The sequence below is a fragment of the Kitasatospora sp. NPDC048286 genome, assembly GCF_043201735.1.
GTDB lineage: Bacteria > Actinomycetota > Actinomycetes > Streptomycetales > Streptomycetaceae > Kitasatospora.
Genome location: NZ_JBICZE010000028.1, coordinates 1 through 54503, shown reverse-complemented (window position 1 = coordinate 54503; position 54503 = coordinate 1). Strand labels below are relative to the sequence as shown.

At 73.4% G+C, this 54503-nt stretch carries 43 protein-coding genes; 23 read left to right on the top strand and 20 right to left on the bottom strand.

Going from position 1 to position 54503, the window contains the following annotated elements:
- The 6 genes from ACGF13_RS39090 to ACGF13_RS39065 all read right to left on the bottom strand — a co-directional run.
- On the bottom strand, positions 1 to 4870 hold a 4870-nt coding region (locus tag ACGF13_RS39090; RefSeq protein ID WP_392884316.1), incomplete at its 3' end, for an acyltransferase domain-containing protein.
- Between the two features lie 109 nt (positions 4871 to 4979).
- Complete coding sequence (locus ACGF13_RS39085; RefSeq protein WP_392884315.1) at positions 4980 to 5786, bottom strand: thioesterase II family protein; 807 nt, start codon at positions 5784 to 5786, stop codon at positions 4980 to 4982.
- Positions 5783 to 6016: a phosphopantetheine-binding protein gene (locus ACGF13_RS39080; RefSeq protein ID WP_392884313.1), complete on the bottom strand. Its 234-nt coding sequence runs from the start codon at positions 6014 to 6016 to the stop codon at positions 5783 to 5785. Before ACGF13_RS39080 ends, ACGF13_RS39085 begins: the two co-directional genes overlap by 4 nt.
- Positions 6013 to 7911 (bottom strand): HAD-IIIC family phosphatase, encoded by a 1899-nt coding sequence (locus tag ACGF13_RS39075; protein WP_392884312.1) that lies wholly within the window; start codon positions 7909 to 7911, stop codon positions 6013 to 6015. The genes ACGF13_RS39080 and ACGF13_RS39075 overlap by 4 nt, the downstream gene beginning before the upstream one ends.
- Positions 7912 to 8155: 244 nt before the next feature.
- Positions 8156 to 9106 carry an NAD-dependent epimerase/dehydratase family protein gene (locus ACGF13_RS39070; RefSeq protein ID WP_392884310.1) on the bottom strand — a complete coding sequence of 317 codons (951 nt, stop codon included), beginning with the start codon at positions 9104 to 9106 and terminating at the stop codon, positions 8156 to 8158.
- Complete coding sequence (locus tag ACGF13_RS39065) at positions 9097 to 9696, bottom strand: ScbR family autoregulator-binding transcription factor (RefSeq protein WP_392884308.1); 600 nt, start codon at positions 9694 to 9696, stop codon at positions 9097 to 9099. Before ACGF13_RS39065 ends, ACGF13_RS39070 begins: the two co-directional genes overlap by 10 nt.
- Before the next feature lie 154 nt (positions 9697 to 9850).
- Here ACGF13_RS39065 and ACGF13_RS39060 point away from each other — a divergent pair, with 154 nt between their 5' ends.
- Positions 9851 to 10858: a ScbA/BarX family gamma-butyrolactone biosynthesis protein gene (locus ACGF13_RS39060; RefSeq protein WP_392884307.1), complete on the top strand. Its 1008-nt coding sequence runs from the start codon at positions 9851 to 9853 to the stop codon at positions 10856 to 10858.
- A 10-nt stretch (positions 10859 to 10868) separates the two neighbouring features.
- Positions 10869 to 11837 carry a LysR family transcriptional regulator gene (locus tag ACGF13_RS39055; RefSeq protein WP_392884306.1) on the top strand — a complete coding sequence of 323 codons (969 nt, stop codon included), beginning with the start codon at positions 10869 to 10871 and terminating at the stop codon, positions 11835 to 11837.
- A gap of 63 nt (positions 11838 to 11900) precedes the next feature.
- On the opposite strand, the gene ACGF13_RS39050 is transcribed toward ACGF13_RS39055, so the two are convergent.
- Both ACGF13_RS39050 and hemA read right to left on the bottom strand, forming a co-directional pair.
- Positions 11901 to 12875 (bottom strand): hydroxyacid dehydrogenase, encoded by a 975-nt coding sequence (locus ACGF13_RS39050; RefSeq protein ID WP_392884304.1) that lies wholly within the window; start codon positions 12873 to 12875, stop codon positions 11901 to 11903.
- Positions 12876 to 12943: 68 nt separating this feature from the next.
- On the bottom strand, positions 12944 to 14176 hold the full coding sequence (hemA, locus tag ACGF13_RS39045; RefSeq protein WP_392884303.1) for a 5-aminolevulinate synthase: 1233 nt from the start codon (positions 14174 to 14176) through the stop codon (positions 12944 to 12946).
- A 202-nt stretch (positions 14177 to 14378) separates the two neighbouring features.
- On the opposite strand from hemA, the gene ACGF13_RS39040 reads away from it, so the two are divergent.
- From ACGF13_RS39040 to asnB, 3 genes are all read left to right on the top strand, one after another.
- Positions 14379 to 14909, top strand: coding sequence for a GNAT family N-acetyltransferase (locus tag ACGF13_RS39040; RefSeq protein ID WP_392884302.1), 531 nt, complete (start codon positions 14379 to 14381; stop codon positions 14907 to 14909).
- Positions 14906 to 15961, top strand: coding sequence for a Gfo/Idh/MocA family oxidoreductase (locus ACGF13_RS39035; protein ID WP_392884300.1), 1056 nt, complete (start codon positions 14906 to 14908; stop codon positions 15959 to 15961). Before ACGF13_RS39040 ends, ACGF13_RS39035 begins: the two co-directional genes overlap by 4 nt.
- A gap of 89 nt (positions 15962 to 16050) precedes the next feature.
- Positions 16051 to 17901 (top strand): asparagine synthase (glutamine-hydrolyzing), encoded by a 1851-nt coding sequence (gene asnB, locus ACGF13_RS39030; protein WP_392884299.1) that lies wholly within the window; start codon positions 16051 to 16053, stop codon positions 17899 to 17901.
- Positions 17902 to 17953: 52 nt separating this feature from the next.
- Here asnB and ACGF13_RS39025 read toward each other — a convergent pair whose 3' ends face one another.
- Positions 17954 to 18364 carry an ArsR/SmtB family transcription factor gene (locus ACGF13_RS39025; protein ID WP_392884298.1) on the bottom strand — a complete coding sequence of 137 codons (411 nt, stop codon included), beginning with the start codon at positions 18362 to 18364 and terminating at the stop codon, positions 17954 to 17956.
- Between the two features lie 109 nt (positions 18365 to 18473).
- Here ACGF13_RS39025 and ACGF13_RS39020 point away from each other — a divergent pair, with 109 nt between their 5' ends.
- Both ACGF13_RS39020 and ACGF13_RS39015 read left to right on the top strand, forming a co-directional pair.
- Entirely contained in the window at positions 18474 to 19679 is a 1206-nt protein-coding gene (locus tag ACGF13_RS39020) for an MFS transporter (protein WP_392884296.1), read from the top strand.
- Between the two features lie 238 nt (positions 19680 to 19917).
- Positions 19918 to 21978, top strand: coding sequence for a phosphocholine-specific phospholipase C (locus ACGF13_RS39015; RefSeq protein WP_392884294.1), 2061 nt, complete (start codon positions 19918 to 19920; stop codon positions 21976 to 21978).
- 60 nt (positions 21979 to 22038) lie between these two features.
- Here the strand turns inward: ACGF13_RS39015 and ACGF13_RS39010 are convergent, their stop codons facing one another.
- The 5 genes from ACGF13_RS39010 to ACGF13_RS38990 form a co-directional block, all read right to left on the bottom strand.
- Positions 22039 to 23748 (bottom strand): urease subunit alpha, encoded by a 1710-nt coding sequence (locus ACGF13_RS39010; RefSeq protein WP_392884293.1) that lies wholly within the window; start codon positions 23746 to 23748, stop codon positions 22039 to 22041.
- Complete coding sequence (gene ureA, locus ACGF13_RS39005; RefSeq protein WP_392884292.1) at positions 23745 to 24452, bottom strand: urease subunit gamma; 708 nt, start codon at positions 24450 to 24452, stop codon at positions 23745 to 23747. Before ureA ends, ACGF13_RS39010 begins: the two co-directional genes overlap by 4 nt.
- 56 nt (positions 24453 to 24508) lie before the next feature.
- A complete protein-coding gene (locus ACGF13_RS39000) occupies positions 24509 to 25711 on the bottom strand; it encodes an agmatine/peptidylarginine deiminase (protein WP_392884291.1) in 1203 nt (400 codons plus the stop codon).
- Between the two features lie 161 nt (positions 25712 to 25872).
- Positions 25873 to 27687 (bottom strand): serine/threonine-protein kinase, encoded by a 1815-nt coding sequence (locus ACGF13_RS38995; RefSeq protein ID WP_392884290.1) that lies wholly within the window; start codon positions 27685 to 27687, stop codon positions 25873 to 25875.
- Positions 27688 to 27789: 102 nt separating this feature from the next.
- On the bottom strand, positions 27790 to 28407 hold the full coding sequence (locus ACGF13_RS38990) for a TetR/AcrR family transcriptional regulator (protein ID WP_392884288.1): 618 nt from the start codon (positions 28405 to 28407) through the stop codon (positions 27790 to 27792).
- Between the two features lie 154 nt (positions 28408 to 28561).
- Between ACGF13_RS38990 and ACGF13_RS38985 the strand changes: the two genes are divergently transcribed.
- The 7 genes from ACGF13_RS38985 to ACGF13_RS38955 all read left to right on the top strand — a co-directional run bounded on the left by ACGF13_RS38985 (position 28562) and on the right by ACGF13_RS38955 (position 36191).
- Positions 28562 to 29620 carry an agmatine/peptidylarginine deiminase gene (locus ACGF13_RS38985; RefSeq protein WP_392884287.1) on the top strand — a complete coding sequence of 353 codons (1059 nt, stop codon included), beginning with the start codon at positions 28562 to 28564 and terminating at the stop codon, positions 29618 to 29620.
- Positions 29621 to 29650: 30 nt separating this feature from the next.
- Entirely contained in the window at positions 29651 to 31297 is a 1647-nt protein-coding gene (locus ACGF13_RS38980) for an ABC transporter substrate-binding protein (RefSeq protein ID WP_392884286.1), read from the top strand.
- A complete protein-coding gene (locus ACGF13_RS38975) occupies positions 31294 to 32253 on the top strand; it encodes an ABC transporter permease (protein ID WP_392884284.1) in 960 nt (319 codons plus the stop codon). Before ACGF13_RS38980 ends, ACGF13_RS38975 begins: the two co-directional genes overlap by 4 nt.
- Positions 32250 to 33104 (top strand): ABC transporter permease, encoded by an 855-nt coding sequence (locus tag ACGF13_RS38970; protein WP_392884282.1) that lies wholly within the window; start codon positions 32250 to 32252, stop codon positions 33102 to 33104. Before ACGF13_RS38975 ends, ACGF13_RS38970 begins: the two co-directional genes overlap by 4 nt.
- Positions 33101 to 34081 (top strand): ABC transporter ATP-binding protein, encoded by a 981-nt coding sequence (locus ACGF13_RS38965; RefSeq protein WP_392884281.1) that lies wholly within the window; start codon positions 33101 to 33103, stop codon positions 34079 to 34081. The genes ACGF13_RS38970 and ACGF13_RS38965 overlap by 4 nt, the downstream gene beginning before the upstream one ends.
- Entirely contained in the window at positions 34074 to 34871 is a 798-nt protein-coding gene (locus tag ACGF13_RS38960) for an ABC transporter ATP-binding protein (RefSeq protein WP_392884279.1), read from the top strand. Before ACGF13_RS38965 ends, ACGF13_RS38960 begins: the two co-directional genes overlap by 8 nt.
- Positions 34872 to 35009: 138 nt before the next feature.
- Positions 35010 to 36191 carry an agmatine deiminase family protein gene (locus ACGF13_RS38955; protein ID WP_392884278.1) on the top strand — a complete coding sequence of 394 codons (1182 nt, stop codon included), beginning with the start codon at positions 35010 to 35012 and terminating at the stop codon, positions 36189 to 36191.
- 28 nt (positions 36192 to 36219) lie between these two features.
- Here ACGF13_RS38955 and ACGF13_RS38950 read toward each other — a convergent pair whose 3' ends face one another.
- The gene (locus ACGF13_RS38950) at positions 36220 to 36858 is read right to left on the bottom strand and encodes a TetR/AcrR family transcriptional regulator (protein ID WP_392884277.1); all 639 of its coding nucleotides are present in this window, start codon (positions 36856 to 36858) and stop codon (positions 36220 to 36222) included.
- 142 nt (positions 36859 to 37000) lie between these two features.
- Between ACGF13_RS38950 and ACGF13_RS38945 the strand changes: the two genes are divergently transcribed.
- The gene (locus ACGF13_RS38945; RefSeq protein WP_392884275.1) at positions 37001 to 38176 is read left to right on the top strand and encodes an agmatine/peptidylarginine deiminase; all 1176 of its coding nucleotides are present in this window, start codon (positions 37001 to 37003) and stop codon (positions 38174 to 38176) included.
- A 95-nt stretch (positions 38177 to 38271) separates the two neighbouring features.
- Here ACGF13_RS38945 and ACGF13_RS38940 read toward each other — a convergent pair whose 3' ends face one another.
- The 3 genes from ACGF13_RS38940 to ACGF13_RS38930 form a co-directional block, all read right to left on the bottom strand.
- Positions 38272 to 39420: an agmatine/peptidylarginine deiminase gene (locus tag ACGF13_RS38940; RefSeq protein WP_392884273.1), complete on the bottom strand. Its 1149-nt coding sequence runs from the start codon at positions 39418 to 39420 to the stop codon at positions 38272 to 38274.
- A gap of 71 nt (positions 39421 to 39491) precedes the next feature.
- Positions 39492 to 40529 carry an agmatine/peptidylarginine deiminase gene (locus tag ACGF13_RS38935; protein WP_392884272.1) on the bottom strand — a complete coding sequence of 346 codons (1038 nt, stop codon included), beginning with the start codon at positions 40527 to 40529 and terminating at the stop codon, positions 39492 to 39494.
- 230 nt (positions 40530 to 40759) lie between these two features.
- Positions 40760 to 41314: a TetR/AcrR family transcriptional regulator gene (locus ACGF13_RS38930; RefSeq protein WP_392884270.1), complete on the bottom strand. Its 555-nt coding sequence runs from the start codon at positions 41312 to 41314 to the stop codon at positions 40760 to 40762.
- 386 nt (positions 41315 to 41700) lie between these two features.
- On the opposite strand from ACGF13_RS38930, the gene ACGF13_RS38925 reads away from it, so the two are divergent.
- From ACGF13_RS38925 to ACGF13_RS38905, 5 genes are all read left to right on the top strand, one after another.
- Positions 41701 to 42231, top strand: a complete 531-nt coding sequence (locus ACGF13_RS38925) for an RNA polymerase sigma factor (protein ID WP_392884269.1) — start codon at positions 41701 to 41703, stop codon at positions 42229 to 42231.
- A 229-nt stretch (positions 42232 to 42460) separates the two neighbouring features.
- Positions 42461 to 43288 carry a zf-HC2 domain-containing protein gene (locus tag ACGF13_RS38920; protein ID WP_392884268.1) on the top strand — a complete coding sequence of 276 codons (828 nt, stop codon included), beginning with the start codon at positions 42461 to 42463 and terminating at the stop codon, positions 43286 to 43288.
- 56 nt (positions 43289 to 43344) lie between these two features.
- Positions 43345 to 44154: an ATP-binding cassette domain-containing protein gene (locus ACGF13_RS38915; RefSeq protein WP_392884266.1), complete on the top strand. Its 810-nt coding sequence runs from the start codon at positions 43345 to 43347 to the stop codon at positions 44152 to 44154.
- Positions 44151 to 45545 carry a hypothetical protein gene (locus tag ACGF13_RS38910; RefSeq protein ID WP_392884265.1) on the top strand — a complete coding sequence of 465 codons (1395 nt, stop codon included), beginning with the start codon at positions 44151 to 44153 and terminating at the stop codon, positions 45543 to 45545. The genes ACGF13_RS38915 and ACGF13_RS38910 overlap by 4 nt, the downstream gene beginning before the upstream one ends.
- Complete coding sequence (locus ACGF13_RS38905) at positions 45542 to 46126, top strand: hypothetical protein (RefSeq protein WP_392884264.1); 585 nt, start codon at positions 45542 to 45544, stop codon at positions 46124 to 46126. Before ACGF13_RS38910 ends, ACGF13_RS38905 begins: the two co-directional genes overlap by 4 nt.
- Before the next feature lie 76 nt (positions 46127 to 46202).
- On the opposite strand, the gene ACGF13_RS38900 is transcribed toward ACGF13_RS38905, so the two are convergent.
- Positions 46203 to 48491: an HAD-IIB family hydrolase gene (locus tag ACGF13_RS38900; protein ID WP_392884263.1), complete on the bottom strand. Its 2289-nt coding sequence runs from the start codon at positions 48489 to 48491 to the stop codon at positions 46203 to 46205.
- 260 nt (positions 48492 to 48751) lie between these two features.
- On the opposite strand from ACGF13_RS38900, the gene ACGF13_RS38895 reads away from it, so the two are divergent.
- The gene (locus ACGF13_RS38895) at positions 48752 to 50122 is read left to right on the top strand and encodes a (5-formylfuran-3-yl)methyl phosphate synthase (protein WP_392884261.1); all 1371 of its coding nucleotides are present in this window, start codon (positions 48752 to 48754) and stop codon (positions 50120 to 50122) included.
- Between the two features lie 67 nt (positions 50123 to 50189).
- On the opposite strand, the gene ACGF13_RS38890 is transcribed toward ACGF13_RS38895, so the two are convergent.
- Positions 50190 to 50573: a peptidase inhibitor family I36 protein gene (locus ACGF13_RS38890; RefSeq protein WP_392884260.1), complete on the bottom strand. Its 384-nt coding sequence runs from the start codon at positions 50571 to 50573 to the stop codon at positions 50190 to 50192.
- Positions 50574 to 51059: 486 nt separating this feature from the next.
- Here ACGF13_RS38890 and ACGF13_RS38885 point away from each other — a divergent pair, with 486 nt between their 5' ends.
- Both ACGF13_RS38885 and ACGF13_RS38880 read left to right on the top strand, forming a co-directional pair.
- Complete coding sequence (locus tag ACGF13_RS38885; protein ID WP_392884258.1) at positions 51060 to 52064, top strand: phospholipase; 1005 nt, start codon at positions 51060 to 51062, stop codon at positions 52062 to 52064.
- 240 nt (positions 52065 to 52304) lie between these two features.
- Positions 52305 to 53903, top strand: a complete 1599-nt coding sequence (locus ACGF13_RS38880; protein WP_392884257.1) for an alpha/beta hydrolase — start codon at positions 52305 to 52307, stop codon at positions 53901 to 53903.
- The last annotated feature ends 600 nt before the right edge of the window (positions 53904 to 54503 follow it).

The window sequence follows — 54503 nt, the reverse complement described above, 5'->3', positions numbered from 1 at the left end:
TGGGGCCGTAGGTGTAGCCGCGTTGGGTGAGGTGGTGGTAGGTGTCGGTGAGGTCGATGGGGGTGGCGGTGGTGGGGGGCCAGGTGGTGTCGGTGTCGGGTGTGTCGGGGGTGTGGGGGGTGGTGTTGGTGAGGGTGCCGGTGGCGTGGCGGGTCCAGGGGTGGTCCTCGTCCGCGCGCGAGTGGATGGTGAGCGCGCGCCGGCCCTCGGAGTCGGGCGCCTCGACGCTGACCTGCAGGTCGACCGCGTTGCGGTCGTGCAGGAACAGCGGGACCTCCAGCGTCAGTTCCTCGACCGTCGGGGTGTCGGTGTGCTGGGCGGCGTGGAGGGCGAGGTCGACGAAGGCGGTGCCGGGCAGGAGGACCGACCCGGCGATGGTGTGGTCGGCGAGCCAGGGGTGGGTCGTGGTGGAGATGCGCCCGGTGAGGACGAGTTGGTCGCTGTCGGCGAGGGTGATCAGGGCGCCGAGGAGCGGGTGGCCGGGGGAGGTGAGGCCGGCGGTGCCGAGGTCACCGGTGGGTTGCTGGGGGGTGAGCCAGTAGTGCTGGTGTTGGAAGGGGTAGGTGGGGAGGCCGGTGTGGGGGGTGGGGGTGGTTGTGGTCCAGGTGGTGGGGGTGTGGCCGGTGGTGTGGAGGGTGGCGAGGGCGGTGGTGAGGGACTGCGTCTCGGGGGTGTTCTTGCGCAGGGTGGGGACGGCGATGGCGTCGGTGGTGAGGCTCTGGCGGGTGAGTGCGGTGAGGGTGGTGTCGGGGCCGAGTTCCAGGTAGCGGGTGACGCCGGCGGTTTCGAGGTACTGGATTCCGGGGTGGAAGCGGACGGCTTCGCGGATGTGGCGGGCCCAGTACGCGGGGTCGGTGAGTTCCGTGGCGGCGGGTTGTGCGGTGAGGTTGGAGATCACCGGGATCCGGGCCGGGCGGAAGGTCAGCTTGCCGATCGAGGCCTGGAAGTCGTCGAGGATGTCTTCCATGTGGGGGGAGTGGAAGGCGTGGCTGACCTGGAGGCGGGTGGTGCGGCGGCCCTGGGCGGTGAAGTGCGCGGTGATGGCCTCGACCGCCGGGGTGTCGCCGGAGACGACGGTGGAGCGCGGGCCGTTGACGGCGGCGAGGCCCACCTCGTGGCCCAGCGTCTCCAGTAGCGCCAGCACCTCCTCCTCGGTGGCTTCCAGGGCGGCCATCGCGCCGTCGTTGCGGGCGGACTGCATGAGGCGTCCGCGGGCGGCGACGAGGCTGACCGCGTCTTCGAGGGAGAGGACGCCGGCGAGGTGGGCGGCGGTGACTTCGCCGATGGAGTGCCCGATCAGGTAATCGGAGACGATGCCTTCGTGTTCGAGGGCCCGGTAGAGGGCGGTCTGCAGGGTGAACAGCGCGGCCTGGGTGTACGCGGTCTGGTGGATCAGTTTCGGGTCGTCGCCCCAGAGGACGTCGGTCAGCGGGTGGTCGAGGTGGGGGGTGAACAGGCTGGCGGTTTCGTCGAGTGAGGCGGCGAACGCCGGTACGGCCTCGTAGAGTTCGCGTCCCATGCCGTGGCGCTGGCTGCCCTGTCCGGTGAGCAGGAACGCCGTCTTGCCGGGCCGGAGTGTGCCGGTGACGAGGCCGGGGGCCTCGGTGTCCTCGGCCAGTGCCCGCAGTGCGGCGAGCAGGCCCTCGCGGTCCGTCGCGCTGACGACCGCCCGGTGGTCGAAGCGGGTGCGCGCGGCGAGGGTGTGCGCGGCCGCGACGGTGTCCGCCTCGGGCTGGCGCTCCAGGTACTCCGCCAGCTGCTGTGCCTGTTCGCGCAGTGCCGGTGCCGACTTCGCCGACAACTGCCAGGGCAGTGCGGTGAGTTCGGTGTCCTCGTGGTCGGATTCGGTGTCGGCCTGCTCCAGGATGAGGTGGGCGTTGGTGCCGCTGATGCCGAACGAGGACACGGCGGCCCGGCGCGGTCGCTCGTCCTCGACGTCCCAGGGCCGTGCCTCGCTGAGCAGTCGCACCGTTCCGTCGGACCAGTCGACGTGGCTGGTCGGCTGTTCGGCGTGCAGGGTGCGCGGCAGGACGCCGTGCCGCATCGCCATGACCATCTTGATCACGCCCCCGACGCCCGACGCCGCCTGGGAGTGCCCGATGTTGGACTTGATCGAACCCAGCCAGAGCGGCCGTTCGGCGCCGTGGCCGCGCCCGTAGGTGTTCATCAGGGACTGCGCCTCGATCGGGTCGCCGAGGCGGGTGCCGGTGCCGTGCGCCTCGACCGCGTCCACGTCGGCCGGGGTCAGCTCCGCGTCGGCCAGGGCGCGTCGGATGACCGCCTCCTGGGCCGGTCCGCTCGGGGCCGTGAGGCCGTTGCTGGCACCGTCCTGGTTGGTCGCCGTACCCCGGATCACCGCGAGGACCGGGTGGCCGTTGCGGCGGGCGTCCGACAGGCGCTCGACCAGCAGCAGGCCGACGCCCTCGCTCCAGCCGGTGCCGTCCGCCTCGTCGGAGAAGGCCTTGCAGCGCCCGTCCGGGGACAGTCCGCGCTGGCGGCTGAACTCCACGAACATGCCGGGGCTCGCCATGACCGCCGCGCCGCCCGCGAGCGCCAGGGAGCACTCGCCCGCCCGTAGTGCCCGTACGGCCAGGTGCAGCGCCACCAGGGAGGAGGAGCACGCGGTGTCGACGCTCAGCGCCGGGCCCTCCAGGCCCAGGGTGTAGGCGATCCGGCCGGACGAGACGCTGCCGAGCTGGCCGGTGAGCAGATAGCCGTCGACGCCGGGGGCGGCCTCGGCGAGTCGGGGGCCGTACTCCATGCCGTAGGTTCCGGTGAAGACGCCGGTGTCGCTGCCGTGCAGCGTGCCGGGGTCGATGCCGGCCCGTTCGACGGCCTCCCAGGCGGTCTCCAGCAGCAGGCGCTGCTGCGGGTCCATGGCGAGGGCCTCGCGTGGGCTGATGCCGAAGAAGGCGCTGTCGAAGCCGCCGGCGTCGGTGAGGAAGCCGCCGTGGCGGGTGGTGGAGTGGCCGGTGGCCTCCGGGTCCGGATCGTAGAGGTCCTCGCTCCAGCCGCGGTCCGCGGGGAGGGGGCCGATGGCGTCGGTCTCCTCGGCGACCAGCCGCCACAGGTCCTCGGGGGAGGAGACGCCGCCCGGGTAGCGGCAGGCCATGCCGACGATGGCGATCGGCTCGCTCGGCAGTACCGGCGAGCGGCGTTCGACGGTCGTGCCGTCGTCCGTCCCGGCCTCGAAGAGCAGCGTGTGCAGGTGCTCGGCGAGGGCTTGCGTGGTGGGGCGGTCGAAGGCCACGGCGACGGGCAGCCGCACACCCAGCAGCCGGGTCAGCCGGTCGCGCAGCGCCACCGCGCCCGCGGACTCCAGGCCGAGGTCCCGGAACTTCCGCCGGTCGTCCGGCGGCGGCCCGGCGGGGTCCCCGGGCCCGAGCACCGCGGCGGCCTGCTCCCGGACGAGGTCCAGGAGGAACGGCTGCCGCTGGTGGGGCGGCAGGGCCTCCAGCCGGGCGCGCAGCGGGTTGGCCGGTGCGGACGGCTCGTCCTCGGCCGGCTCCGCGTCGAACTCGGGCAGCTCCAGCCGCGGAGCCGGCTCGTCGGTCGTTGCTCCGGAGAACTCGACGGACACGCCGTGGACGTACAACTGGGCGAGTGCGCCGGCCAGTTCGAGCGGGCTGTCCTTGCCCCGGGCGAGCGTGCCGATCACCAGTCCTTCGCTGTGGTCGGACCGGGCGCAGTCCTGCAGGATGTCGCGGACGGCCATCGTGAGCAGCGGCTGCGGGCTCGCCTCCAGGAAGACCTGGTGCCCGTCGGCGAGCAGGGCCCGTACGGCCGACTCGAAGCTCACCAGGGTGCGCAGGTGGCGGGCCCAGTACTCCCCGTCCAGCTGCTCGGAAGGCAGCCGGGTCCCGGTCGCGGCCGAGTAGAACGGGATCGGACCGCCGTCGAGCGGGCGGACGGTGCGCAGTTCGGTGAGCAGCCGGTCCATGATCGCGTCGACCTGGGGTACGTGGGCCGGGAAGTCGGCCTGCACGCGGCGTGCCCGTACCCCGTCCGCCGCCAGTTGCTCCAGCAGCTCGGACAGCGCCCGGTCGTCGCCCGAGACGGTGACCGAGCCCGGGCCGTTGACGGCCGCCACGTCCAGCAGGCCGTCCCAGGCGGTGAGGCGGGCGCGCATCTCGGCCTCCGGCAGCAGGGCCGCGACGATGCCCCAGTGGCCCGAGAGGTCCTCGGCGAAGGCGGTACCCCAGACCACCGCGACCCGGAGGGCGTCCTCCAGGGAGAGCGCGCCGCAGGCGTGGGCGGCGGGTAGCTCGCCGAGGCTGTGGCCCACCACGGCGGCCGGTTCGACGCCGCGCGAGCGCCACACCGCCGTCAACGAGATCATCACGGCGACCAGTGCGGGCATCACGACCTGCGGCGCCACCAGCGGCGGCGCGCCCTCGGTGCCCCGCAGCACCTCCGTCAACCGCCAGTCCACCAGTGGGGCGAGGGCCTGCTCGCAGGCCTCGACGCGCTCCCGGAAGACCGGGTCGGCGTCGAGCAGGTCGGCGGCCATGCCCGCCCAGTGCGCCCCGAAGCCCGGGTAGACGAAGACCGGCCTGACCCCTCCCTCGGCACCGACGGCCCGACCGGTCCACAGGCCCTCGGAGACCGCCTCCGTCCCGCTCTCCGCGAGCGCTCGCAGCCCGGCCAGCAGCTCCGACCGGTCCCGGCCGACCAGGGCGGCCCGGTACGCGGTGGCGGCGGGGTGGCGGGCCGCCCGGTCCGCGGCGAGCAGGGCGGCGGAGGCGGCGGCCGGGCTCGGTGCGGGCTCGGTGTCGAGCAGTCGCGCCGCGGCCGCGGCGCGGGCCCGCAGCGAGGCCGGGCCGGGCGCCGAGACGGTCCACAGCACGACGGGGGTGGGCTCAGCAGTCATCGTCTACCGTCTCCGAGATCGGGTCCGCCGAGGTGCGTCGGCGGTTTCTGGTGGTTCTGGGGTTCGGGTTTCGGGTTTCGGGGTTCGGGGGCGCCGGGCGCCCGGCGCCTCAGGCCCGTACGGCCGGCGCCGGGGCGAGCAGCGAGCGGATCAGCGCCAGCGTCGCGGCGGGCGAGTCCCGGTGGAAGAAGTGGCCGCCGGGCAGGGTGAACACCCGGCAGTCGGCCGTGGTGTGCCGGGCCCACTCCTGGGCCAGGGCCGCGCCGATCAGCGGATCGCCGGACCCGACCAGCACGCTCAGCGGCACCGGCACCGGCGGGTGCCCGCGATCGACCCGGCTGAGCGCCAGCCGCAGGTCGTCGCGCAGCAGCGTGACCGCGTGGGCCAGCCACTCGGGGTAGGCCCGGACCAGCTCCGGGATCCCGCCGAGACCCGCCATCCAGCTGGTCAGCTCCTCGTCGGTCCGCATCGCCGGCTCGATCTCCTGCCGGGGCGTGTGCGGTGGCGGGGCCGCCCCGAGCAGCAGCCGCTCGGGCAGTTCCCGGCCGCGGGCCCGGCGCCGCCGGGTCAGCTCGAAGGCGACCTGGCCGCCCATGCTGTGCCCGTAGAACGCGTGCGGCGCGTCGAGCAGCGGGTCCAGGGCCTCGTCCAGTTCGTCCAGCAGGCGGTCGAAGTCGTGCAGCCGGGCCTCCCGGACCCGGTGCTCGCGACCGGGCAACTGCACCGGCACGACGGCGACTTCGGCGCCCAGCTGCTGCTGCCAGGTGGAGAAGGACGAGGCCATGCCACCCGCGTGGTGGAAGCAGAACAGCCGCAGCGGCGCGTCGCCCGGATCCGGCTGCCGGGGCAGCAGGTAGGGCGAGCGGCCCGGGCTCAGGCGCCCGGGCGGTGCGAGCGCGCCGGGGGCCGCCGTCATGTTCCGGACCTGGCGGTCAGCTCGTAGATGTCGCGCAGGCTGCCGGCCTCCAGCACCTTGGGCATGGACACCTGCTGCCCGGTCTCCCGCTCGAGCGCGGTCAGCAGCGTCAGCAGGTGGAGCGAGTCCCAGCCGGGCAGTTCGTCGAAGCCCAGCGCGAGGCTGTCGGGCGTCAGCGACAGGCCGATCTCGGCGTGGACCAGGGTGAGGAAGTCGTCGATGGTGTTCACTGCTGGGGCCCTCCCAGGCTCAGCGTCAGCCGGATGTGCTCCGGGGTTTCGGCGATCTCCGCCAGGTCGTGGCGGAAGGTGGTCGATCCGGCGCCGTCGGTCCCCTCGGCCACCGGCCGGAAGCCGTTGCCGGGGTAGAACTCCTTGACCTTGCCGTTCTTGGCGGTCGGCCGGAAGCTGCCCTCGACCGCGCTCAGCCCGCGTTCCCGCGCGTGGCTGAGCACCGCCGACAGGCAGGCCTGCTCGATGCCCCGGGCGAAGACCCGGCAGCTGAGCAGGAAGTTGTCGATCCGCAGGACGGTCCCGTCCCGGTGGGCCAGCACGGCGCCCACCACACCGTTGTCCCCGAACCGGTCGCTGGAGCGGATCGTCAGCACCAGCGCGTCCTCGTCGGCCGCCAGCCCGGTCACCTCGGCCGGCTGGAGGCGCTGGGTGGTGAGGTTGAACTGGTTGGTGCGCAGCGTCAGTTGGGAGACGCGGGCGATCTCCGACTCGTCCGCGTCGGCGAGTCGCACCTTGACGTCCAGCTCCCGCAGGTAGTCGTCCAGGGAGGTGAAGCTGTGCAGGAAGTCCTTGCGGTCAAGCTCCTCCCGGTAGCGCGCGGGACGCTTCAGGTCGTCGGTGGTGATGTCCCGGACGTCGAACCAGCCGTCCCGCAGTACCTTCTCCACGTGCAGCGCGGCCTCCTCGTCCAGCCGCAGTACGGCCACCTCCGGCAGCTCCCGGGAGACCAGGCCGCACTCGTACGGGCTGTCGTCCGCGAACACGAAGCTGTCCACGCCGAGGTTCAGGTCCGCCGCCAGCTCGCGCAGGTTCTCGTGCTTGGGGCGCCAGTTGGCGATCACCCGGACGAAGTCCGCCTCGCGCAGCGTCATCTCCGGGTGGTCCCGCAGGACCTCCCGCACCGGCTCCAGGTCGTTCTTGCTCACCGCCGCGAGCAGCACACCCTGCGAGGCGAGCTGCTTGGCCGCCTTCTGCAGGGTCCGGAAGGCCTCGCCGCGGTAGCTGCCCGCGACCTCGATGCCCTCGCTGCCGTCGTCGCCGAGCACCCCGCCCCAGACCGTGTTGTCCAGGTCCAGCACCAGGCACTTCTTCGCCCGGCCGGTCGCCCCGCGCAGCAGGTGGGCCACCTCCCGGGCGTACTCCGCGAGCAGCTCGGGCGACAGCTGGGTCTTGGTGTAGACACCGAGCCGGGCATCGCGCAGCGGCACGTCCGCGCCGACCAGCGGCTCCAGGTCCAGGACGGTCAGCGCCGGGTGCGCGTCCATCAGCCGCAGCAGCCGGGCGTTGGCCTCCCGCCAGACGGCGCCCAGCCGGGCCCGGTCGCGCAGCCCGACCAGCTGCGCCGACCAGGCGCGCGGCAGCGGCAACGTGTTGAGGACCAGCGTGCCGCGCCCCGCACCGGCGAAGACCGAGGCGAGCCGCTCGAACAGGGCCAGCTTCTCCGCGAGGACCAGCTCCACGTCGTCCGGCGTCCACGGCGTCGGCACCTCGTCGAACACCACCGAGGCGTCCAGCACGCACACCACGGCGTCCGGCCGCGCCCGGTAGAGGGCGCTGTCCGGGTCCGACAGGTCGAAGACGTAGGAGTCGAAGTCGGCGACGTGCGGGCGCAACAACACGCCGTGCCGCGCCAGTTGGGCGGTCAGGGGCCCGGTCAGCCCGGACACCGTGCTGTGGCCGGTGATGGCCACCGTCACCACCGGCGTCTGCGGATGCTCGTCGAGGACCGCGTCCGCGCCCACCCGGGCCAGCATGTTCCCGGCCCGGCGCAGCCCGTCCGCGTCGCCCTCCTGGTCGATCGCGGCGATCAGTTCCCGGACGCGGGGGTACTCGGTGGCCAGCAGGCCGTCCTCGTGCAACAACCGGAGGGTGCCGCTCATCTTCTCGCCCATCCCAGCTCTCCCGTACGTCGATACGACGCCGGTCATGCTCGGCAGACGGTCTAAAGCGCCCCTAGCGCCGGTGTGAGGTGGTGATCAGTCGGCCGGGGCACCGAGGCCGGATCGGGGTGCGCGAGACGGACGGGACGGGCCGGAGGCAGACCGCGAATCGGCCCCGCGCGCTCCCGGAGGCATGGCCTCGGGGAGCGCACGGGGCCGATGGCCTTCCGCGGGCTGCTGGGGGGGTGTGCGCGTGTCAGGCGGTGCCGCAGTGCTCCCGGTACCAGGGGGCCCAGGAGGGCAGGGCGGCCAGGGCGTCCTCGCCGCAGTCGACGCCGGCCAGCGCCCAGACGCGTTCGCTGGTGAACCAGTTGTCCTGGGCCAGCAGCGAGAACTGGCGGGCGCTCAACCGCGAGCCGCTCGCGTCGAGGGCGGCGACGCACTGCGGCCAGGTCCAGTCGCGGTCGGGGACCGGCGGGAGGACCGCGTGCTCCTCGAGCGTGTCCAGCAGGCGGTGCAGGCGCACCGGTCGGGGATGGCTCGCGTGGTGGACGGACGGGCCGAGCGGGCGGGCGGTGGACAGGGTGGCGACGATCAGCCGGGCCAGGTCCACCACGGGGACGACGGAGAGGAGCGCGGCCCCGGAGGCCCAGCGCGCGGGCACCCGGCGGCGCAGTTCGGCCACGGCGGGCACCACCCACCGGTCGCCGGCGCCGAGGACGAGTCCCGGGCGCAGGACGACGGCGCCGGCGTCGAGGGCGGGCCGCTCACCGGCGAGGCGGGTGGCGCTGGTCGGGGAGACCGGTGCCGGTTCCACGTCGCCCACGTCCGTGCCCCGGTGGGGGCCGTGGCCGTAGACGGCGGCCGTCGACAGGTGGGTCACCCGGGTCACACCGGAGTGGACGGCTTCCGCCATGAGCCGCGCGGTGCCGTGCACGTTGACGGCGGTGCAGGCGTCGTGGTCGCCGCTGATCAGGGAGGCCAGGTGCAGCAGCGCGTCGGCGTCCCGGCACACGCCGCGCAGGCTGTCCGGGGCGGAGAGGTCGGCCTCCACCCACTCCGCTCCGGCGGCGATCAGCTCGGCGGGTGCCCTGCGCCCGACGACGCGCACCTGCCACGCCGGATCGCGCAGCAGCAGGGCGGCCACGTGCGAGCCGATGAATCCCGTGGCACCGGTCAGCACCACCCGGCGTGGTGTCACACCCATTGCCGCCCCCGTTCCGGGGCGACGCGGATCCGCGGCAGTGCCTCGGCGGAGGCGACGCCGGGCAGCAGGTAGCGCCACAGGGAGACGATGCGTTCGGGGAGGTCGGACCAGCCCGCCGAGATCTGCGACTTCAGCTGGGTTCCGGTGAACGCGGCCACCAGGACCTCGGCGAACTCGCTCCCGTCGACGTCCTCGCGCAGTTCACCCCGTTCGCGCGCCACGTCCAGTTCGCCGCGGAAGCGCTGCGCCCACCAGTCGTACGCCGAGTCGTCGTTCAGGGCGGGGCCGCCCTGGTCGACCGCGAGGCGCACCCCGGCCCGCAGCAGCGTGTTGCTCTGCAGCTCGACGGCGAGGGTCAGCGTGACGTCCACGAGCTGCTGCAGCCCCTGCGGTTCGGCGGGCAGTCGCAGGTCGCTCGCCTGCTCCAGCATGACGGCCCGGGCGAGGTCCTCCTTGGACTTGAAGTGGAAGTACATCGCCCCTGAGGTCAGGCCCGCCGTCGCCAGGATGCGGTTGATCCCCGCGCCGTGGTAGCCGACCTGGTCGAACACCTCGGCCGCGGCGCAGACCAGCGCGGCCCGTGTTCTCAAGGCTTGTTCGTGTTTGTGTCCACTCGTCATCCGCGCGTAGTCCGCCTGTCATCGTCGAGCAACAAATCTGGATACAGAACGATCTCTATGTTACACATGAACCTATCGCCTACGGGTCGTCGCTGCGACCCGGCGCCTTCACTGGGGGTCTTTCATGCTTGTTTGCAAGGAACTCGACCGCAGCCGCCCGGGCGACGCCGGCGAACCCGGCATCACGGGCGCCGGCAGCGCTGACGCCTCCGACGACACCGTCCCCGTCGAACCCTGGCAGGTGCACAAGCTGCGTCCTGACGAGGTGTATCTCACCCGCTGGCGCCGTACGGGGCCCGACGCCTTCCACATACGGGCCCGGCGCCCGTCGCGGCACCCGTTCTACCGGGTCGCCGCGGACTTCGACCCGCTCCTGCTGTGCGAGACCGTCCGTCAGACCTTCCCGCTGCTGTGCCACGCCGCCTACGACGTGCCGCGGGGCTACCAGCTGATCTGGGACCGCATCCGCTACGACGTCGACGACGCCGCGTACGCCGGGGTCGACCGCGGCCCGGACGTGGAACTGGACGTCCGCTGCTTCGACGTGTCCTACCGCGGAAAGTACCCGACGGCCCTGTCCCTGCGGGCGGTCGTCAGCTGGGGCGGCCTGCCGGTGGCCACGGTCGACACGCGGTTCACCGTCCAGTCCAGGGCCGTGTACCAGCGGCTGCGCGGTGCGTACGCCGACACCGAGGCCGCCGTCGCGAAGGCGTTACCCGCCCCCGCGTCCGCGCCGTGCGCCGGTACCGGCCGCCAGCGGGCGGGGGACGTGCTCCTGGCCTCCCCGGTCGACGGCGGCCGACAGCTCCGGGTCAATCCGAACCACCCGATCTACTTCGACCACCCCGTCGACCACGTGCCCGGCATGCTGCTGCTGGAGGCGGCCCACCAGGCGGTCGGCGGCGCGGTCAGCACGCTCGACTGCACCTTCCACCGGTACGTCGAACTCGACACCCCCTGCACGGTCGTCACCACCCCGCTCGACCCCGACGCGCAACCGGCCGACAGCGGGAGCGGAGCGGTGAGATGGACGAGGATCACGGCCGTCCAGGACGGCCGGCGGCGCTTCACCGCCGACCTCGTCCCCTACGCCGCTCCCGTTCTGGCGGACAGCGGCCGGGTCGCACGGTGAGCGACGCGGCATGACGACGACGGCCCCTGGGTCACGCCGGCCGGATCCGGAGACGCCTCTCTGGGATCTCAACCTCAAGCATCTTCAGGCGTTCCTCGCCGTCGCGGACACCCTGAGCTTCACCTCCGCGGCGGCCCAGCTCGGAAGCAACCAGCCGACTCTCACGCGCTCCGTGCAGCGCCTGGAGGAGCAGTTGGGGGTTCCGCTCTTCCTGCGCACCACCCGTCAGGTCGCCCTCAGCCCGGCCGGGGCCCGGCTGCGGGACCGGCTGCAGGACCTGCTGCCCCAGCTCAAGCAGGCGCTCGATCCGGAACCGTCCAGCCCCGTCCTGCGGCTGGGGTTCTCCTGGCTGCTTCCGGACGGCTGGGTGCACGAGGCGATCGTCCAGTTCGAACGGGAGAGCGGCGCCCGGGTGCAGTTGCACCGCAGGGACGACCGCTGGGCGGGCGTGGACCGGGCCGTCGTGGACATCGCGCTGCTGCGCGGTCACCCTCCGGCCGACCGGATGAAGGCCACCAGGCTCGGCACCGAGGGGTGCGCCGCGGCCGTCCCCCACCGCCACCCCCTGGCGGGCCGCCCGTGGGTGGACTGGACGGAGCTGGGCGACCACCCGCTGGTGATCAACTCGACCGGCCGGGCCCTCCTGGACCCGGACGGGCAACTGGGCGCCGAGCACCCGCGGATCGTGCACTGCGACAACTTCGACGAGTGCCTGGAGTCGGTGGCGGCCGGACGGGGCGTCAGCGTGATGCCCGACCTCGTCCTGCAGCGCAACCTCCACCCGGCCCTGGAGTTCGTGCCGCTGCGCGGAGCACCGAGCATCCCGCTGTCCCTGATCCGCCCCGCCCAGGGCGCGCACCCGCTCGCCGAGCGCTTCACCGAGGTCACCCGGCGCGTCCTGCTGTCCCGTCGCTCCGGGCGCGCGGCCCTGGGCCAGAGCCCGGGTGTCAGGGCCGGCCGGGTGCTGGCGGGGCGCTGAGCCGGGTCGGCGGCCGACACCGCGGAGCGCGGGGTGTCGGCCGCCGGCGGGGGTGCGCCGACGTCACTCGCCGGCCGCGCTTCTCCCCTTCAGGGCCTCGGCGTTGACCGCGCCGGGGACGGGCTCGCCGGCGAGCGCCCGGCACACCGCCTGGGCCGCCTCTCGGCCGGCCCGCTCCTGCGCCTCCCGCGTACTGGCCCCCAGGTGCGGGGTGGCGACGACGGAGGGGAAGGAGAGCAGGGCGTTGCCGACGGCCGGTTCGACGGCGTAGACGTCGAGTGCCGCCCCGGCGATGCGTTCCTCCTTCAGCGCGACGGCCAGCGCGTTCTCGTCGACGATGCCGCCGCGTGCGGTGTTGACGAGGATGAGGGAGGGGCGGGCCAGCCGCAGTTCGGGCTCGCCGATGAGCGCCGTGGTCTGCGGCGTCTTGGGCACGTGCACGGTGACGACGTCGCTCCCGGCCATCAGCTCGTCCAGCTCGACCAGCCGGACACCCAGGTCCTGGGCCCGTCCTCGGGTCACGTACGGGTCGTGGGCGAGGAGCCGCATGCCGAACGCGGCGAGCCGCGTGGCCACCAGGGCGCCGACGTGTCCCAGGCCCACGATCCCGACCGTGCTGCCCGCCAGCTCCCTGCCCTGGAACCGGGACCGCTCCCACCGGCCCGCCCGCAGGGACGCGTCGGCGGACACGATCTGGCGGGCGGCGGCGATGATGAGCCCGACGGTGAGCTCGGCCACGCTGAGGACGTTGGAGAGCGGCGCGTTGGCGACCAGGACGCCGGCCGCGGTGGCCGCCTGGACGTCGACGTTGTCCAGTCCGACCCCGGCCCGGGCCACGATCCGCAGCCGGGGCGCCGCGGCCAGTGCCGCCGCGTCCACCCGGGTGCCGCTGCGGATCAGCAGGGCGTCGGCGTCGGCCAGCGCGCGGTGCAGTGCCTGCGGATCGCGTCCGTCACAGCTGCGGACGTCGTAGCCGTCCAGTTCGGCGAGTGCCTCCGGGGCCAGCGGGTCGGCCACGACGACGACGGGTTTCCCCATGGTGGTGTTCTCCTCGGACGGGTGCGGCCGACCGTTCGGTGCGGACCGGTCGGCGCGGCTGGGCGGGGTCATGCGACGGGCTCGGCCGCGAGGCGGCGCGGCAGGTCGGCGCGCCGCCAGATGTCGTCGAGCGCGTCGGCGAAGGCGACGATCCCGCTGTCGTCGTGCTGCGGGGTCGGGGTGACCCGCAGCCGCTCGGTGCCCGCGGGAACGCTGGGCGCGTTGATCGGCTGGACGTAGAAGCCGTGGCGTTCCAGCAACTCGTCCGCGACCTCCCGGCAGGCCCGGGAGTCCCCGACCAGCACGGGGACGATGTGCGCGGCGTCCGAGACCACGGGGATGCCGCGTTCCCGCAGCAGCGTGTGCAACAGCGTGGCCTTCTCGCGCAGTTGGCTCCGCTCCTTCTCGGAACGCTTGAGGTGCCGTACGGCCGCCAGCGCGCCGGCCGCGACGGCCGGGGGCAATGAGGTGGTGAAGATGAACGCGGAGGCGAAGCTGCGGACGGCGTCCACCACCGGGGCGGGGCCGGCGATGTAGCCGCCGGCCGCGCCGAAGGCCTTGGCCAGGGTGCCCTGGACGACGTCGAACCGGCCCTGGAGGCCGAGTTCCGCGGCCTTGCCGGAGCCCCGCGGCCCGTACATGCCGACCGCGTGCACCTCGTCGAGGTAGGTGAACGCGCCATATTCGCGGGCGAGTTCGGCCACCCGCGCGAGCGGTGCCACGTCGCTCTCCATGGAGTAGACGCTCTCCAGCGCCACGATCTTGGGGACGGCGGGATCGGTGCCGGCCAGCAGTTCCTCGAGGTGCTCCATGTCGTTGTGCCGGAAGATGAGCTTCTCCGCGCCGCTGTGCCGGATGCCCGCGATCATCGAGGCGTGGTTGAGCTCGTCGGACAGCACGACGCAGCCCGGCAGCCGGCCCGCCAGGACGGTCAGGGCGGCGTCGTTGGCGGCGTAGCCGGTGGGGAGGACGAGTGCGGACTCCATGCCGTGCAGATCGGCCAGTTCGCGCTCCAGCTCCACGTGGTAGCGGTGGTTGCCCGAGATGTTGCGTGAGCCTCCGCTGCCCGCCCCGGACTCGTCGACGGCCCGCTTCATGGCCTCCAGGACGAGCGGGTGCTGGCCCATGCCGAGGTAGTCGTTGCTGCACCACACGTGGATCCGGCGCCCGGTGCCGGGGCCGTGCTTCAGCGCGGCGGGGAAGGAGCCGGCCAGGCGCTCGACCTCGAGGAACGTCCGGTAGCCGCCGCGGTCGCGCAGGTCGTCCAGTTGGGATGCGAAGAATTCGACGTAGTCGAACATCATTCCTCCGGTTCGCCGGTTCAGAACGGACACCGGAAAGATAGACAACTGCTCCGGGTTCTCGTAAATTCTGTTTCCGGCCGCCCATGAGCGGGTCGGATAAATCGAGGTGGAGAGCGCCTCGGGGAGTTATTCGCCGACCGCATGGATCACCGTCCGGGACATTTCTCTTGTATCGGTGATTTGCCTATAGTCCTGAATCATGATCGCTCAGTCACACGACCTGCCGCGGTCGGCGACGACCATGGACATCGAGGAACTCGTCAGGCTGCGCGGCCACCTGCTCGGTGCCGGCACCGCCCCCTACTCCGCCCGCACCCCGCAGGAGGACGCCGCCTGGCGTGCGGCGTACCGCTCCTGGCTGATCCGGTGGCTGACCGGGCCGACCGGCCGGGTGCAGGTGACGGTGATCGGTCCGGCGCACCGGCTGGCCGCCTGCGCCGTCGCCGTGATCGACGACCGCGCGCCGACCGCGCACTGCCCGAACGGCCTGACCGGATGGGTGCAGTCGGTCGTGGTCGACCCGGACCGGCGGCGGAGCGGACTCGGCACCCGCGTCATGCGACACGCCCTGGACTGGCTGCGTTCGCGGGACGTGCACAGCGTGGTGCTGCAGACCACGCCGGACGGTGCGGCCCTCTACCGCGGCCTCGGTTTCGTGCCGACGGGCGAAGACCTCCTGGCCCTCGACCTGCGGGGCGCCGAAACCAGCTGCGAGGTGATCGAGGCATGAAAGTCCTCATCGTCGGACTCGGATATGCCGGAACGCGGTTCCGCATCGCGTTCCGGAACACCGGAATTCCGATGGAATTCGCGCACGTGGGCCGGACCCGGCGCGACCCGGATATCCCGTACCACACCTCCGTGCGGCAGGGGATCGACCGGTTCCGCCCGGACGTCGTGGTGGTCACCGTGCCGGACGCCGCCCATGCCGAGATACTCGGGGAGCTTTCCGGCTTCCAGGGTTTCGTGGTGACGGAGAAGCCGCTCACCACCTCCCGCGACGACCCGACGGCCGTGGCGGCGGCGATGGCGAAGACCTCGGGCTTCTGCATGGATCTCGTGGAACGCTATTCGGAAGCGACGACGCGGTTGCGCGACCACGTCCGCCGCACCGGCCTGAGCCTGGTGCGGGCCCACTTCACCTGGGGCAAGGACCGCATCAACGACCACCGTCCCACCAGCGGCGTGGCGAGCGAGGTCATCCACCCGCTCGACCTCGTCGGCTGGATCGCCGGCGACGGCGCGGACCTGGAGCTGCACTCGGTCATCGGCACCCGGTCGGACTTCTCCGTCTCCGGGGCCGACGTCCTCGACAGCGTGGCGCTGGTCGGCCGGCTGGGCCCGGGCGTGGTCACCGGCTACAGCAGCTTCGTCAACATCACCCGCAAGCGGGAGGTCGACTTCGTCTTCCGCACACCGGACGGCGAACTCGAGTACGCCACCGCCGTCTACGACACACCGGCCTGGGACGCCGACCGGCTGCGCATCTGGCGGCGCACCTCGGAGGGCGACACGGTGCTGGCCGAGCTGGACACCGGGGAGCAGCCGGTGCCCGAGGGCGCCGCGACGGTGGTCAAGCTGGGCCGGATGGCCGCCGACGTCGCCCGGTTCGTCGTCCACGGCGAGCAGCCCGCACAGCCCTTCCCGGGCCTGGCCGACGCCTTGGCCCTTCAGGACCTGCTGACCTCCATGGAGCGCGCGGCGCGCGGCCCGGAGCCGGTCGCCTACTTCCCGGACGGCCGGACCGTGCTCCAGGAGGCCGACTGGGAGCGGCTGGGCTGACCGCCCCGCTCCCTGCATCCCCTCGATTCCCTTGTTTTCCAACGCCCTTGACCCCGTCCCCCCTGCGTGAGGACGAGAAGGAGACCGACATGTGCGGAATAGCCGGCTGGGTGGACTTCGGCCGCGACGTGCGCCAGGAACAGGACATCCTGGAGGCGATCACCCGGACGATGGCCTGCCGCGGCCCGGACGCCGAGGGCATGTGGAGCGACCGGCACGCGGCGCTCGGCCACCGCAGGCTGTCCATCATCGACCTCGACGGCGGCGCCCAGCCCATGGTCGCCGACGAGGCGGGCCGCACGCTGGCCTGCCTGACGTACAGCGGTGAGGTGTACAACTTCCAGGAACTGCGCCAGGAACTGCTCGCCCGCGGCCACAAGTTCCGCACCAGGAGCGACACCGAGGTGGTCCTGCGCGGCTACCTGGAGTGGGGCGAGGGCCTGGTGGACCGGCTCAACGGCATGTACGCCTTCGCCGTGTGGGACGTCCGGGAGCAGACCCTGCTGCTGGTCCGCGACCGCATGGGCGTCAAGCCGCTCTACTACTTCCCGACCCCGAACGGCGTCGTCTTCGGCTCCGAGCCCAAGGCGATCCTCGCCCACCCGGAGGTGCCCCGCCGGGTGAGCGCCGAAGGCCTGCGCGAGATCCTGGAGATGGTGAAGACCCCCGAGCACGGCGTCTTCTCCGGCATGTACGAGGTGCGCCCCGGTCAGCTCGTGCGCCTGACCCGGGCGGGGCTGTCCAAGCGGGTGTACTGGGCACTGGAGGCCCGGGAGCACACCGACGACCTCGACACCACGATCGCCACCGTCCGCGGCCTCCTGGACGACATCGTCACCCGCCAGACCGTCGCGGACGTGCCGCTGTGCTCGCTGCTCTCCGGCGGCCTGGACTCCTCGGCCATCACCGCGCTCGCGCACCAGAAGCTGGTGGCCCGCGGCGAGGGCCCGGTGCGCTCCTTCTCGGTCGACTTCGCCGACCACGGCGGGAACTTCGTCGCCGACCCGGTGCGCGGAACCTCCGACGCGCCGTTCGTCCGGGACCTGGTCGACCACATCGGCGCCGAGCACAGCGAGGTGCTCATCGACAGCGCCCAGCTCGCCGACCCGCAGCTGCGGGCTAAGGTCCTGCGCGCCCTCGACCTGCCGCCGGCCTACTGGGGCGACATGTGGCCGTCGCTGTACCGGCTGTTCCAGTCCGTCCGCGCCCAGTCGACCGTCGCCCTGTCCGGGGAGTCCGCGGACGAGGTGTTCGGCGGCTACCGCTGGTTCTTCGACGAGGAGGCGGTCAAGGCCCAGACGTTCCCGTGGCTGACGTCGGCCACCGGCAAGTACTTCGACGGCAAGTCGCTGTTCGACCCCGGCCTGCTGCACAAGCTGGGCATGCCCGACTTCCTCCGCGACAGCTACGCCCAGGCGGTGGGGGAGACCCCGGTGCTCCCGGGCGAGGACGCCACGGACCGGCGGATGCGGCAGATGAGCTACGTGAACCTGACCCGGTTCGTGCAGACCCTGCTGGACCGCAAGGACCGGATGAGCATGGCCGTCGGCCTGGAGGTGCGGGTCCCGTTCTGCGACCACCGGCTCGTGGAGTACGTGTTCAACGTGCCCTGGCGGATGAAGTCCTTCGACGGCCGGGAGAAGAGCCTGCTGCGGGCGGCGACGAAGGACCTGCTGCCGGAGTCGATCGTGCAGCGGGTCAAGAGCCCGTACCCCACCACCCAGGACCCGGCCTACGAGCAGGGCCTGCGCCGGGCGTTCACCGCGATCCTCAAGGACGCGGACTCGCCGGTGCTGTCGCTGCTGGACCGTGACGCGGCCCGCCGGCTGCTGGACTCGCCGGTCGGCGCCACCAGCGCGCAGTACGACCGCTCGGGTCTGGAGCTGGCGCTCGGCGTCAACGACTGGCTGGTCGCGTACGACGTGACGCTGGACCTCTGACCGGGCGGGCCGGGGCCCGATGGCGGGCGGGCCGGGGCCGGGGCGGTGCCGTTCAGTCGGTGCCGGCCGCGGCCCCGGCCCGGCCCGCGCCCGGGAGGGCGGGGCGGTCCTCGCCGCGGGCGCCGGCGGCTCCGTAACCGTCCCGCGTGGCGGAGCCGAGCAGGTGGTCGAGGAGGCCGGGGTAGCGCTGCTCCAGGTCGGCCGTGCGCAGCGAGTTGAAGCAGCGCGTCCCCTCGGAGCGGACCCAGAGCACTCCGGCCTCCCGGAGGATCTTCAGGTGGTGGGTCATCGTGGACTTGGCTATGTCACCGCCGAGTTCACCGGCCGTGTGTTCCCTGCCGTCGGACAGGGTCAGCACGATGCCCAGCCTGGTCGCGTCGCTCAACGCGAAGAGGACGGCGGGCAGTCGGATGTCCTTGGGGTCCGGGTGGAAGTAGCGGCGCACCCGCCAAGAATCGCACATCCGATCAAGGCCGGGTCCGGATGGCTGAAAAGTGACGCCGAGCTTGCGGCGGAGCCGCGCCCTCGCACTATGTATCTATGTACCGCGACTATCAAACATTGGGGCGCCAGTGAAACTCGTCTACCTCCTCGGACTCGGAGCCTTCGCGCTCGGTCTCGACGCCTACGTCACGGCCGGCCTGCTGCCCGTCATCGCCGACGACTTCCACGCCTCCGTGTCGGCCGCCGGACAGATGGTCACCACCTTCACCCTCGCCTACGCCATCGCCTCGCCCATCTTCGCCACCCTGCTGTCCGCGTCGCGGGTCCGGCTCGGCCTGCTCGGCTCCCTCGCGGTCTTCTCCCTCGCGAACGCCGGCAGCGCGATCGCCGGCTCGCTCGGCCTGCTGCTGGTCGCCCGGGCCTTCGCCGGTGTCGGCGCCGGCCTCTACCTCGCGCTCGCCGCCTCGGCCGCCGCGTCCCTCGTCGACGAGAAGCGCCGCGGCCGCGCCCTCGCCGTCATCATGGGCGGGATGAGCTCCGGCACCGTGATCGGCGTGCCGCTCGGTGTCTTCATCGCCCAGCACTCCGGCTGGCGCACCACGCTGTGGCTGGTCACCGCCATCGGCCTGGTCTCCTTCGCCGGACTCGCCCTGCGGCTGCCCGTCCTGCCCGCCACCACCTCGGTGACGCTGCGTCAGCGCGCCCAGGTGGTCACCGACCCCCGGGTCGCCTCCATCGTCGGCGTGTCCTTCCTCGCCGCCGTCGCCAGCCTCGGCCTCTACACCTACTTCGCGCCCGTCATGGCGAGCGACATCATGGGCGGCGTCGACAACATCACGCCCTACCTGTGGGCCTGGGGCATCGGCGGCGTCATCGGCAGCTTCCTCATCGGCCCGCTGGTGGACCGGGTTCGGCGCCCGTACTCGCTGGTCGTCGGCATCCTCGTCCTGCTCACCGCCTCCCTCGCCCTGCTGCGCCCCGCCGCGACGGTCACCCCGCTGCTCGCCCTGCTGCCCATCGCGGTGTGGGGAGCGGTGGGCTGGGCGCTCCAGGTCCCGCAGCAGAACGACCTGCTGCTGGCCCGGGGGGACCGCGGCGGCCCGGTCGCCGTCGCGCTGAACGAGTCCGCCCTCTACCTCGGCAGCGCGGTGGGCTCCGGTCTCGGCGGCATCGCCTTCTCCCTCGACTGGGACGGTGCCGTCCTCCCGCTGTTCGCCGCCGGAGCCGCCCTGCTCGGCCTGGTCCTCCAGCTCACCGGCGTCCGCGCGGCGCAGCGCCGGCCGGCCGGGGTGCCGGTGCAGGCCGAGCCCGTGGCGGCCGACGCCGGCAGCTGACGTCCCGGCCCGGGTGGTCCCGTGCGGGTGTGCGGTCGGAGTTCTCCGGCCGCACACCCGCACGGGACCACCTGTGTCCGCCTCAGGCCTCGCTCAGGTCTTGTCCGTACAACTCGATGCGTTCTTCTGCTGTACGGCGGGCAGTCATGAACGGTCCTCCGGACGGTACCCCGCACCCGCTGTCCTTGTGGGCGCCGTCCTCCACCCTCGTTCCTGACATGCAGAGGTCAACCCACCCATGGCTGAGCTGAACCGCCGCCGATTCCTCCAACTCGCGGGCGCGACCGTCGCGTTCTCGTCACTGTCGCAGAGCATCGCGCGCGCCGCGTCCATCGCCCCGCAGGGGAGCACCGGCACGATCCAGGACGTCGAGCACATCGTCGTGCTGATGCAGGAGAACCGTTCCTTCGACCACTACTTCGGGGCGCTGAAGGGCGTCCGCGGCTTCGGCGACCCCCGCCCGGTCACCCTGCCGAGCGGCAAGTCGGTGTGGCACCAGACGGACGCCCTCAAACGGGAGGTGCTGCCGTTCCGCCCCCAGGTCAGCGACCTCGGGATGCAGTTCGTCCAGGACCTCAACCACGACTGGGCCGGCGGCCACAAGGCCTTCAACAGCGGCAAGTACGACCAGTGGGTCCCCGCCAAGACGGCCACCACGATGGCCTACCTGACCCGCGACGACATCCCCTTCCACTACGCGCTCGCCGACGCGTTCACCATCTGCGACGCCTACCACTGCTCGTTCATCGGCTCCACCGACCCGAACCGCTACTACATGTGGACGGGCTGCACCGGCAACGGCGTCACCGGCAACGGCCCGGTCCTCGGCAACCAGGAGGCCGGCTACACCTGGACGACTTACCCCGAGCGACTGGAGAAGGCCGGAGTCTCCTGGAGGATCTACCAGGACATCGGCGACGGACTGGACGCGGGCGGATCCTGGGGCTGGATCGGCGACGCGTACCGCGGCAACTACGGCGACAACTCGCTGCTCTACTTCAACAACTACCGCAACGCCAAGCCCGGCGACCCGCTGTACGACAAGGCCCGCACCGGCACCAACGCCAAGGCGGGCGACGGCCTGTTCGACCAGCTGCGGCGCGACGTGCAGGCCGGCACCCTGCCGCAGATCTCCTGGATCGCCGCCCCCGAGGCGTTCACCGAGCACCCCAACTGGCCCGCCAACTACGGCGCCTGGTACGTCTCCCAGGTGCTGGACGCGCTGACGTCCAACCCCGCCGTGTGGGCGAAGACCGCGCTGTTCATCACCTACGACGAGAACGACGGCTTCTTCGACCACGTCGTGCCGCCGTTCCCACCCTCCTCCGCCTCACAGGGCCTGTCCACCGTGGCAACCGGCACCGACTACCACGGCGGCAGCATCGGCTACTCGGCCGGGCCGTACGGACTCGGCCAGCGGGTGCCGATGCTGGTCGTCTCGCCCTGGAGCACCGGCGGCTACAGCTGCTCGGAGACCTTCGACCACACCTCGATCATCCGCTTCATGGAACGCCGCTTCGGCGTCCTGGAGCCCAACATCTCGCCCTGGCGGCGCGCCATCTGCGGCGACCTGACCTCCGCCTTCGACTTCACCGCGTCGAACGCGACCCCGGCAGCGCTCCCCTCCACGGCCGGCTACGCCCCGCAGGACCGCAACCGGCACCCCGACTACGTGCCCACCCCGCCCGCCACCGGCACCATGCCGAGGCAGGAGCCGGGGGCGAAGCCCACCCGCCCGCTGGCGTACGCGCCCTACGTGGACGGGGCGGCCGACACCGGCACGGGCAAGTACCGGCTCACCTTCAGCGCGGGCACGGCGGCCGGCGGCCAGTTCCTGGTCACCTCACCCAACCGCACCGACGGCCCGTGGACCTACACCACGGAGGCCGGCAAGACGATCGCGGACGCCTGGAACACCACGTACTCCGGCGGCGTCACGGACCTGACCGTGTTCGGCCCCAACGGCTTCCTGCGCCGCTTCCGCAACCCCGGCAAGACGGCCGGGCCCGAGGTCACCGCCCGCCACAACCCGGCCACCGGCAACCTCGACCTGACCCTCACCAACGCGGGCGGCGCCGACGTCGTGCTCACCCTCACCAATGCCTACGGCGGCACGCCGCAGACCCTCACCGTCCGCCGGGGTGCCACCGTCACCAGCACCGTCGACCTGAGCGCCTGCCGCAACTGGTACGACGTCACCGTCACCTCCGGCGCGACCGCCGACTTCGTGCGCCGGCTCGCCGGCCACGTCGAGACCGGCGCCCCCGGCCTCTCCGACCCGGGCATCCTCACCCGCTGACGCCCCCGGTACGCCGCCGCCCCGGGCACACCCACGTGCCCGGGGCGGCGGCGTACGCGTTCAGAGGAAGTAGAGGCGGTTCAGCGGGACCTCCTCGGCGGGGGAGGACCGCAACGGTGTGCCGTCGAGGGTGACGAGCCCCTCGCGCGGGTCGACGAGGACCTCGCCGAGGCGGGTGTTGCGGACCATGTCGCGCGGACCGATGCCGCGGGTGTGGCGGACGGCGACGCGACGGCGCCGGGTGGTCATGGTGTCGTGGGGGCGGTCCCGGGTGCCGGACTCGGCGGCGGCGCGGCTGGTGAAGGCGACGGAGAGGTCGGCCGGGGTGGCGCCGTGGGCGCCGAACAGGGGCCCCAGGACGAGGGGTTGGCAGGTCTCGGTGGCGGCGTTGGGGTCGCCGGTGACGCCGTAGGCGGGGAAGCCGGCCTTGAGGACCAGCTGCGGCTTGGCGCCGAAGGAGGCCGGCTGCCACAGCACGATGTCGGCGAGCTTGCCGACCTCGATCGAGCCGACCTCGTGGGAGAGGCCGTGGGCGATCGCCGGGTTGACGGTGAGCTTGGCGATGTAGCGCAGCACGCGCTCGTTGTCGTCGTCCGGGCCGTCGCCCTCCAGCGGGCCGCGCTCGGCCTTCATCTTCCCGGCCACGGCGAAGGTGCGGCGCACCGTCTCGCCGGCCCGGCCCATGCCCTGGGCGTCGGAGGAGGTGATGCCGATGGCGCCGAGGTCGTGCAGGACGTCCTCGGCGCCCATCGTGCCGGCCCGGATGCGGTCGCGGGCCATCGCGGCGTCGCCGGGCAGGTCGGTCTTCAGCCCGTGGACGGAGACGATCATGCCGTAGTGCTCGGCCACCGCGTCCCGGCCGAAGGGCAGGGTGGGGTTGGTGGAGGAGCCGATGACGTTCGGCACACCGGCCATCTTCAGCACGTTGGGGACGTGCCCGCCGCCGCAGCCCTCGATGTGGAAGGCGTGGATGGTCCGGCCCTCCAGCACGCTCAGGGTGTCCTCGACGGAGAGGCACTCGTTCAACCCGTCGGTGTGCAGGGCCACCTGGACGTCGTGGGCCTCGGCGACGGACAGCGCGGTGTCCAGGGCGCGGGTGTGGGCGCCCATGTCCTCGTGCACCTTGAAGCCGCAGGCCCCGCCCTCGGCGAGGGCCTCGACGAGGGGAGCGGGATGGGAGGACGAACCGCGGCCCAGGAAGCCGATGTTGACGGGCCAGGCGTCGAAGGCGTTGAAGGCGTGGCGCAGCGCCCAGGGGGAGTTGACGCCGACTCCCCAGGCGGGGCCGAACTCCTGGCCGATGATCGTGGTGACGCCGGAGGCCAGCGAGGCCTCCATGATCCGCGGGGACATCAGGTGGACGTGGGTGTCGATGGCACCGGCGGTCGCGATCAGGCCCTCGCCGGAGACGATGGCCGTTCCGGTGCCGACGACCACGTCCACGCCGTCCAGGGTGTCCGGGTTGCCGGCCCGGCCGATCGAGGCGATCCGGCCCTCCCGGATGCCGATCGAGGTCTTGCGGATGCCCTGGACGGCGTCGATCACCAGCACGTTGCTGATGACGAGGTCGCAGGTGTCCCGGACGGCGGCGGCCTTGAGGTGCAGGCCGTCGCGGGCGGTCTTGCCGAAGCCGACGAGGAACTCGTCGCCCGGTCGCTGGGAGTCGGACTCGACCCGGACGACCAGTCCGCTGTCGCCGAGCCGGACCCGGTCCCCGGCGCGCGGGCCGTGCACGGCGGTGTACTCGGACGCTTCGATGCTGCTGCTCACCGCTGGTTCTCCCGTTCGTCGTCGACTGCTCCGAGGTAGCCCTGTTCGGCCGCCCTGCGCAGGGCCTCCCGCCGGGCCCGCGGCGAGTCCAGCGGGCCGTCCACGAGTCCGGCGAAGCCGATCGCGACCCGTTCGCCGCCGATCGGCACCAGGCCGACCTCGACGGTGGCGCCGGGGTCGAAGCGCACCGAGGAGCCGGCCGGGACGGCCAGGTGGGTGCCGTAGGCGGCGGCCCGGTCGAAGGCCAGACGCGGGTTGACCTCGAAGAAGTGGAAGTGCGAGGTGACCGAGATGGGCACGTCCGCGGTGTTGCGCACGGCGAGGACGCGCACGGGCTCCGGCTCGGGCGCGGTACGGCCGTCGGGGAGCACCGCGCCGGGCGCGGCCTCGCCGAGGGTGCCGCCGCCGAACGGGTCGGCGATGACGGCGAGCCGGGTGCCGTCCTCGAAGACGGCCTCCACCTGGATCTCGGTGACCAGGTCGGGGACGCCGGGCAGCACGTCGGCGGCGGCGAGGACGGAGCGCCCCCGCCGGACGGCCTCGGCCAGCCGGAGGCCGTCGCGGGCGGCCTCGCAGACGGTGTCCGAGATCAGCGCGACGGCTTCGGGGACGTTGAGCCGCAGGCCGCGGGCGCGGCGGGCGCGGGCGAGTTCGGCGGCCGTGAAGATCAGCAGCCGGTCGCGTTCGGTGGGGGTCAGCTGCACGGGGGTTCCCTTCTCCCTCGGTGCGAGGCGGGCGGAACGGGCGGAACGGGGCGGGGTCAGCCGGCGGGCTGGTCGTGGGTGGCGCAGTGGATGCCACCCCCGCCGCCGGCGATGGTGTCGATGGACAGGGGGACGATCTCGCGGTCCGGGAACTGCTCCTTGAAGACCTCCTGGGCGTGGCCGTCGGCCCTGGCGTCGCCGAACTTCGGCAGGTAGACGCCCTTGTTGCCGATGTAGAAGTTCATGTACGAGGAGACGAAGGCGTCGCCGCGGCCGGTGATCCGGTCCGGGTCGGGCTGGCTGATCTCGATCACCCTGAGCTTGCGGCCGGCGGCGTCGGTGGCCTCGGCGAGGACGGCGCGGGCCTGGTCGGCCGAGCGGGACCAGACGTCCGGCGGGGTGCCGGGGAACGCCCGGTCCAGCAGGACGACCCCGGGGGCGGCGTACCGGGCGAGGCAGTCGACGTGGGCGTCGGTGATGTCCTTGCCCTTCACACCCGCCAGCCAGATCACCTTGGTCAGGCCCAGCACCCGCTTGAGCTCCGCCTCGATCTCCTCGCGGGTGCGGCCCGGGTTGCGGTTGTCGTTGACGACGGAGCTCTCGGTGACCAGCAGGGTGCCCTCGCCGTCGGTCTCGAAGGAGCCGCCCTCGGCGGTGACCGGGGTCTCGACCCGTTCGATCCCGTACTTCTCCAGGACGGCGCGGGCGATCCGGCCGTCATTGGTGTGCTCCTGCTTGCCGCCCCAGCCGCTGAAGTTGAAGTCGACGCCCCGGACCCTTCCGCCCTCCTCCACGAAGACCGGGACGGTGTCGCGGGCCCACAGGTCGTCCACGGGGACGGAGAGCAGCTCGACGGCCGAGCCGCAGGCGTTGCGGGCCGAGGCCTCCTGGCCGGGGCGGACAAGCAGGACCACCGGTTCGCGCTCGCCGATGGCCCTGGCCACCGAGGCGATGTCCCGGCGGACGGACCCGAGCTGCTCGCCCCAGACGTTCTCGGAGGCGGGCCAGGCCATGAAGGTCCGCTCGTGCTTCTCCCACTCGCCGCCGAGCCGGCGTCCGCGGGCGGGAGCCGGGGCGGGGGCGGAGGGCTGTGCGGGCACCTGGGTGGACGCCTGGCCGGGGCCGCCGGTGTCCGTCGGAGCCGCGGAGCCGGCCGGGTCGTCACCGGCGGCGGCGCAGGCGGTCGCACCGAGGGCGATCGCACCGGCGCCGGCGAGCGAGCGCAGGACCGTGCGGCGGGCGAGGGAGGACTGGGACACGCTGGACTCCGGTGGGGCTGGGGTGGTTCAGGAGGCTCCGGCATCGCCGGGACCTGCACTCTTACATTGACTGAAAAATCAGTCAAGCTTGTCGGCGAAGCCGTCCGAAGGGCATCGAAGAGCCGCCGTTCCCCGACCACCCGGTGCGGGAACGGCGGCTCTCAGCCGTTGCGGCGGTACTGGTCCACGGACACCTTGACCGGCCCGTCCGCGCCGGCGGTCGACAGCACCCGGACCACGGCGAGGTCCCGGCCGTCCGCGGACCGGACGCAGAACGCGCCGCGCGGCCCGACGGCACTGAACGGCACATGCCCGGCCGGACGGCTGCCGAGCCCCTTGAGGCAGTCGGCGAGGCCCAGGCCGGTGTCCCGGCCGACGAAGGAGTCGGCGGCCTCCGGGAGGAGGAACTCGCCGTCGCCGCGGCCGACGTACCAGGTCGCGCTGTCGGCCGGGACGACCGCGGCCGTGGCGAGGTCGAACTCGTGGCCGGAATCCGGCGAGGTCAGCTCGACCCCGCGGTAGCCGGGGGCGTAGCCGGCGGCGGGCGGCGGCGCGGTGGCGGTCGGTGCGGCCGGGGCCGTCCGGGTGGGGGACGGGGTTCCGGCGGGCGCTGCCGGGACGGATGGCGCGGGGGTGCCCGGCGCGGCGGATCCGGAGACCGGGGCGTCGGCGGGCGCGGCCTCCACCTGGTCCGGGTCGTCGAGCAGGAACACCGCCGCCGCGGCGCCGACGGTCAGGGCCACGGCGGCGGTCAGCGCCGTTCGTCCGAGGGCCCGTCCGCGGCCTCGGCCGGCCCGGGCGGGTCTTGCCGGGCCGCCCTCGGCCGGGGGCACCGGCCCGGAGCCGGACGCCGAGGGGGGCGGTACCGGCCCGGAGCCGGACACCGAGGGCGGCGGCACCGGCCCGGAAGCGAGGACGGTGGGGGTCGGGACGGCCGCCGGGGCGAGGACCGTACGGGCCGAGGCCCAGCCGGGCTCGGCCGTCCGGTCGCCGTGCCCGCCGGTGCCGCCGTGCCCGCCGGAGTCGCCCGGCGCGGCCTCGGCCGGCACCTGCGGCAGGTGGGCGTGCTGGGTGATCTGGCTGGTCAGCGGGTGCGGCAGCCAGTCGTCGCCGAACCTGAGGTGGCCGCCGACCGCCGGGTGGTTCCGGGCGGCGGCGATCACCTCGATGGTGGTCGGCCGGTCCTCGGGCCGCTTGGCGAGGCAGTGCAGCAGCAGGTCGCGCAGGCCCGCCGGGGCCGGGCCGAGGTCCGGCTCCTCGTGGACGGTCCGGTAGAGCGTGGACGGGTCGGGCCCGTCACCGAAGGGCGGGTTGCCGCCGGCGACGTGGACGGCCAGGGCCCCGAGGGCGTACACGTCGGTGGCCGGGGTCGCGGGCCGGCCCATCGCCTGTTCGGGCGCCATGTAGGCGGGGGATCCGATACGCAGTCCGGTGCCGGTGAGCGCGGTGGCGTCGGCGGCCCGGGCGATGCCGAAGTCGATCACCCGGGGGCCGTCCGGGGCGATCAGCACGTTGCCCGGCTTGAGGTCGCGGTGCACCACCCCGGTGGCGTGGATCGCCTGCAGCGCCTCGGCGATGCCGGCGATCAGCAGCAGGACCGTTCGTTCGGGAAGCGGGCCGAAGCGCCGCACCACCTGCTGCAGGGACGGGCCCGGCACGTACGTGGTGGCCAGCCACGGCGTGGCGGCCTCCACACCGGCGTCCACGAGCTGGGCGGTGAACAGGCCGTGGATGCGTCTGGCGCTGGCCACCTCCTGGGCGAAGCGGGCGCGGAACTCCGGGTCCTCGGCGAGTTCGGGCCGCACCACCTTGAGCGCGACCGGCCGCCCGCCCGGGGTGTACGAGAGGTAGACCCGGCCCATGCCGCCCGCTCCGAGCCGCGCGTACAGCCGGTAGCCGCCGACCTCGCGCGGGTCGTCCGGGGTCAGCTCCTGGAAGACCGGCTGGAGGGCGGACGGGGATCGGTCAGCGGGCATGCGGGCTGCCTCTCTCGGCGGTCGGGGAGTCGGGACGCGCGGGGCCGACGGCCCGGAAGCGGGCGCACGGCTGGCGCGGACTCGCCGAGTTTAGAGGCTTCGTCAGGATCGGCCCAATCCGGCTCCGCGGCCCGGTCCGGTGTCCTGCGGTGCGCGCCCCAGCTCCGCCTCGATCGCCCCGCGCAGCAGGCGGCGGGCGTGCTCGGCCGGCAGGGAGCCGCTGAGCCAGCGCACGCTCAGGCCCTCGACGAGTGCGGTCAGCCGCTCGGCCGCCGCCGCGTGGGCCGGGGCGGTGCCGCACGGGTCGGCCCGGGCGAGCAGCTCGGCGACGTCGTGCACCCAGGTGTGGGTGCTCCTCGCGAGGTCCTCGCGGAGCTCCGGCTCGAAGACCGCGGTCGCCCTCAACTCGCCCCAGGCCGTGCTGTTCTCCCGCACCTCGGCGGTGTCCTGGAGTTCCAGGAGCAGCACCTGCTCCAGGTCGGCGAGGGGGTCCCCGCCCCGCGGTGCCGGGTCCTCGTCGGCGGTGTAGCGGTCGGCGCGGTCGCTGATGAACTCCAGCGTCCGGCGCAGCAGGCCGGCCCGGTCGGTGAAGTGGTAGTAGATCAGCGAGGCGGACACCCCGGCCTCGTCCGCCAGTTCGTTCACCCGCAGTCCGCGTACGCCGCGTCGGGCGATCACCCGGGTCGAGGCCTTGAGTATTTCCGTCCGACGATCCGACATGGTCGTCCACTCTACCGGGCCCTCCGGCCGGTCGGAGCACGTCCTGATGATTCTTTCAGGGGTCGGCGCCAACCACGGGACAAAAGCTTGACTGAATTTTCAGTACGGTGGAGGATGCGGGCACTTCCCACACCCCGACCGGAAGAGGTTTCCCGTGACGTACCGAATGCCCGCAGAGTGGACCGAGCACGAGGGCTGCCTGATGGCCTGGCCCGTCCGCCCGGACCTGTGGGGCGACACCCTGGCCGAGGTGAAGCGCGAGTACGCGGCGGTCGCCCGCGCCATCGCGGAGTTCGAGGCGGTCACCATGGTGGCCCCGCCCGGACACGGTGACGACGCGCGTGCCCACTGCGGCACGGACGCGGACCTCACCGTCGTCGAACTGCCCACCGACGACTCCTGGTTCCGCGACTCCGCGCCGATCTTCGTCCTCGACGGCGACGGCCGCCGGGCCGGCGTGGACTTCCGCTTCAACGCCTGGGGCCGCAAGCACAGCCCCTGGGACGCCGACGACCGGATCAGCGGCCTGCTGCTGGAGCACCTCGGCACCCCGGCGATCCGCTCCGAGATGATCCTCGAAGGCGGCGCGATCACCGTCGACGGCGAGGGCACGCTGATCACCACCGAGCAGTGCCTGCTCCACCCCAACCGCAACCCGGAGATGACCCGGCAGGAGATCGAGGCCGAGCTGAAGGCGCGCCTCGGTGTCGCCAAGGTCATCTGGCTGCCGTACGGCGGGGCGCTGGACACCGAGACCGACGGGCACGTGGACGGTGTCTGCGCCTTCGTCGCCCCCGGCAAGGTCGTGGTGCAGCTCCCGGCCGATCCCGGGCACCCGGACTTCGTGCGGATGCGGGCCAACCGCACCGTGCTGGAGCACTCCACCGACGCCCAGGGCCGGCCCTTCGAGATCGTCGACCTGCCGCAGAGCGCCTTCGTCGAGGTCGACGGCCGGGAGGTCGAGGTCGGCTACCTGAACTTCTACCTCGCCAACGGCGGCGTCGTCGTACCGGTCGCCGGCCACCCCGAGGACGCGGCGGCGCTGGCCGTGCTCGCCGCCGCCTACCCCGACCGCAAGGTCGTCGGCGTGCGCGCCCGGGTGATCGCGTACGGCGGCGGCGGCGTCCACTGCATCACCCAGCAGATCCCGGCCGCCGCGCCGTCCGCCACCACGCAGTCCGCCGCCGCGCCGGCCGCGGCCGATCGCGCCTGACCCCCGCCGGCGAACGGAGAAGACCCCCACATGACTCCCACCGCACCCGCGAGACGCACCGCGCCCCGGCGCCGGCTCGTCCTCGCCACCGCCCTGCTCTCGGCCGCCGCCCTGGTCACCGCCTGCTCCGGCCCGCCCCGTGGCGCCGGCCTGGCGGCGGTACAGCTCTCCGCCGACACCCCACCGGCCCAGGGCGACCTCGACTCCTTCACCTGGGCCACCTACGCCGAACCGCCCACCCTGGACTACGTCCAGGCCTTCGACTACCCGCAGAACACCGTGCTCGCCAACGTCTGCGAGAGCCTGATGCGCTGGACCCCCCGGCTCACCCTGGCCCCCGGACTGGCCGAACGGGCGTCCAACCCCGACCCGACCACCTGGGTCTACGACCTGCGCCCCGGCGTGCACTTCCACGACGGCACGGTGATGACCGCCGACGACGTCGTGTTCAGCCTCGGCCGGCAGACCGACCCGAACAACGCCCCCGCCTGGGCCCAGGTCTTCCAGAACGTCGACTCCGTCACCGCCACCGGCCCGCTCCAGGTCACCGTCAAGCTCAAGCAGCCCGACTCCCAGTTCCCCCAGTACATGGCGACGGCCGCCGGCGTGGTCGTCGCCAGGGCGGGGGTGGAGGCGGCCGGCAAGGACTACGGCACCAGCGGCGGCCTCGACTGCACCGGCCCCTTCAAGCTGGGCACCTGGGCCAAGGGCCAGTCCATCGAACTCCAGCGCTTCGACGGCTACTGGGGCCCCAGGGCCAAGTCGAAGAAGGTCGTCTTCAGCTTCCTCACCGACCCGTCCGCCCGCACCAACGCGATGCTCACCGGCGACGTCGACGGCGGCTACCTGATCCCGACCGAGAGCTACGACCGGCTGCGCGGCAGCGGCGCCGGCACCCTGTACTTCGGCGAGGGCCTGAGCACCGTCAACCTCAACGTCACCAGCATGCAGGGCCCGCTCGGCGACCTGAGGGTCCGCCAGGCGCTGTCCCTGGCGCTCGACCGCTCCGGCTTCGTCAGGGCCGGCCTCGGCGGCGCCGGCACCGTCACCGGCTCCCTCACCACCCGGGCCGTCTGGGCCGGCGCCCCCGACGACGTCCGCAGGACGGCCTTCGACCACCTCGCCCCCACCGCCCAGGACATCGACCGGGCCAGGTCCCTGGTCAAGGAGGCCGGCGCCGAGGGCCGGACCGTCACCGTCGCCACCAGCACCGTCGGCCAGGACGTCTCCCTGCTCGCCACCGCCGTGCAGGCCGCCGGAGCGAGGATCGGCCTGGACGTCCGGCTGAGGACGATCGCCCCGAACGCCTTCACCGCGCTGTTCACCGACCCCAAGGCCCGCGAGGGCCTGGACCTGTTCCCCGAGACGTACTACGACTCGATCACCGACCCGCTCGACCTGCTCGTCAACTTCAGGACCGGCGCCTACCAGAACTTCGCCGGGTACAGCGACAAGGAGTACGACGACCTCGTCGACCGGGCCACCGCCGAGTACGACCCGGCCGCGCGCGGCGCGATCGAGGCGAAGCTCCAGCGGACCGCTTCCGAGAAGCTGCTCTGGATCCCGGTCGCCGAGTGGCCCACCGCCGTCTTCCTGAACAAGCGCCTCACCGGCGCCCCCACCACCATCGCGTACATGTACTACCCGTGGGCCGCCGACGTGGGGGCCGCCCGGTGAACTTCCTGAGATTCGCCGCCCGGCGACTGGTGGAGATGGCCGCGACCCTGCTCGCCGCCTCCTTCGTGGTCTTCGGCGCGATGTACCTGGCGCCGGGCAACCCGGCGAGCTTCCTCCTGTCGGGCCGGTCGGCCTCACCCGCGGCCCTCCAGGCGATCAACGACCAGTACCACCTCGACGACCCGTTCCTGGTGCGGTACCTCCGCTGGCTCGGCCAAGTGCTGCAGGGGGACTTCGGACGCTCCATCACCTACCGCACCGACGTCTCCACGCTGCTCGCCGACCGGGTGCCCGCCACCCTGACGCTGGTCGCCATGGCCCTGGTCGTGGTCGTCGTCATCGGCCTGGCGCTCGGCTGGATCGGTGCGGTGCGCGGCGGCCGGACCGACTCGGCGATCCTGCTCTCCACCACGCTCGCCGTCGGCACCCCCTCCTTCGTCGCGGCGGTCCTGCTCCAGGGCCTGTTCGCGGTCCGGCTGGGCTGGTTCCCCACCAGCGGCACCGGCGACGGCTTCCCCGACCTGCTGTGGCACCTCACCCTGCCGGCGATCGCCCTCGCGCTGTACCTGATCGGGATGCTCGCCCGGGTCACCCGCTCGGCGATGCTGGACGCCCTGGAGGGCGAACACGTCACCGTCGCCCGCAGCCGCGGCGTGCCCGAACGCGAGGTGATCCGCCGCCACGTGTTCCGCAACTCGCTGGGCACCGTGCTGACCACCGGCGGCCTGGTCGTCTCCACCCTGCTGGTCTGCACGGTCCTGGTGGAGTCGGCCTTCAGCGTCGGCGGCATCGGCCAGCTCCTCGAACTGTCCACCACCACCAAGGACTTCCCGACCGTCCAGGCCATCTCGCTGCTCGTCGTCGCCCTGTTCATGGCCGTGAACCTGGTCGTCGACCTGCTCCACCCGCTGGTCGACCCCAGGGTCGCCCTCGGCACGAGGAGGACCGACGCATGAGTGTCGCCCTCGCCCGCCGGCCCGGCCTCGGCCGCCTCAAGGCCGCCCGCGCCCCGCTCCACCTCGCCTGCCTCGGCATCGTCGCCCTGGTGGTGCTCGCCGCCCTGCTCGCGCCCTGGCTCGCGCCGGACGACCCGAACGGCGTCGACCTCGGCAACGCCCTGGCCGGCCCCTCGCCCGACCACCCGCTCGGCGTCGACGCCGCCGGGCGCGACACCCTCTCCCGGCTCCTGCTCGGAGCCCGCACCTCCCTGCTCGGCCCGCTCGGCGTGGTCGCCTTCTCCACCGTCGCGGGCGTGGCCGTCGGCCTGGCCGCGGGCTGGCGGGGCGGCTGGCTCGACTCGGTCCTCTCCCGCGGCACCGAACTCGTCTTCGCCTTCCCCGGCATGCTGCTGGCCATCCTGATCGTCTCGGTGTACGGGGAGGGACTGCTCGCCCCCGTCATCGCCCTGGCGGTCGCCTACCTGCCGTACGTCTCCCGGCTCACCCGCTCGCTCGTCCTCGCCGAAAGGGCCCGCCCCTACGTCAGCGCCTACCAGGTCCAGGGCCACTCCACCGCGCAGATCTGCCTGCGGCACGTCCTGCCCAACATCGCCCCGACCGTCCTCGCCCAGTCCACGATCAACTTCGGATACGCCCTGATGGACCTCGCGGGCCTCTCCTTCCTCGGGCTCGGCGTCCCCGCGCTCACCCCCGACTGGGGGCGGATGGTCTTCGACGGCCAGACCGCGATCCAGCACGGCTACCCGCTCTCCGCGATCCTGCCGTGCGTCCTCATCGTGCTCACCGTCGTCGCCTTCAACGTCGTCGGCGAGCGATGGGCCGACCGCGTCGCCCGGAGGATCCCGTGAACCCCAGCAGCGACCGACCGGAGCAACACGTGAACGCCCTCGACATCCGGGGCCTGCGGCTCCGGCTGCCCGGCACCGCCCGACCCGTCCTCGACGGGGTCGACCTCACCGTCGGCCCGGGGGAGACCGTCGCCCTGGTCGGCGAGTCCGGCTCCGGCAAGAGCCTCACCTCCCGCAGCGCCCTCGGCCTGCTGCCGCCCGGCGCCACCGCCGAGGGCAGCGTCCTGGTCGACGGACAGGACGTCCTGACCATGGGCCCCGACCGGCTGCGCGCCCTGCGCGCCGGTCGGGCCGCCATGATCTTCCAGGACCCCCGGTCCGCCATCAACCCGCTGCGCCGCATCGGCGACTTCCTCACCGAGAGCGTCCGCCTCACCGGCACCCTGGGCCGGGAGGACGCCGACCGCCGCGCCGCCGAACTGCTCGACGCCGTCGGCCTCGGCCCGGAACTGCTGCGCCGCCACCCCGGGCAGCTTTCCGGCGGCATGCTCCAACGCGTCATGATCGCCGCTGCGCTGATGGGCGACCCGGTCCTGCTGCTCGCCGACGAGCCCACCACCGCGCTCGACGTCACCAGCCAGGCCGAGGTCGTCGCCCTCCTCGGGAAGCTGCGCCGGCGCTTCGGCACCGGCCTGCTGTTCGTCACCCACGACCTCGGCCTCGCCGCCGCCATCAGCGACCGGGTGTACGTCATGTACGCCGGGCGGATCGCCGAGACCGGCCCCGCCGAGGAACTCTTCGACCGGCCCCGCCACCCCTACACCGCCGCGCTGCTGGCCTCCACCCCCGGGCTGGAGTCCGAGAACCGCCGGCTCGTCGCGATAGAAGGCCAACCACCGGACCTGCGCGAGGAGTTGACGGGATGCGCGTTCGCGGCGCGGTGCCGGTACGCGACCTCCCGGTGCCGCGAGGAGACCCCGGTGACCCACCCGGTCGCCTGCCACCACCCGCTCGAAGGGAGCCGCGCCGATGCCTGAGGCCGCACTGGAGGTCACCGCACTGCGCCGCACCTTCGGCACCGTACGGGCGGTGGACGACGTCTCCTTCACGCTCGCGGCGGGCGGATCGCTCGGCATCGTCGGGGAGTCGGGCTCCGGCAAGACCACCACCGCCCGGATCGTCGTCGGCCTCGAACAGGCCGACGGGGGGCGGGTCACCGTCCGGGGCCGGGCCCGCGGCGGCCGGGTGCGGGGGAGAACCGAACGGCTGGCCCGCGCCCGCGAGGTCCAGATGGTCTTCCAGGACCCGTACCTCTCCCTGGACCCGCGCACCAGCGTCGAGGCCGTGCTCCGGGAGACCCTCCGGCTGCACTTCCCCGGCACCGACCACGAGGCCCGGATCCGGGAACTCCTCGACCAGGTCGGCCTCGGCACCCGGGCGGCCGACGCACTGCCCGGCCGGCTCTCCGGCGGCCAGCGCCAACGCGTTGCCATCGCCCGGGCGCTGGCCGTCCAGCCGGCCGTCCTGGTGCTGGACGAGGCGGTCGCCGCCCTGGACGTGTCCGTGCAGGCGCAGGTCCTGAACCTGCTCGCCGACATCCGCGAACAGACCGGCATCGGCTACCTGTTCATCACCCACGACCTCGGCGTCGTCCGCTGCGTGACTGACGAGGTCATCGTCATGCGTCACGGACGGATCGTCGAATCCGGGCCCACCGCCCGCGTCCTGGACTCCCCGCAGCACGCCTACACCCGGCTGCTGCTGGAGTCCGTCCCCCGGCCCGGCTGGGATCCCGACCGGATCGCCGCCGCGCGCCGCGCCCTGTAGGACGGCCCGGGCCGGGGAGCCGCCGCCGAGGCGTCGTGAGCGGATTCCCCCGAACGGCGGGTGCGCGCCGCGCCGGAGTCCGACCTCCCGGTCAGTAGCCTGCGGAGCCGAACCCGACCCCAAGCGAAACGAGGCCCCATGGCTCACCCCCGGCCGTCCCGCCGTTCACTCCTGCGGTCCGGGGCCGTGCTCGCCGCCCTCGCGCTGACCGGCGGCTGCTCCTCCGACGGTGGCGGGGAGGAGCGGCCGGGCCCGAGCGGTACGGCCTCGGGCGCGGCCCCGTCCGCGAGCCCGTCCGCCGGCGGGTGGGCCATGCCGGCCGAGTCCGGCCCGCACACCCGCACCTTCATGGCCTGGCCGGCGCTGGAGGAGGTGTGGGGAGACCAACTGCCCGGGGTCCGGCAGGACATCGCGGGGCTGGCCCGGGCGATCGCCGGCTTCGAACCGGTCGTCCTGCTGGCCCGCCCCGACCAGGCGGCCCAGGCCCGGCAGGCCTGCGGCTCCTCGGTCGAGGTGCTCGAACTGGAGGTCGACGACCTGTGGGCCCGGGACACCGGCCCGACCTTCGTCACCGGCCCGCAGGGCCTCGCCGGGGTCGACTTCAACTTCAACGGCTGGGGCGGCAAACAGACCCACGCCAACGACGCCCTGGTCGCCCGCAACCTCCTCGACCACTACCGCATCCCCCGCATCCAGGCCCCGATCACCGGCGAGGGCGGGGGCATCGAGGTGGACGGCGAGGGCACGCTGATGGCCACCGAGAGCTCCTGGGTCAACGGCAACCGCAACCCCGGCACGTCCCGCGACCGGATCGAGGCGAGCCTCAGGGAGCTGCTCGGCGTCTCGAAGGTGATCTGGTTCCAGGGCGTCGCCGGGCAGGACATCACCGACTGCCACGTCGACGCCCTCGCCCGCTTCGCCGAGCCGGGCACCGTGGTCCTGCACCGCCCCGCCGCCGACGCCCCGGCGGACGTCTGGACCACCGCCTCCGCGCAGGCGCTGCAGGTGCTGCGGACGCAGACCGACGCCAGGGGGCGCACGCTCAGGGTGGTCGACCTCCCCGAGCCCGACATCGGCCGGATCCCGGGCGCGGGCAAGGACTTCCTGGCCACGTACGTCAACTACTACGTCTGCAACGGCGGCGTCATCGTCCCGCGCTTCGGCGACCAGGCCACCGACGACAGCGCGGCCGGCATCATCGGAGACCTCCACCCGGGCCGCAAGGTCACCCAGGTCGACATCAACCACATCGCCTCGGGCGGCGGGGGCATCCACTGCGCCACCCAGCAGCAGCCCGTCGCGCCCGGCGCCACCCCGTGACCGGCCGGGGCGGCGGGCGGTCGAACGGTCAGCCGGCCGACGACAGCGAGTCCAGCAGCGTACGCAGCACCCGCTCGTCGTCCACCGTGCCGTCGAGCGCCCCGATGGCGGCGAGCCCGTCCACGGCCGCGGCGAAGGCCTCACCGAGGGGGACCGGGTCGCGGTCCTCGCCGCGCTCGTCCACCAGGCAGCGGAACAGCCCGACGAAGGCGGCCCGCCAGCGTGCGTACTCGGCCTCCAGGCTCGCGCGGACGCGTTCGTCGTTGAGGGCGAGCCAGTGCAGGGCGGAGTGCAGTCGGGCCAGGTCGGGGCTCTCGGGCCGGGTGAGCAGCGCCACGACCCGCTCGGCGCGCTCGGCGTAACCACCCGGTCCGGCCACCGCCTCTTCCAGCGGGGTGATCCACTCGGGCCGGATGTCCTCGACCACCGCGACGACGAGCTCGGTGCGGTCGGCGAAGTGGTAGTGGCACATCCCGTGCGAAACCCCGCACAGGGCGGCCACGTTGCGGGTGGTGAACCGCCCGGCGCCGTCGCCCGCGAGCAGGGTGCGGGCCGCGGCGATCAGCCGTGCCCGGGTCTGCTCGCCCTTGGCCGAGGCCCGCGCCCGGCCGGGCCCGCCCGCCGTGGAGGCCGTTCCCGCGGCTGTGCCTGTCGCCTGTGTCGCCATGGCGGTCACTGTAACGACCGGGGGAGTTTCGTAGGGCCGCATCGGGAACGATGGCTGCGCAAAGTATTGACCGAGCGCTTGGTCAGTTTTACCTTTTCGGTCAACTGCTGCACGAGCAGCGGACGTTGACATGGAGGCAGTGATGGACGACCGCTCCAGATCCGGGACGACGGCCGAGGGAACGCTGGGCCGCCGTCGGTTCCTGACGGCCGCTGGGATCGCCGCCGCCGGCACCGCGCTGACCGCCACGACCGGCGGGCGGGCCCTGGCGGCGAACCGCGGCACCGCTACCGGCGAGGCAGGTGCCGCGGGCTTCCGGGTGCCGCTGGACACCGCCCGGCACACCCGCACCTGGATGGCCTGGCCGGACAGCAGCACCATCTGGCGCGGCAGGCTCGGCGGCGTCCAGTCGAACATCGCCCTCATCGCCAGGACCATCGCGAAGTACGAGCCGGTCACCCTGTGCGCCAACCCGGCCAGTGTCGCCAAGGCCCGGTCGATGTGCGGCTCGGCCGTCACCGTCATCGGGGACGTCCCGGTCGACGACTGCTGGATGCGCGACACCGGCCCGGTCTTCCGTACCGACGGCGCGGGCGGCCTGGACACGATCGGCCTCAACTTCAACGGCTGGGGCAACCACCAGAACCCGCACGGCAACGACGCCCTGGTCGCCCGGCGCGTCGCCGCCTACCTCGGCCTGCCGTTCACGGCCGCCGGGCTGGTGGCCGAGGGCGGCGCCATCGAGACCGACGCCGCCGGGACGCTGATGGCCACCCGGAGCAGCATCCTCAACGCCAACCGCAACCCCGGCATGTCCCAGGCGGCGGCCGAGAGCGCGATGTGCGCCGCCTACGGCGCCACCGAGGTGATCTGGTTCAACGGGGTCGCCGGCCGCGACATCACCGACGACCACGTGGACGCCACCTCCCGCTTCCTCGGCGCGGGGACGGCCGCCGTCCAGATGCCGCTCGCGAGCGACACCGACGCCTGGTCGAACGACGCCCGGCAGCAGTACCGGATCCTCACCTCCGCCACCAGCGCCCAGGGGACCCCGTTCGCGGTCAGCCGGATCCAGGGGCCCGACTACAACCTCATCCGCTCCACCGACCCGAACTTCGTCGGCTCCTACGCCAACTACTACCTGTGCAACAACGCCGTGATCGCGGCGCAGTTCGGCGACACCGGGGCCGACGCCGCCGCCAGGGCGGCCCTCGCCCGACTGTTCCCCGGCCGCACCGTCGAGCAGCTCGACATCGACAACCTGGGTGCGGGCGGCGGCGGGATCCACTGCGTCACCCAGCAGCAGCCCGCGGTGTGAGGCGGTGGGGCCGGGTCCGGCCCGCCGACCGGACCCGGCCCCGAGCGCCGGGCCGGCCCCTGCGGGTCTCCCCGGGGAGCCGGCCCGGCGCCCGTTCAGCCCAGGGCGGGGATGTCGTGGGTGGCGCAGTGGATGCCACCGCCGCCGGCCGCGATCGCGTCGATCTTGACCGGCACGATCTCCCGGCCCGGGAAGTACTGCTTCAGGATCTGCTGCGCCCGGTCGTCGGCCCTGGCGTCGCCGAACTTCGGCAGGTAGACGCCCTTGGTGCCGATGTAGAAGTTCATGTACGAGGAGACGAAGGCGTCGCCGCGCCCGGTGATCTTGTCCGGGTCCGGCTGCTGGAGTTCCACCACCTGCAGCTTGCGGCCCGCCGCGTCGACGGCGTCCTTGAAGACGGCGCGGGCCTGGTCGGCCGAGCGGGACCAGACGTCCGGCGGGGTGCCGGGGAAGGCCTGGTCGAGCAGGACCACACCCGGGGCGGCGAAGCGGGTCAGGCAGTCGACGTGGGCGTCGGTGATGTCCTTGCCCCTGACGCCCGCCAGCCAGATCACCTTGGTCACGCCGAGGAGCCGCTTCAGCTCGGCCTCGATCTGGTCCCGGGTCATGCCGGGGTTGCGGTTGTCGTTGACCACGGAGCTCTCGGTCACCATCAGGGTGCCCTCGCCGTCGGTCTCGAAGGAGCCGCCCTCGGCGACCAGCCGGGTCTCGACCCGCTCCACGCCGTACTTGGCGAGCACCGTCCGGGCGACCTTGGCGTCGTTGCCGCGCTGCTGCTTGCCGCCCCAGCCGTTGAAGTTGAAGTCGACGCCCTTGACCGTGCCGCCCTCCTCGACGAACACCGGCAGGGTGTCCCGGGCCCACAGGTCGTCGACGGCGATCGGTACCACCTCGACGGCCGAGCCGCAGGCCTTGCGGGCGGCGTCCTGCTGCTCGGGGCGGGCCATCAGCACGACCGGTTCGCGTGCCGAGATGGCCTGGGCCAGACCGGCCACGTCCCGGCGGACGTCCGGGAGCTGCTCGCCCCAGATGTTCTCGGAGGCCGGCCAGGACATCACGGTGCGCAGGTGCTTCTCCCACTCGGCGCCGAAGCGGCGCACGCCGGGGGTGCCGCCGGGCTGCGGGGGCGGCAGGGTGGCGCCGTCCTCGATGCCGGTGGGGTCGCAGGCGGTGAGGCCGAGGGTGAGGGCGCCGACACCGGCGAGGCGGCGCATCAGGGTACGGCGGGACAGGGCAGGGGACATACGGGCACTCCGGCTGTGGTGGTCGGTGCGGTGGACGAGGTGTGCGGTACGGCTGCTGGGCGGCCCGGTGGCTACGGCAGTGGTTCGTGCATGGTCGAGCAGTGGATGCCGCCGCCGCCGGCCATCAGGCGGTCGACGTCGAGTTGCACCACCTCGCGGCCGGGAAAGGCCGCGGCGAGCGCCTCCCTGGCGGCGGCGTCCTTGTACGCGTCGCCGAACTGGGCGGTGATGACGCCCCCGTTGACGAGGACGAAGTTGAGGTAGGAGTCGACGAACTTGGAGCTGCGGGAGCGGACGGTGTCCGGGCCGTGCACCGGGAGGACCTGCAGCCGGCGGCCCCGGGCGTCGGTGGCGGTGGAGAGGATCGCGAACTGCTCGCGGGCGTCCCGCGCCCAGGAGTCGTTCCGGTCGGCGGGCGGCAGCTGCACCATCACCACGCCGGGGCGGACGAACCGGGAGGTGACGTCCACGTGGTCGTCGGTGATGTCCTGGCCCCTGACGCCCGGCAGCCAGATCATGGTGTCCGCGCCGTACGCCTCCAGGACGGCCTCCTCGATCTCGTCCCGGCTCATGCCGCGGTTGCGGTTCTTGTTGACCAGGCTGCTCTCGGTGGCCATCACCGTGCCGTCGCCGTCGGTCTCGATCGCGCCGCCCTCGCCGACGAAGTCCGCGTAGGTGTGGCGCAGGCCGCGGCGGGCGGCGAGGCGTTCGGCGACCAGGGCGTCGTCGTGGTGCACCTGCTTGTTGCCCCAGCCGTTGAAGTTGAGGATCACGGCGTCCAGGCCGCCGTACCCGTCCCGGCGGAACACCGGCGCGGTGTCGCGCATCCACAGGTCGTCGGTGGGGATGGCGGTGATCACCTCCACCCCGGAACCGCACCGGGACTGCGCCTTGCCGGCGGTCCAGTCGTCGGGGGCGCACATCACCACCGGCTCGAACTCGGCGATCGTGCGGGCGATCAGCGCGATGTCCTCCTGCACGCCGCCCAGGCGCAGTCCCCACACACCCCGGCGGGAGGGCCAGGACATCCAGGTCCGGGCGTGCGGGACGTCGTCCGCCGGCACCCAGGGGTACGGCCCGGTGGAGCGGTCGTCGAGGTGGTGGGTCATGAGGATCTCCAGATCGTGCGACGGTGCCGGGAAGGGCGCCGAGGGCCGCCGAGTCCCACTCTTCGCGCCGAAACGCGGCGGCGCACCACGGGACCGGGTCGGCGGCAGCGCCCTGCCCGCGGCTTCAGGCTCGCACTGACTGAAAGTTCAGTCAAACTCATGGGCGTGCCATGACGCATCCTTGACGGGTTTCCCGCGCAGAGTGACGACCCCTGCGCGGTCCGTACGGCTCAGGACCCGAGCCGGGCCACCTCGACGTCGATCGCCTCGGTCAGCAGGGTGCGGGCGTGCGCCAGCGGCAGGCTCCCGCTGAGCCAGCGCGTGCTCAGCCCCTCCAGCAGCGCCGTCAGCCGCTCCGCCGCACCGGCCAGCGCGACCGCCGAGGACATCGGCCGCACGGTGCCGAGCAGCTCCGCGATCTCCTGCACCCAGATCCGGGTGGCCCGCGCCAGGTCCTCGCGCAGCGTCTCGTCGAACACGGCGCTCGCCCGCAGCTCGCCCCAGGCGGTGCTGTTCTCCCGCACCTCGGTGGTGTCCTGGAGCTCCAGCAGCAGGGTCTGCTCCAGCTCCTCGCGGGGCGTCAGCGGCGGGGCGTCCTCGGCGCGTTCGGTCGTGTACCGCTCCGCCCGGTCGTTGATGAACTCCAGCGTCTGCCGGAGGATCCCCGTGCGGTCCTTGAAGTGGTAGTAGATCAGCGCGGTGGACACCCCCGCCTCGGCCGCGAGCTCCTCCACCCGAAGCCCACGCACCCCGCGCCGCGCGATCACCCGCGCCGCTGCTTCCATGATCGACGTTTTACGACTGGCCACGATCCACCACCTTACCGGTGGCGCCGGCGCCGGTTCCGCCCGCTCACTGACCGGCTGATCAGCCGGAGACGACCGGGTGGGGAAGCACGCCGTCCCGGCGGCGAAGCGACGTGCCGCGCGGACCCCGGCGAGTGGATCGAACGGCCACCGGACACGGCCGCGGAGCCGACGGACAGGGCCCGCGCCGGGTCCCCGACCTCCGCAGCCACCGGGCGCCCGACGCGCTGACCTCGGTCGCAGCGGCCGGAACGGACCCGAAGGCCGGGCCGCGGCACGTGACGCAGGTCACGCCGGACGGAGAACCCGGGTGCCGGATCCCGCGTCTGGCTGGTGTGAGATCACGCAGGAGAGCACTGGACGACATGGACGAGGAACGGCTCCTCCGGCTGGTGGCCAAGGGGGACCGCGGGGCGTTCGACGAGCTGTACAGGCGTACGTCGCCGTGGCTGGCGGTGCGGCTGCGCCGCCGCTGCGCGGACGAGCAGATCGTCGCCGAGGTCATGCAGGAGACCTACCTCGCGGTGTGGCGCGCGGCCGGCGCGTTCGCCGGGAGCGCGGTCGGCGGGACGGCCGTCGGGTGGCTCTGGACGATCGCGGCACGCCGCCTCGTCGACGCGTTCCGGCGCCGTGCCCACCACGCCGAACCGCCGGTCGCAGCCGCCGAGCGGGCGGTGGTGCCCGCCGCGGAGGAGGAGGCGCTCGCCGGGTCCGTCGGCGGCGACGTCGGCGACGCCCTGCGACGGCTGGCGCCGGAACTCCGAGAGGTACTGCAGGCCACGGTGCTCGACGGGCTCTCCGTCCGGGAGACCGCCGTCCTGCTCAGACTGCCCGAAGGCACGGTCAAGACCCGTGCCCGCAGGGCCCGGATCGCGATGCGGGAGGCGCTGGCGTGAGCAAGCGGAGAAAGCGGGTCGTCGAGAGGTGTGCGCCGTGCGGAGCGCCCGCCGGGGCGGAGCGAGGTGGGCGCATGAGTGAGCGAAGCGAGCGAGTCGTCGAGAGGTGCGCGTTGCGCGAAGCGCCCGCCGGGGCGGAGCGAGGTGGGCGCATGAGTGAGCGAAGCGAGCGAGTCGTCGAGAGGTGCGCGTTGCGCGAAGCGCCTGTCGAGCGGAGCGAGGTGGGCGCATGAGCGGGGAACACGCCTCCGGGCGGTTGATCGACGACTACGCGCGCGGCGACGCGACGATCGCGGCGGACACGGTCTGGGCACTGGAGGCCCACCTGGAGGCGTGCGCGCCCTGCCGGAGCCGCCTGGCTGCCGCGGTGGCCACCGGGGCGCCCGACATCGCCGCGCTGGTGGACACCGTCCGCGCCGGTCTGGCACCGCAGTTGGACGCCGCCGTCACGGCGCCCGCGCGGTGGCGCCGCCCGAGCTGGGTGTCCTCCTGGCTGACGCCGGTCATGGCCCCGTGGCTGGCCATGACGGCCGTGGTCACCCTGATGGCGCTGCTGCTGGACGCGGCCGCGCCGCCGGAGGTCTTCGGCGGCACCTCACCGGTGGCGCTGATCGCGCCGGTGCTGCCGCTGTGCGGTGTCGCCGTGTCGTGGTCGAGCGGCCTGGACCCGGCACACGAACTGACCGCTTCCACCGCCAGGGCCGGTCTGCCCCTGCTGCTCAGGCGCACCACCTCGGTCCTCGTGCTGGTCCTGCCCGTGCTCCTGCTGGGCGGATGGCTGACCGGGACCACGACGGCCGCGCAGTGGCTGCTGCCCTCCCTGGCCTTCACCTCCACGGCTCTGGCGCTGGGCAGCGTGGTCGGGGTGACCCGCGCCGCCGTCGGGCTGGCGGCCGCGTGGGGCGTCGTCGTCCTGGTACCCACGTCGGTCACCGGCCGGGTCCCCGACGTGCTGCGACTCGCCCTGCAGCCGGACCGGCTGCCGGTGTGGGGGCTGCTCCTCGCACTCGGCACCGGCGCCGTGATCGCCCGCAGGAACGCCTACTCGACGCTGTGAAACCCGCTGTGAAACCCGCTGTGCAACCCGTGTCCACCACCGAAAGGGACCACCGCATGACACCCGTGACGAGCGCGGCCGACACCGCGCCGAAGACCTACGCCTGGGAGATCCGGGCCAGCGGCCTGAGGGTGCGCGTCGGACGGAGCAGGATGGCCGTCGACGGGCTCGACCTCTCCCTGGGCCTCGGCGCCCACGGCCTCCTGGGGCCCAACGGAGCGGGGAAGACCACCCTGATCCGGACACTGGCCACGGTGCTGCGCCCCACCGAGGGCGAACTGGAGATGCTCGGCACCTCCCTCGACAGGACGGGCGACCACCGGGCCCTGCGCCGCCGCATCGGTTACCTGCCGCAGGACTTCGGCTACTACAAGCGCTTCACGGTGCGCGAGTTCGTCGAGTACATGGCCTGGTTGAAGGAGGTCCCGAAGAAGGACATCCCCGAAGCCGTCCAGCGTGCCGTGGAACGGGTGGGCCTGGCGGACCGCGCCGACCACCGGATGAAGACCCTCTCCGGCGGCATGGTGCGGCGGGCCGGCATCGCCCAGGCCATCGTCAACTCCCCGACGGTGCTGCTGCTGGACGAGCCGACGGCCGGCCTCGACCCGGCACAGCGGCTGCGCTTCCGCGAGTTGCTGAACGAACTGGGCCGCGACACCTGCGTGGTCGTCTCCACCCATCTGGTCGAGGACGTCGCGGCCGCCTGCTCCGACGTGGTGCTCTTCGCCGCCGGCCGCCTCGTCTTCCAGGGCACGCCGGACGAGCTGGCCGCCGCGGGCGGCACCGAGCACCCGGGCGACAGCCCCCTGGAGCGCGGCTACTCGGCACTGCTCCGCGACTCCGGACAGCAGGGGAGCGCCTGGTGAACGGACGTGTGCTGCGCACCGAATTCAAGCGCTCGGCCGCCCCGTGGGCCGGCGCCGTCGTCCTGGGCGGCAGCCTGGCGATCTTCTTCCTGATCGACGGAATCTGGTGGAAGGGCACCGCGGGGTGGACGGCCCAGTGGACCACCATGGCTCTGTGGACCCGTTCCCTGCTGGCCTTCTGGCTGCCGCTCGTGGTCGGCATGGGAGCGGTGTACGGGCTGCGTGAACCCCGCTCGCGGATGACCGAACTACTGGCGACCACGCCGCTGCCGACCTGGCGCCGCGCGGCGGTGCCGGCCGGAGCGATCGCGATCGCGCTGGCGGCGGGCTTCGGCCTCCTCAGCCTCGCCGGCGGAGTACAGGTGGCCCTCGGCCCGACCACCTACACGGGTCTCGGCTGGCTGCCGATCTCCCTGGTGGCGGTCCTGGGACTCGTCGCGGCCGCCGTGTTCGGCATGGGCGTCGCACGGACGCTGCCCTTCGTCCTCACCCCGCCGGCCCTGGTCGTGGCCTGCCTCGCGGTGACGGGCATGCTGCGGGTGCGGATCGAAGGGGAGGTGCCGTCGACCAGGGGGCCGAACCGGTTGGGCCTGCTGTCCCCGGTGACCGGGGACCCGCGCCAGATGCTGCTGACCCTGTCCGGCTCCGTGCACCTCGGCCAGACGATCTGGCTGCTCGGGCTGCTCGCCACCGGCCTCGCGCTGCTGGCCGCCGTCACCCGCCGGGCCCGGCTGCTCGCGGTGACCCCCGCCCTGGCCGGCGCGGCCGTGGCCCTGCTGGTCCTGCCGGCCGCCGCACGTGACACCTACGTCGTCGACGGGGCCGCCGCGGCTCCGGTCTGCGACGGGCCGGTGTGCGTGACCGAGGCGAGCCGGTCGCACCTGGCCGAGCTCGCGCCGCGCGGCCGGGAGGCACTGGGCGTGTTGCACGACGTCCTGGGCGACAGGGCGCCGACCTCGGTGCGGCAGGACACCGCGCTGCGCGCGCTCGGCGATCCCCGCTCCCTCCCCGGCGACGCGGTGCTGGTCGACTTCGACGACCAGCTGTTCGCCGACGCGACCGGCCGGGACCTGACCCGCGCGCTGGTCGCCGAGGGGCTGGCACCGAGCTGCCACCCCCGGACCTCCCGGGAGGGCGGAGGACAGGACGACGTCGCGCTCCGGAGCATCGCCGCGAGCTGGGCCCTCGGCGACCCGGCCCTCCAGCCGATGGAGGAGAAGGCCACCGACGAGTACTCGCGCAGGATCTGGGCGAATGCCGACGTCGCCTGGCGGGAGCTGAAGGCGCTGGCACCGGCCGAGCAGCGCTCGCGGATCGCCGGGCTGCGCACGGCCGCCCTGTCCTGCACGGCGCGCCTGCGCGAGCTGCCCGCGGCGGGTGTGCCGCGATGAGGTGGCTGATGCTGTACGCGCGTTCACGTCAGGTGCCCGTGTCCGCCGCGGCGGTCATTCTCCTCGCGTCGGCGGTGTGGGCCTTCGCCCGGGGCGGCGCCACGGGTGCGCCGGACGCCATGGACCCGACCGCGTTCTTCGTGCTCGCCGCCGGCGTGGCGGCCGGCTCCGTCGGGTTCGGCGGTCAGGACCCCGCACTGGACCGGACGGCCGCGATCCGGTGGGCGCCCCGCCGGGCGGCGCACGCGGTGCTGGTCGGCGCGGTCGCCGGTGCGACACTGCTGGCGGTCCAGGCGGTGGGCCCGAGGTTCGTCCCCACCGAGGTCGTCGTCCGGGACAGCGCGGGCCTGGTCGGCCTTGCCGCGCTCGGGGCGGTGCTCTGCGGGGCGCACCTCGCCTGGACGCTGCCGACCGCCTGGCTCGCGTTCGCCGTCCTCGTTCCGCCACTGCCGCCCAGCACCGTGGGGAAGGTGGTCGGTTGGATGACCTATCCCCCTGGCACGGCGGCGTCCACCTGGACCGCGGTGGCACTGCTGGTGATCGGCGGCACGCTGTACGCCGTGTCCGGCCCGCGGCGCTGACGGGCGGGCCCGCCGGCTGTCGAGCCCGTCCGGACACCGGCGAGCCGGGGGTGGCTTCGGGTCAGGGCCATCCCGCTCAGGGCCACCCCGCGGTCTGCGGGCGCGGGGTGGCGATGGGCCGGGTGCTCGGCGGCCCGACCTCGGCGGGGTGGTCCCGGATGGCGGCGACGATCCGGGCGGCCCAGTCCGCCGGGCGCTCCCGGCCGAGGAGTTCGGCGAGCCGCTCCATGCGGGCCCGGCGTTCGGCGGGGGTGAGGTCGAGGGCGCGGGCCAGGACGGTGGCGAGGTCCTCGGGGGAGTGCGGGTCGGTGAGCAGGGCGGGCCCGCCGAGTTCGGCCGCGGCGCCGGCGTGGCGGGAGAGCACCAGGACGCCGGGCGCGGGCTCGCGGTGCGGGAGGGCGGCCCGGGCGGCGATGAACTCCTTGGCGGTGAGGTTCATCCCGTCCTGGAGCGAGGTCACCCAGAGCACGTCCGCCGTCAGGTAGGCGTCGACGACCTCGGTGGTGGACAGGGCGCGCGGCACGTGGTCGACCGGTTGCCAGGGGCCCTGCCGCCAGCGGGCGTTGACCTCGGCGACGCGCTGTTCGAGCTGCCGGCGGGTGGTGTCGTAGGCGGTGATGCCGGGCTCGGGCGGCGGGCAGACAAGCCGGAAGGTGAGCCGGCCGCGCAGTCCGGGCCGGCGGGTGAGCAGCCGGTCGACGGCCTCCACCTTCTGGATCGGCGCCTTGGCGTAGTCGAGACGCTCGACCGAGAGCACCACCCGGCCGGCCGCCGGATCGCGGTAGGGCGTGCGGAGGCGGGTGTGTCTCTCGACGGCGAGCCTCTCGATGGCCGGCCGGTCGACCCCGAGCGGGTGGACGCCGGTGCGCGGCCGATCGGGCAGGCCGGCCAGGGTCCGGCGGAAGTGCTCGGCGAAGTCCTCGGTGTGGAAGCCCGCCCAGTGGAGTCGCGCCAGGGAGTCGCGCAGTTCGGCGGCGACCGGGAGGGTGGCGAAGACCTCCGGGGCCGGGAAGGGGGTGTGGTGGAAGATCCCGGTCCTGAGGTCGGGCCGGGCGCGGCGCAGCAGGCCGGGGACCAGCCAGAGGTTGTAGTCGTGGAGCCAGACGGTGGCGCCGGGCGCGGCCCGGGCGCCGATGTGGCGGGCGAAGCGCTCGTTGACCGTGCGGTAGTCGGCCCAGGCGCGTTCGTCGAAGACCGACCGGCCGGGCTCGGACATCAGGACCGGCCACAGCGTCTCCTTGCAGGCGCGGTGGAAGTAGCCGGTCCAGGTGTCCGTGTCGAGCGGTACGGGGGAGAGCGGTAGCCCGGCGGGGTGCGGGCGGTCGCCGTACGCGTTGCCGTGCGGGCCCTCGGGTGGGCCGTCGCCGACCTGTGCCGTGACCCAGACGCCCGGCAGGCCGTCGGTGAAGGCGCTGGTCAGGGTGGGCAGGATGCCGTTGGGGCTGCTGGGCGGCTGCCAGGCCTCGCCGTTCCAGTGCAGCGGCGGGCGGTGGTAGGCCACCACGAGGGAGTGCCGGCCCGGGCCGCGTTCGACGGCGGAGCGGGTGGGACCGGGGCTGGACCCGGGCTCGGTCCGGGGCTCGGCCTGGGGCTCTGGCTCGGTCCCGGTCCCGGTCCCGGTCCCGGTCCCGGTCCCGGGCTCGGTCTCGGGGGAGAGCCAGCCGAGCGCCCGGAGCGCCACGTGGATGCCGGCCGCGCCCGCCCGGCCGGGGCGGTGCAGCAGCGGACTGTCGGCGAGGGCGGCGAGCAGCGCGGGTTCGGCTCCGGCGACGACCACCGCGTGCGTACCGGCCCGGAACAGCGAGAGGTCGTTGAGGGAGTCGCCGGCGACGAGGATCTCCTCGGGTTTCCAGCCCAGCTTCCCGGCCAGGGCCCGTAGGGCGTTGCCCTTGGAGGCTCCGGCCGGAAGGACGTCGAAGAAACGGTTCGCCGAGTAGACCCAGGTGCAGCCGAGCGACTCGACGGCCGCGGTGAGTTCGCCGGTGAGCCGCTCGGGGGCGAGGTGGTAGGAGCAGCGCCCGTCCTGGACGACGCCGTGCTGGTAGCCGAGCGCGGGGAAGCGGCGCAGCGCGGCGCGCACCCGGTCCGGTCCCGGCCAGCCGGTCCGCAGGTGTTCCTGGACCGGGTCCACCGGGGTGAAGTCCGAGCCGTCGAGGACGGTGGCGCCGACGTCGGCGATGATCCAGCGGGGCCTCGGGACGAGCGGATCGCGGAGGACCTCCCGGACGGAGGCCAGTCCGCGCCCGGTGGCGAAGACCAGGGTCACCTCGGGATGGCGGGCCAGGGCGTCGCGCAACCGGCGCCGGTCGTCCCGGGTGCCGCCGAGTAAGGTGCCGTCCAGATCGGTGACCAGAATCCTCGACATCCGAGGGACGCTAACACGATCACGCCGTGTGGTGAAGTGTTCACATCACACTGATCTCCGTCCGTGCGAGGGCCCGCGCGCGACGGGCGGAGAGCGGGGTCAACCCGCCTGATCCGACCGGCCGTTGACGGCTTCACGGTGGCCGGTTGTCAAGCGGATTCACTCCTTCGAGTGGCAGTCGGTCACCGATCGGTCGGCAGCGGTCTTCCGCCGGTCGAGACTGGCCCCCGAACGGACGGTCAGTTCTCGGAGGGGGAGCGGTGTCGACCATCGGAATGCCCGGCATACCCGGCGAGGTCGGGGCGGATCGACGGCTGCTGGTCAGCGTCTTCGATCCGCAGGAGGCGCGGGAGGCGGTCCTCGGGGGCGCGCGGATCATCGACAGCGAGGATCCGCGCAGCGCGCTCGGGACGATCAAGCCGCGGCGGATCATGGACATCGCGGACGCGGTGCTGGCCGCCCGGCGGGACCTGCCCGTCCAGCTGAGCACCAACATCGGTGAGGACCAACTGCTCTTCCGGCGGGCGGAGAACGGGCTCGCCCTGCCCAAGTCGGCCTACGAGCGGATCGGCAAGGCGTCGCAGGCGGCCCTCGGCGTCGCACTGGCGATGGGCACCCGGGTGCATCCCTGCGGGATCGTCAAGGTCGGCCTGGACGGCATGCGGGTCGGCGAACTAGCCGACGTGCTCGGCGAGATCACGTCGACGCTGCGCCGGACCGAGCAGCTGTCGCACACCCGGGTGATGTCCGTGCTGTTCGCGCAGGAGCTCGACCTGTGGGACGCCCGCAAGACCCTGCCGCAGGTGCGGCGCGCCCTGGTGGGCCTGCGGGAGTACTACCCGTGCGAGCCGTCCACGCCCGGGGCGTTCGACCTCGCCGAGTACGCGGACGCGCTGCTCGACGCGCACGGGGGGCCGCTGTTCGGCAGTCGGCGGCCGGACCTGGCCGAGCTCAGGGCCTCCGGCGCCCTGCCCGCGGACGCGGCCGGCGGTTTCGTCGCCGTCAACGAGCCTTTCGCCCACGGCAGTTACGGCCTGACGGCGGCCCGTCGCACCGATCGGGAGGCGATCCGCGCGATGGTCGAGGCCAGCGCGGCGGCCGGGGCCGACGCGATCATGGTGGACACCAGCATCCTGCTGAAGGTCGCCCGGATCGGCCTGGTCTCCACCGCGGGCAGCCCGGAGCTCGTCGACCTCGACCGCCACGACACCGACCGGCACGGTCTGGCCAGGACCGGCATCCTCTCGCTGGAGGAGATCAGGTTCTTCGTGGAGCTCTGCCACGCCCACGGAATGGAGGCGAACCTGGCCGGCTCGCTGCAGAGCCACCAGGCCCAGCAGGTCTGGCGGCTCGTCCCGGAGCTCGACCAGCTCTCCGCCCGCGGCGGCGTCAGCGCCCTGGCCCGGGACCCGTACGGCGGCACCGGCCGCGGCACCCGGCACGAGCGGACCGTCCGCCGCACCCTGGTGAGCGGCTTGGTCCCGCCCGAGCAGGGCGGCCGGCTGGTGGTGCCGCAGCGGATGGCGGAGCAGCCCGGGGCGCTCGACGACGTGGCGGGCCTGGTCAAGCGCCACCCCGACCTCGCCGGGTACTCGGCCGACGCCTACGGGGTGCTCTCCCCGCTCGGCTGAGCACCGGACGGCTCGTCGCTTCCTGTCCCGGTCGACGAGCCGCCGTCTCGGTGCCGTGGGGGAGTGGCTAGCCGAGGTGGGCGCGGTAGGCGCTGACCCAGGCGCCGATGCTGCGGTAGCCGGAGCCGTCGATGGTGATCGACCCCCCGGTGCAGTCGAAGTTGTCCCAGAGCTCGACCCGGTCGCCGCCCTCCGTGCGGGCGGAGCGGATCCGGTCGTTCCAGTTGTCGCCGACGTAGGTGCAGGCCCCGTCGTTGCCGGAGAACCACCGGTCCGCGCCGGAGAAGCCGGTGTCGCTGAAGGCGTGGAAGCTGGGCTGGCGGGCGAGGGGGCTGGTGGCGGCGGAGTGGGAGGCCGAGAGGGTGACGGGCTGGGCGGAGGAGGCGGGGGCGACGATCACGGTGGTGGCGAGGACCGCGGCCGTGAGCAGCAACCTGCGAACGACGGGCATGACGTCTCCTTCGGGCGTTCGGTCGAGCGATTCGATCGAGCGGTTCCGGGTGAACGGGGGCGCGGGAAGGGCGGAACGGGCATACCGGTGCCTCACCCTCGTCGGCGCCTTCACCCGGTGGCCACTTCAGACTTTCACGCCGTGGCAGCGGACAGCTGCGTGTGCGAAGAAATGACGGAAACGGACCCCGGGCACCTGGTCGTGGCTCGGGCAGGGATTCGACTCCGCGGGCGCTCACCGGGACGGTGGTCCGGGTGAGGCGGCTGGGGCAGGAGAAGAGGCCGTCTGTTCGACGGCGGAGGGTCTCCGCGGGCGCTCCGACCGCCACCACGTCGATGCCCACCTGCCGGATCCGGCCGTACCCGACCGATGTGCGGGCCTTGCGCGCATCCTCGTTCAGTGCCCATTTACCGTACGTCAACGGACAGTTGGTGATATCGGTTGTCAGAACACAGACAACTGCTGCACCGACGAAGGAGCACCCTCGTGACGACTCACCACCGGCGCCGTGCGCAGGTGCGGATGCTGCCGGCCCTCACCGCGGCGCTCTGCGGGATCATCGGCACCACGGCGTACGGCACCACGGCGGCCGCCGCCACCCCGTCGGCCGCCGCCGACCAGCGGCACCCGATCTACGCCATCGCGCACCGGGTCGACACCCTGGACGGTGTGGACGCCGCGATCAACCACGGCGCCAACGCCATCGAGATCGACGTCTGCGCCTGGTGGAACCCGAACGAGTGGCGCGCCTACCACGACTGTTCCTCGGCCGGCGAGAACCGGCTCGGCCCCGGCTTCGACAGCATGCTCGACCGCATCCTCTCCAACGCCAACGCGGGCCGCCGGCTGTCGCTGGTCTGGCTGGACATCAAGGACCCCAACTACTGCGGCGAGGAGCCGAACCGCACCTGCAGCGTCGCCGGACTGCGCGACAAGGCCCAGCGGCTGACGGCCGCCGGCATCCAGGTGCTCTACGGCTTCTACGAGTACCACGGCGGCAGCACCCCGGACGTCGGCGGCCGCGGCTGGAAGAGCCTGGAGGGCAAGCTCGGCCCGCTGGAGGGCATCACCACCACCGGCACCCGCGACCAGGTGCAGAGCGCCTTCGCCAAGTCCGGCGCCGGATTCCCGGCCGGCCGCCGGGCGATGGACTACGGCGACAGCGACATCACCAAGGGCTTCGGCAACTGCACCGAGGCCACCTACAACACCTGCGCGGAACTGAAGAAGGGAGCAGCCGACCGGGCCGCCGGACGGCTCGCGGCCACCCTCTCCTGGACGACCACCTACAACGACCCGTGGTACGTCGACAAGCTGCTGGGCGACGCACAGGTCGACGGCATCATCGCGGGCTACGGCGCCTTCACCGGCGTGCGGGAGTACGACAACAGCTGGCAGTGCGCCAACGCCGTCAACCTCGTACGCGACTGGGTGAACCGCCACAGCGGGACCCACCGCATGGCCACCGCCGGCGACCGTCTGTTCAGGTAGGCGGCCCGGAGGGGCGAACCGGGAGGTCGGCGCGGTGGTTCGGCCGGGCGCCCACCCGGGGGTTCCGCCTTCTCGTCCACACCCCCGGGCCGAACGCGGCACCCGGGGGTGTGATCCTCAAGTCGTAGACCGGAAGGCGCAGTTCGACGCCGTCGGCCGGTACCTTCGGTGGATGTGCCCGGTCGGCCGGGCCGCCTGGCGTCGCCCCGACGGCCTGCCGAACACCCGAGGGGAACCATCGTGATCCGCGCCGCCAAGCCGGCCGCCGCCCTGGCGGCGCTGGCCCTGACCCTCCTCACCGCGCCGTCCGCCGCGGCGGACGCCGGCCGCGTCTCCGGCGCGGCCGGCGTGACCGGCCAGGCCCGGGCGACCGGCGACGGTGTCGACGCCGTCGAACCGCTCGCCGCGCTGCGCCGCCAACAGCCGGCCTGGCACCCGTGCCGAACCGGCCCGCAGGACACCGCCGGCGCCGAGCTCGACGACGCCGGCGCCGGCTGCACCGAGGTCACCGTCCCGCTCGACCACCGCCGACCGGACGGCCCGACCCTGAGCGTCGCCCTCTCCCGGCTGCCCGCCACCGACCCCGCCCACCGCCTGGGCGCCCTCTTCTACAACCCGGGCGGCCCCGGCGTCCCCGCCCGGCACCTCGGCCTCGCCCTGAGCCGGGCCGCGCCCGCCCTCGCCGCCCGCTACGACATCGTCGCCATGGACCCGCGCTTCGTTGGCGCCAGCACCCCGCTCGACTGCGGCTGGCCCACCAGCGGCCCGGGGTCGGCCGGCCCCACCCGCGCGACCTTCGAGCGGTCTGCCGCACTCGCCGAGGACCTGGCCGCCCGCTGCGCGCCGTACCGCGACGCGCTGCCGCACGTCTCCACCCGCGCAACCGCCCGGGACATGGACCTGGTGCGCGCCGTCCTCGGCGAGCCGACCATCGCCTACCTCGGTTCCTCCTACGGCAGCTACCTCGGCGAGGTGTACCTGCAGCTGTTCCCCGAGCGGGTCGGACGGGCGGTGCTCGACGCCGCCCTGGACCCCGACCGCTTCGGCCCCGACCTGACCGCCACCCAGGGCCCCGCGATGGACGCCGCGCTCACCGCGTGGGCGGAGTGGACGGCCCGCCACGACGACCGCCACCACCTGGGCACCAGCACCACCCGGGTGCTGGCCGCGGTGGAGCGGGTGCGCCGGCAGACCGAGCGGGCCCCGCTGATGGTCGGTACCCACCGGGTCGACGCCCGCACCCTGCCGCAGGTGCTGTGGACGGTGTCGGCCGGCGACGACACCGCCGCCTACACGGAGTTCGCCGATCTGGTGCGCGTCCTGGTCGACGCCGCCGAAGGCCGGACCGCCGAGCCGAGCGCGCTGCTGGAGGCCGTGCTCACCGGCCTGGAGGCCCCCGACACGGGCGGGTCCGCCGCCGTGCAGACCGCGATCATGTGCGCGGACCGCGCCGCCTCGCGCGACCCGCTCGCCTACTACCGGGACGTTCAGGCCCACCGCGCCGACGAGCCGCTGTTCGGCCCGCTCACCCGCAACCTCACCCCCTGCACCTTCTGGCCCGCGCAGCCCGCCGAACCGCCCACCCGGGTGCGCAACGCCGTACCCGTCCTGCTGGTGGGCGCCGACGGCGACCCGGCCGCGACCCGCGCCGGCCAGCTCTCCGCCCACCGGGCCCTGACCGGCTCCCGCCTCGTCACCCTGCGCGGAGCTTTCCACCACACCGTCTACGCGGGCATGTTCGCGCCGCGGGACGCCTGTGTCGACGCGGCCGTCGACCGCTACCTCCTGGACGGCGTCCTGCCCGCCCAGGACACCGACTGCATCGCCGCTCGCCCGTGAGGCGGTGAAGAGGCGGCGAACCGGCGCGGGCCACCGGGCGCCGCCCTCCAGTAGGACGGTCAGCTCGGCGGACGCCGCCCGGACCGCCCCCCGGTTCTCGATCCACGGGAAGTGACCGGCAGCCCTCGGCACAGGGCGTTTGTCTCGGGCGCCGAGGAGGAGTACTGTCTCCGAGTCGCTCGACTGGGAGCACCGGACACGCATCGGCGCGGACGGTCCCGGGGCGGCCAATCCCTTGAAGCAACACTTCCCGGCTCGGGCTGGGGCGGATCTGTCATGGGCAGATACGGCCTGGCCTGAATGTGGCGTGTTCATTTAATCGGATTGCGGTCGATTCGCTTTTCGGAGCAGAGCTCGGCTAAGGTTCGGAACGTCGAACGGAGCGCAAGCGCCGGGCGACACCGGCAAATCGGAAGTGGAAAGCCCCGGTAAACGGAGCGGAAAACGTCTGGTAAGCTGGAAACACGAAAGAACGAAGCCCGGAGGGTCCGCTGGAAGGCGGTCTGAAGGAAGCGTCCGTTCCTTGAGAACTCAACAGCGTGCCAAAAGTCAACGCCAGATATGTTGACATCCCCGGCCTCAGGTTTCCTGGGGTTGGAG

Coding starts and splice junctions, on each gene's coding strand:
- ACGF13_RS39085 (WP_392884315.1), bottom strand. CDS start 5,786: ATGACGGCGGCCCCCGGCGCGCTCGCACCGCCCGGGCGCCTGAGCCCG.
- ACGF13_RS39075 (WP_392884312.1), bottom strand. CDS start 7,911: ATGGGCGAGAAGATGAGCGGCACCCTCCGGTTGTTGCACGAGGACGGC.
- ACGF13_RS39070 (WP_392884310.1), bottom strand. CDS start 9,106: ATGGGTGTGACACCACGCCGGGTGGTGCTGACCGGTGCCACGGGATTC.
- ACGF13_RS39060 (WP_392884307.1), top strand. CDS start 9,851: ATGCTTGTTTGCAAGGAACTCGACCGCAGCCGCCCGGGCGACGCCGGC.
- ACGF13_RS39055 (WP_392884306.1), top strand. CDS start 10,869: ATGACGACGACGGCCCCTGGGTCACGCCGGCCGGATCCGGAGACGCCT.
- ACGF13_RS39050 (WP_392884304.1), bottom strand. CDS start 12,875: ATGGGGAAACCCGTCGTCGTCGTGGCCGACCCGCTGGCCCCGGAGGCA.
- hemA (WP_392884303.1), bottom strand. CDS start 14,176: ATGTTCGACTACGTCGAATTCTTCGCATCCCAACTGGACGACCTGCGC.
- ACGF13_RS39040 (WP_392884302.1), top strand. CDS start 14,379: ATGATCGCTCAGTCACACGACCTGCCGCGGTCGGCGACGACCATGGAC.
- ACGF13_RS39035 (WP_392884300.1), top strand. CDS start 14,906: ATGAAAGTCCTCATCGTCGGACTCGGATATGCCGGAACGCGGTTCCGC.
- asnB (WP_392884299.1), top strand. CDS start 16,051: ATGTGCGGAATAGCCGGCTGGGTGGACTTCGGCCGCGACGTGCGCCAG.
- ACGF13_RS39025 (WP_392884298.1), bottom strand. CDS start 18,364: ATGTGCGATTCTTGGCGGGTGCGCCGCTACTTCCACCCGGACCCCAAG.
- ACGF13_RS39015 (WP_392884294.1), top strand. CDS start 19,918: ATGGCTGAGCTGAACCGCCGCCGATTCCTCCAACTCGCGGGCGCGACC.
- ACGF13_RS38995 (WP_392884290.1), bottom strand. CDS start 27,687: ATGCCCGCTGACCGATCCCCGTCCGCCCTCCAGCCGGTCTTCCAGGAG.
- ACGF13_RS38990 (WP_392884288.1), bottom strand. CDS start 28,407: ATGTCGGATCGTCGGACGGAAATACTCAAGGCCTCGACCCGGGTGATC.
- ACGF13_RS38980 (WP_392884286.1), top strand. CDS start 29,651: ATGACTCCCACCGCACCCGCGAGACGCACCGCGCCCCGGCGCCGGCTC.
- ACGF13_RS38970 (WP_392884282.1), top strand. CDS start 32,250: ATGAGTGTCGCCCTCGCCCGCCGGCCCGGCCTCGGCCGCCTCAAGGCC.
- ACGF13_RS38960 (WP_392884279.1), top strand. CDS start 34,074: ATGCCTGAGGCCGCACTGGAGGTCACCGCACTGCGCCGCACCTTCGGC.
- ACGF13_RS38955 (WP_392884278.1), top strand. CDS start 35,010: ATGGCTCACCCCCGGCCGTCCCGCCGTTCACTCCTGCGGTCCGGGGCC.
- ACGF13_RS38950 (WP_392884277.1), bottom strand. CDS start 36,858: ATGGCGACACAGGCGACAGGCACAGCCGCGGGAACGGCCTCCACGGCG.
- ACGF13_RS38945 (WP_392884275.1), top strand. CDS start 37,001: ATGGACGACCGCTCCAGATCCGGGACGACGGCCGAGGGAACGCTGGGC.
- ACGF13_RS38940 (WP_392884273.1), bottom strand. CDS start 39,420: ATGTCCCCTGCCCTGTCCCGCCGTACCCTGATGCGCCGCCTCGCCGGT.
- ACGF13_RS38935 (WP_392884272.1), bottom strand. CDS start 40,529: ATGACCCACCACCTCGACGACCGCTCCACCGGGCCGTACCCCTGGGTG.
- ACGF13_RS38930 (WP_392884270.1), bottom strand. CDS start 41,314: ATGGAAGCAGCGGCGCGGGTGATCGCGCGGCGCGGGGTGCGTGGGCTT.
- ACGF13_RS38925 (WP_392884269.1), top strand. CDS start 41,701: ATGGACGAGGAACGGCTCCTCCGGCTGGTGGCCAAGGGGGACCGCGGG.
- ACGF13_RS38920 (WP_392884268.1), top strand. CDS start 42,461: ATGAGCGGGGAACACGCCTCCGGGCGGTTGATCGACGACTACGCGCGC.
- ACGF13_RS38915 (WP_392884266.1), top strand. CDS start 43,345: ATGACACCCGTGACGAGCGCGGCCGACACCGCGCCGAAGACCTACGCC.
- ACGF13_RS38905 (WP_392884264.1), top strand. CDS start 45,542: ATGAGGTGGCTGATGCTGTACGCGCGTTCACGTCAGGTGCCCGTGTCC.
- ACGF13_RS38900 (WP_392884263.1), bottom strand. CDS start 48,491: ATGTCGAGGATTCTGGTCACCGATCTGGACGGCACCTTACTCGGCGGC.
- ACGF13_RS38890 (WP_392884260.1), bottom strand. CDS start 50,573: ATGCCCGTCGTTCGCAGGTTGCTGCTCACGGCCGCGGTCCTCGCCACC.